Source organism: Planctomycetia bacterium (genome assembly GCA_015075745.1).
GTDB lineage: Bacteria > Planctomycetota > Phycisphaerae > UBA1845 > UTPLA1 > UTPLA1.
Map to the genome: position 1 here is coordinate 172,677 of JABTTW010000002.1, position 57,671 is coordinate 230,347.

Below are 57,671 nucleotides of genomic sequence, written 5' to 3' on the forward strand. Positions count from 1 at the left end.
CAGCCGCCAGTGGTTCGCGGCGGACTCGCACAGCTTGAACACCATTGCCAGACACGCGATCCGACTGCCGTTGCCTTTGGTCCGGCGGTGACGCAGCCGCACCGTGGCGAACGTACTTTCGATCGGATTCGTCGTCCGCAGGTGCCGCCAGTGCTCGGCCGGGAAGTCGTAGAACGTCAGCAGCACCTCGCGATCCTTCACCAGGCACTCGGCCGCGCCGGGGTATTTGGCCGCGTAGTGGGCCACGAAGTGATCGAACGCCTGGTTCGCATTCTCCCGCGTCGGCGCCATCCAGATCTCGTGCAGCTTGGCCTTCGCGCCGGTCTGCACCCGCTTGGGCATCTTGTCCAACACGTTGGCCGTCTTGTGCACCCAGCAGCGCTGCGCCCGGGTCGTCGAATAGACCTTCGGCAGCGCCGCCCAGAAGCCCAGCGCTCCGTCCGCCGTGGCCAGCTTCGGGTCGATCGTCATGCCCCGTTGTTGGCAGTCCAGCAGCAGCGAATACCACGACTGCTCGCTCTCGCGATGGCCGTCGACCACCGCGATCAGCTCCTTGCGGCCGTCCGCCCTCGCGCCCATCAGCACCAGAATGCACTGCCGGTCTTCCTCCAGGCGGATGTTGAAGTGAATCCCATCCGCCCAGAGGTACACGTAGTGCTTGCCTTCCAGGGAGCGGCGATTCCATGACTGGTACTCGTCCTGCCAACTCGTCATCAAACGCGTGATCGTCGTGGCGCTGAGCCCCGCCGCCTGGGGACCGACCAGCGCCTGCAGGGCCTCGCTGAAGTCTCCGGTGCTGATGCCCTTGAGGTACAGCCAGGGGATCAACTCCTCGATGGCCTTCGTCTTCCGCAGGTACGGCGGCAAAATCGACGAACAGAACCGCTCCACGGCCTGGCCATTTGCATCCAACGCTTCGCCGGCCTCGCCGCGGCCGACGATCCGACGGTCCCACACCCGCGGCTGCGTCACCTCCACCGGCCCGACGCCGGTGACGAGGGTCCGGGTGGGATGATGGCCGTTCTTGACCACCTGCCGGCGGCCTTGCGGATCGCGCAGATCGGCGTGCCCTTCGATCCAGCCATCGACCTCCGCCTCGATCGCCTGGCCCAGGAGCCGTTGGGCCCCGTCCCGCAGAATCTCCGTCAAAACGTCTCGGCTGGGGACTGGAATCGTCTCGATCGACTCGTTACTCTCCTGCATCGGCGTACTCCTCTGCCCATCGTGGGCGGCTCGGAACCTCGAACAAGTCCCGAGAGTACGCCGCCTTTTTTTATCCCGCCACCATCAACGAAATTCGGTTATAGCTCCAGGAATCGCGAACTGGGTCTATTTGAATACCAAGCACAAGCCCGATCAAATTTTGACGAGGGAGGAGACTTCTCCAATAGCTCTGGGCGCTCGCGTTCAAGTGATCGGTGATTTACGGGAACTATCGCATTTCGCTGATATTGAGGACGCACCATTCGAGCCGATCATCGTCGAGCGCTTTTGTGCTACGTCCTCGATGGCATTCGTGGTCATCGTCGGGATATTCATTGGGGTGTAATCCAGTATGTTATTCAGCATTATCTAAAGTCAACGCTTGGCCTTGCCAATGCCGGCCAAATGCTGGGATTCGTCCTCGCGTGGGTACCTGCCCGACTGTTCCCGGTCTATTAACGATTTGTGCCCGGCCGGTTGGATGTACTTCGCTTTTCGATGTTTACGGGAAAAGCCATTCTGCTGAGCCGTATCGATTTGCGAAGTGGCGTGGTCAGAGTCTCCTTTGCCAGGCAAAAAGCCGAAATGAGACCTCGGACGGTCAATTCTTGGAAATCCGTTTGTGGACTCGTGCAGAACCATTCAGATTCGTAAAGGGCCTCGTTCAAGCAGCAATCAATACTCACCCCGCCCCTGCCTGACGATCAACTGCTTGGGTGAATCAGCCCCTCTGAAGTCACGATGTCCGCCCCCTACTCCCCTGGCCCCTCCGCCTCATCCTGCATATACGTCGCCTTAATCGCATCCCAGGCATCCCGCGGGTAATACTTCTTCACCGCCATCCACACGCCCGCTCCGATGGCCAGGATGATCAGGTAATACCAAAACCTGAAATTGAAGTGGAAGTTCCCATGCCGGTGTTTGAACCGAAGGCGACGCATCGCCGAATCTTAACTCGCCGGATGACAGGTGCGAGAACTAATGCCGCCTTCGCCCGCAGCGCATCCGCCCCTACAATGGGGTTGGCTCCCGCGAGAACCCATGAGGGTATCATGATCACGAACAAACGCCCCTTCGATCCCCAGCCCACCGTCCTCACCGGCCGCCAAACGCGCCTCGAACCGCTCACTCACACACACGCCGACGATCTCCTCGCCATCGGCCGCGATCCCTCCATCTGGCAATACATGCCCAGCTCGCCCTTTGCCGATGTCGAAGCCGTCAAGACGTGGATCGACGCCGCCCTCGCCGAGCACCGCGCCGGCAGTCAGGTTCCCTTCGCCATCATTCGCCTCTCCGACGACCGCGCCGTCGGCTCGACGCGATTCCTGAGCATCCGCCGAGAGCATCGCGGCCTCGAGATCGGCTGGACCTGGTTGGCTACCGACGCCCAGCGCACCCCCATTAACACCGAGTCCAAGCTCCTGCTTCTTACCCACGCCTTCGAAAAGCTCGGCGCGATGCGCGTCGAGTTCAAGACCGACCTCCGCAATGAAAAATCCCAACGGGCCCTGGAGCGAATCGGCGCAGCCCGCGAAGGCGTCTTTCGACGACACATGATTCTCTGGGACGGCCACATCCGCGACTCCGTCTATTACAGCATCACCGACACCGACTGGCCCGAAATCAAAGCCCAGCTCACGCGCAAAATCCCGCATTGAAAGCGGCCATCCTTGCCACGACAGAGCCCACACGGGAAAATGGATGCCGAAACGGTGCCACAAGGAAAATAACGGTGCCACAAGGAAAATCATGATCGGATACTTCGATTGCTTCAGCGGCGCAGCGGGTGACATGATCCTCAGCGCCATGCTCTCCGCCGGCCTGCCCGAGGCCCATCTGCGCTCGCAGTTGGAAAAGTTGAACGTCACCGGCTACGAGCTTGAGATTAATCACATCAAAAAGCAGGGCTTCGCCGCCGTCAAAGTCGACGTGCATATCAACGACAAGCCCGCCCACCGCCACCTGCATCACATCACCAGGATCATCGACGATTCGTCGCTCGCCGACTCGATCAAAACGCGCAGCAAGCAGATTTTCACGCGTCTCGCCGAGGCCGAGGCCAAGGTCCACGGCACAACCATCGAAAAGGTGCACTTCCACGAAGTCGGCGCCATCGATGCCATCGTCGACGTCGTCGGCGCATGCATCGGCGTCGAGGCCCTGGGGCTCACCCGGATCGTCTGCTCCCCCATCCCCACCGGCAGCGGCACCGTCAAGTGCGATCACGGCCTCATGCCCGTCCCCGCCCCCGCCACCGCCGAACTCCTCCGCGGCATCCCCATCGCCGAATGCGCCGAGCAGGGTGAACTCCTCACGCCGACCGGCGCGGCCATCCTCGGTACGCTGGCGGAGAGCTTCGGCCCCCTGCCGCCCATGAAGATCGACCGCATCGGCTACGGCGCCGGCACCCGCGACGGAAAGACGCGCCCCAACATCCTCCGCTTGATCATCGGAACCCCGACAACTCCCACTCCGTTGCAGGAGGATGTGGTCGTGGTTCTGGAGACCAACATCGACGACGCAACCGGCCAGCAGATCGGCCGCGCCGTCGACGCCCTCTTCTCCGCCGGAGCGCTCGACGTTTTCACCATGCCCATTCAGATGAAGAAGAATCGCCCTGGCGTTTTGCTCAGCGTCATCGCCGAGCCGGCCACGGCCGACGCCTGCGAGGCCGCGATGTTTGCCCAAACACCGACATTCGGCGTCCGCCGTCAGACCTGGTCCCGTCGAAAACTCGACCGCCGCATCGATAAGGTCACGACGCCCTTCGGCGAGATCCGCGTCAAGCTGGGCCTTCGAGGCGCCGTCGTATGCATCATCGCCCCCGAGTATGACGACTGCGCAGCCGCCGCCGAAAAGCACGGTGCGTCACTCCATGACGTGTCATATGCCGCTGAATCTGCTTGGCGCGCCGCCAATCAGACTTAAGATGCTCGCAATGGCCCTACCCGACGCATTGTTCGCCGAAGGATACCCTGCGAGTACCCCGCAACTGCTCCTGCTGGCAGCCGTCGTTCTGGCGGGTTTCCTCTTCATGCGCATGCTTCGCCGGTCCACCCCGTCAGAAGGATCGCCCCGCCAGTATCGTCGTGAAATCGACACCGCGACTTCTCACGGCGCGAATATCAAGGGAGACATGGAACATCTCCTCATCGAGCTGGACAAGCTCTCCCGCGAAATCAGCTCCCAGGTGGATACCAAGTTCGCCCGACTCGAAGGCGTCATCGGCGAAGCCGACCGTCGAATTGCCGCACTGCGCATCCTCCTCGACGCCGCGAAGGCGGCCGGCGCCTCCCTCGGTCTTGAAGAAACAGCCGGACAAGAAACGCCGCCCGCAAACGCCGCCTCTGCGTCCACAGGCTCGCCGCCAGATTCCTCACCGGCAAGCATTGATGCCACGACGGCGCAACATGAAGAAATCTTCGCCCTCGCCGATCAGGGCATGCTGCCGCTGGAAATCGCCCGCAAGCTCGATCGCCGAGTCGGCGAAATCGAACTGATCCTGAATCTCCGACAGGCGACCGGTGGCCAGGGCTGGCCCCGTGGAATTGACGTGCCGGGCCACATCAGGACCGGTTAGACATCGACGGTTCGCACGCACGCGAACCACTCCACCTTTTCGCACGACATACTACTGATAGAGCATCGAGGCGGCGCTCTCTGCGGGAACAGATTTCTGATACTTCGCGTACGCCCTCGCCGCTGAATCGAGAAATCCCTCGTCCAACTCGCCCTCCAAAAGCGCCTGCATCATCCCGTCAAACAGATACGCCTCTGGCACGATCGGCAGCCGGGCAAAGAGCACGGGATAAAACCCATGCCGCACCGCAGAACCGTAAAGATAGACCGCACTCATCGACGAAAGGTAAAACAAGCCGATCCGCGGATGCCCGCCCGACTTGCATGCCTCGAAGGGGTCCCAATACGCGTCCGCCATCGCGTTCGGGCCGAGGTATCCGACCATGCAGCTCGCCGAACCGAACGCCAGGCTCATCCCGTCGTGCGTAACCACCACCGGCCCGTCCGCGCAGGCATCGCGGATCGGTTGGCTCATCGCATCCCGAAGCCTCGATGCCGGCCATGCATTCGCCAATACATAAACGTCGAATGGCTGATCCACGCCCGCGGCAACCCATTCCGCCGAAGGCGTCACTCGGCGGGAGAAAATCGACCGTCGGATGATGCGCTTCCCATCCCCCTTGTCGCCGTAGAAACGCCGCCAACCCGCGGCATTCGCCATGTGCGTATCAACACCGTAAAGCGCCCCCCAGCACAGGTTCGTGCGCGGATCGTTCCCGTTGGTGAACTTCGACGGCGAGGCCTCTCCGTCGGTGAGTCCCACATGGAGCGTAACCGTCAGATGTCCCTGCTCCTGGATAGTACGAACGAGATGCGATTGAAAAGTGGCGGAGCTGACCCTTGTCGCCGCGATCAACTCGGCCGACGGCGCCGCCCGGAGACTGCTATGGCTTCGCGGCGTAGTTGCCTTGCGAGGCCACAACGCAATGGCGACAATAAACCCGCTGGCACAGAGCACTGAGACCAGAATGTAAATCCGACGGGCAGGCCATCCGCGCCGCCGCCCCCGCCCTGACCATCCCGATCGATCGAGTCTCATGACTGCGCTGCATCCTTGCTCCGACGGGTAACTGCGACAAGCGAGCCGTTAATTCGCCGACTCTGCATCGCTGACGGCGACCTTGCCCCCACGAGACAACACGACATCAAAATATGTCGCGCGGGCAAGCTCGTCCTCAAGGAAATAGACCTGCAACTTGTGCGGCCCCGGACTCACCTTGCGAACTTGAAGGGCCAGCGGCAGATCGAGCGTCTTGCCCGGCTCCAGCGTAATCGGAAGCCGCGGGCACGCCTTGGCGTCAGGGTGAATGTGCTGACCGTTGACGCGAATCACCGGCCACAGCGTCAGCTTGATGTCGGAGCGATTCGTCAGCTTCAGCACCGGGCTCGCTGATGACTTGAAGTATGCGAGGCCGAAGTCGGTCGATACCAATTCAAACGGCCAATCGCTCGGGCCCTCCAGCGCCACATCCACGGGCAGCGCCGGCGGGAGTTGGAGGTCATCGCTCGCCGCCGCCACGCGAACCGCGCCCTTGTCAGGTAGATCCACCGCCACTTCACAAGACCAATACGATCCCACATCAAGCGCGCGAATAAGCCGGCCCCCTGCCACGCTCGGCTCCGCCTTGCCGCGCTTCGCCACGCGCAGCCATACGCGCGCATCGGCAAACGATTGATTAAGCGCATTCTGTATCGTCACGACCGACTCTTCCGTGGACCCGTCGTTCTTTCCCTTGTAGAACGCCCGCAATCGCCCCGCCGCGATGGAATGCTGAAGCTTCTCAACCGCCCCGTCATCCGGATAGGTATAAGCGAGCCGATCGCCGTCCACTTCGATCACCCGATAGTGACTGATCCCTGTCGCCCGATCCCGCAGGCATGTGCTGGCCTCATGCGTGCGGACGTAATCCAGTCCCTCGACCCCGGCGAGCTTCGAGGCGAACTCCTTGAAGTCCCAGTCCGTCGCCCCGCCGGCGACAATCAGCCTCACCTTGTAGTCTTTGACGAACTTGGCGAGGTCCCCGGTCTCGCGCCACACATCCAGAAGCCCCAGTTCATCGCTGTTGGTGCAGATGAAATTGAAAGTCTTGGTGCGGTTCCGCCTCAAATCCGTCTCGACCCATTGAATCTGGTTGTAGTCCTGCTCGATCGGGTTGCCGGGATGATCCAGCAGCAAGAGACCATGGTAACTTCCATAATCGATCACCCCGATCGGCTTGTTCGCCACCATGCGCGGAAAGCTGGCCTCGTGGTCGTGCGCGCCGCAAAGCATATAAACCGGCGCGTCAAACTTCTCCAGGTAGCTCAGCACCCGATTCCAGCTCGAGGCATCGTCCTTGACCCGGGCCCATTCCGTGTAGTCGCCGGTCGCGACAATGAACTCCGGAGCAAGCAGGTTAACTTCCGGAGGCAGCGTGTCGTCGAATTCTGGAGCCGTAAGATCGCCGATATTCATGCTCGACAAGTGAACGAAGCGGAATTTCTTCTTGAAGCTGTCTACGACCCGAACGCTGTGACGCGAATAGAACGTTCCGCCCTTCGCCCGAACTTCGATGTTGTACAGACCCGGCTCGGTGCTCTGCGGCACCAGGAGCACCAGCGTGCAATAGTCGTCGGAATACGAAGGCGGCGTCGTTGGCTTCAGCGGTGCCCGGACTTCCGGCTCCTTGGCGTGGCTCAGAAAAAACGTCACGTCCCCGGTCACGCTGGCGTTAAGGCGCATCACGAAAATAAACGTTTCGCCCGGAGTGATGAAGATGGGTCGGCCCTGGGATGGCTCACATACAATTGACTCGTTCGCATCGTCCGACGCAGGCGCCGCCGACCGCCGTGCGTCACCGCTGCTGGCGAGCGCCGCATCAACGGCCGCATCCTCGCGCGACTGCGCAGCCGGCTCAGCAGCTTCCTGTTGTGCAATCACAGGCGAAATCGCCAGCGACAATAGCAAGCAGCCAATCAAACCCAACGCAGATCGAAACAGCCTCGCCTCCATGAGCGCAATCCTTTCAAACCTCGGTTTTTCTCGTCGAATCTCAGAATTCCTTTGCCTTCACAAGGTGCTCCGATATCATAACGTTGCGGCTGATGATGTACCACATCTGAGCATACCCCGCGGGCACGCCGCTTGTCCGCATGTCGATTAGGAGGAATGACATGAGGGGAAGAGCGCCGTTTCGTATCGTTATTGCGGAGCCCTACGCGCCGCAGGCCGTCGATCGTCTTCGACAAATCGGTGAGGTCGTCGTTCTTGAGGACTCTTCGCCGCAAAGTCTGCTTTCCGTCATTCAGGACGCCGACGCCCTGCTCGTTCGGTCAAAGGCCCACGTTACCGCGCGCATCATCGAGGCCGCTTCCAAACTAAAGGTCATCGCCCGCGCCAGCACAAATACCGACCACATCGACCTCCGCGCCGCCCGTCGAAAGAGTATCGCCGTCGTTTACGCCCCGCACATCGCCGTGACCTCCACGGCCCAATTCGCCCTGGCGATGATCTTGTCGCTGCGCCGCCGACTGCCGCAACTTGATCGATTCATCCGCGAAGGCAGCTTCGAGTCCCTTCGCGCCCCCGCCGGCCGGGAAATGGGCCATGAAGTGCTCGGACTCCTCGGCATGGACCCGGTCGCCGAACATCTCGCCCGAATGTGTCAGGCAGCCTTTGGTACGCGCGCCATTTATTTCGATCCTCAGGGACGCACTCCCACGCTGCCATCGGTCGACGCGGTCAGCCTCGACGAGCTACTCACCACCTCGGACATCCTGTCGGTCCACCTTGCCCCCCACGCGGAGACGAGGCACTTTCTCGACGCCGGTAGGATGGCCCGGCTTAAGTCCTCAGCCATTCTCATTAACACGACTCGCGGCAATGCCATCGACACAATTGAGCTGGCAAGGGCATTAAAACGCGGCCTCCTGGCCGGTGCCGGCCTTGACGTCTTCGAGATCGAACCGCTCGCCGCAAACCACCCCTTGCGCCGTGCGCCAAACTGCCTGCTTACGCCGCACGTGGCCGGTGCTACGCTGGACGCGGCCGATGATCGCTACAGCGTGACCGATGACGTGGCCAGGATTCTCCTGGGAGAAACGCCGCACCACGCCGTCAGCGTCGCGGACCCTGACGTCGTCCCTTCTTGACGACTATCATCCACCAGTCTAACTTGAATCGCGTGTTTCACCACGCTTCCTTCACCGTGGAATGAGGAGTCTCTGAACAATGGCGGCAGTAAAAATCGGCATCAACGGGTTCGGGCGAATTGGGCGAATGGTCGCACGGGCAATGTCCATGCGAAAAGGCGAATTTGACATCGTCGGAATCAATGATGTCGGTTCAACGCCGCGCACTCACGCCCACCTATTCAAGTACGACACTGTCCACGGAAAGTGGAAGGGAGAAGTCGGCCACGACGAAACCGGAATCATCGTCGACGGCCATCGCATCCGCTTCACCACCGAAAAAGATCCGTCCAAGCTCCCGTGGCGGGAACTCGGTGCCGTGGTCGTTATTGAGTCCACCGGCGTTTTCACGAGCCGTCGGGACGCCGCCAAGGGCAAAGCCGGCTACGACGACCACATCACCGCCGGCGCCAGGAAAGTCATTCTTTCAGCGCCCGCGAAGGACACCATTGATGCAACCGTCGTGCTCGGCGTCAACGATGAGCGCCTCAAGCCGGAGCACACCTTTGTCAGCAACGGAAGTTGCACGACCAACTGCCTGGCGCCGCTGGTCAAAGTGCTCGCCGACAATCCGCAGATGTTCGGCGATAACATCACCGGAATGATGACCACCGTCCATGCCTACACCAACGACCAGCGCATTCTCGATCAGGTTCACGGCGACGACCTCCTTCGCGCCCGGGCCGCTGCGATGAACATCATTCCCAGCACGACCGGCGCCGCCAAGGCCATCGGCCTCGTCGTCCCGAAGAAGTCCATTCAGCTCGACGGGTTCGCCTTTCGCGTGCCGGTCATGAACGGTAGTTGCGTTGATCTCACCGTCGCCCTCGAGAAGGAAGTCGAAGTCGACGCGGTCAACAGCCTCTTCAAGAAGGCGGCGGCCGAACCCAAATACAAAGGAATCCTGCAATATTCCGATGAGCCCCTGGTCAGCAGCGATATCATCGGCAATCCGTACAGTTCGATTTTCGACAGCACCCGCACCATGACAACCCCAAAGGGCAAGGGAAAGCTGCTCAAGCTGATGAGTTGGTACGACAACGAGTGGGGCTTTTCCAACCGGGTCTGTGACTTGGCGATCCGGCTGGCATCGATGTAACGGGAATTGGACCGGCTCAGGCCACCCAATAGAGTACCAGCACAAGTAGGCCGGTATTGGCTGCCAGGAGCATAGGTACCGCGGCCGCGGCAAGTGCCTTGGCGCTCGTCGTTGCATGCAGGTGTTCAAGCCCGCTGCGAACCACCAGCAGGTACCAGATCAACCCCACCGGCGGAAACAGCAGCACCGCCGGCAGCACCGCGCTACCCAGCGCTACCGCGCGCAATGACGCGTCGAACTCGCACTTGGGCAGGCCCAGTCCCCACAGCACCGTCTGAATCAGCAGCCCGTAAAGATAGGTCCACGCCAGATGCAGAAACGGCACGGCGCAGATGAAATAAATGATCCCCGGAAACGTAACCAGCCTCGTCGGATTCGGCAGCCATGCCGCGAGCCCCGAATTCCGAAACAGATAAAGCGCCGCGACGAAAAGCGCCGCCGAAACATAGGCGCTCATGACGCTGAATATCATCGCCCCGTCCTCTCGCGCACCCGAGGCCAGTCGAAAATACTCATCCGGCGAAAGCGCCAGTCGCGCAATCCCATCGACATAGCCCCTGAAGAAACCCTGACGATGTCGAAACTGCCACGGCGTTCCCGCATGTCGCGGCTCACCGATGGCGTCGTCCGCAATGGGCCGAACGATCATGTGCGCCGCGTCCAAGGGCTGATGACAGCAAACACACTCAAACTTCCTCGGCTGAGGAAGCCCCTGCTTGTCCGTCCCCAGGTAGGATTGCCCGCAATAATTACAGACAAAATGCACCGCGCTGTGCGAGAAGGAATAGTCCGTCACCTCGTAGCCGAGCCCGCACTCCGGACATCGGGATTGCGGCAGGTCCCACAGAAGATAGTCGCATTGGACGCAGTTCATTGTTCTGGCATTCGCTTGATGTTGGCGCCGACATCATTGAGCCGTTGTTCGATGCGCTCGTAGCCTCGGTCTATGTGATAAACACGCGAAACGCGCGTCTTACCCTTCGCCACCAGCCCCGCCAGCACCAGCGCCGCCGATGCCCGCAGGTCGCTGGCCATGACCGGCGCACCGACCAGGCTCTTAACGCCCTCGATGATCACCGTCGGACCTTCCTTGCGCAGCCTCGCCCCCATGCGGCCCAGTTCCGCCACGTGGACAAATCGATCGGGAAAAATCTTCTCCGTAATGATGCTGTTTCCATCTGCGAGACACAGCAGCGTCATGATCTGGGCCTGTAAGTCGGTGGGAAAGCCCGGATAGGGCTGCGTCGTGACGCTCACCGGTTCCAATCGCCGCGCGGAAGATACCTGAACCGTGTCCCCGCTGCGCTCGACGATGACGCCGATCGCCTTGAGCCGATCCACCAGCGCCAGCAAATGATCGAGCCGGCAATTCGTCAGCTTGAGATCGCCGTTGGTGATGGCCGCCGCCATCATGAACGTTCCCGCCTCGATCCGATCCGGTATCACCGTATGCGTACATCCCCGAAGCTCCTTCACCCCTTCAATCGTAATGCGCGGCGTCCCGTGCCCGCTGATGTGAGCCCCACAGGCGTTCAGATAGTTCGCCAGATCGACGACCTCCGGCTCGCAGGCGGCGCACTCAATGACCGTCGTTCCCTCCGCAAGCGCCGCGGCCATCAATACATTGGCCGTCCCCAGCACCGTGGACCCGAAGGGGCCGCCCAGAAACACAACGCCCCCCTTAAGTCGCTTCGCACGAAGATGGATGTCGCCGCTGATCAACTCGCTCTCAGCCCCCAATTGCTCCAATCCCTGGATGTGCATGTCGATCGGCCGATCGCCGATGTTGCACCCTCCCGGCAGGCTCACTTGGCAATGCCGTCGCTTGGCCAGCAGTGGGCCCATCACGCAAACGCTCGCCCGCATCTTCCGGACGAACTCGTATTCGGCGTGGCAGTTCATCTCGTCTTCGACGGTTAGATGGATATCGCCGTTCTCATCCCGGGAAACATTCACCCCGAGTTTTTCGAGGATGACCGACAGATGCTTCACGTCCTCCAATCGGGGTACGCCCTTGAGGATCGTCTCCCCCTCGGTCAGGATCGAAGCAGCCATGATCGGCAATGCGGCATTCTTCGAGCCATTGATCTGCACGGTCCCTCGAAGCCGACTGCCGCCCGTTATCTCAAAGTAGTCCACAGATTCTCCCCAAGCGGGTAAGCTGGCGAACGGTCGCATGCGCACCATTCTCTTCGCACCGGCGAAGCCATTATAATATCGGACCGCCGCCTGCCAACGCTCGATTCTCAATCCGGCGGCGGTGTCGGTCTGGTGAATTGCGGAGCAAGATTCATTCGCTAGGCTACCATACCTGCGCGGAGCTCAAGGATCGTCCCCGCGGCCGATGAGGTCAGCCTGATTTTGGAATACGACGGAGGGAATCGCAATGGCATTCAGGGATTTCGCACACGCAAAAGCCATCAGTCTGGCAAGGGAAATCGTCAAGATGACGACCCACGCAGGCTCCGGACATCCCTCCAGTGCGATGTCTTTGCTCCATCTCGTCGTCACGCTCATGTACGACGTCATGCGCTGGGACCCTGCAGACCCCTGGAACCTGGCGGCCGATCGACTGGTGCTCTCTGAAGGCCACGCCGTACCGGTCATTTACGCCGCTTACGCCGATCTCGGCGGAGCGGTCGGCAAAGACAAGGCCTCAGCCCGGCCGCTGACCATGGCCGATCTGGCTGGCCTTCGCGAGGCCGGCAGCCTTCTCGATGGCCACCCCAATCCTGCGGAAGGGTTCCCATTCTTCGATGCCGCCACCGGCTCCCTTGGCCAGGGCCTCAGCGTCGCCGCCGGTCTCGTGGCCGCATCCCGGCTGCGAAAGTACGACCGGCGAGTCTACGTGCTCGTCGGCGACGGCGAATCGCGCGAGGGACAGATTTGGGAGGCCATGGACCTCATCGCCGATCGTGATCAGCGCGAGGTCACGGTCATATTCAACTGCAACGGCCATGGTCAGGCCGACTATGTCTCCAAACGGCAGTCCCCCGAAGCGCTCGCCGCAAAGTCCGCCGCCTTCGGGTGGCAGACCATCACCATTGACGGACACGACCCCGACGCGGTCCGAAGCGCACTCACCCTCAAACGCGAAAAACCCCTCGCCATCATCGCCAAAACACAAAAGGGCTGGGGATGCGAGTCCCTCAAGGACATATCCAACCACGGCAAGCCCGTCCCCGCGAAGGAACTGGACGCCGCCTTGGCCCTGATCGACGCCATGACCGGCAAACTGGAGATCACGGTCGCCGACGCTCAGCCGCCGAAAATCAGCAAGCCCGATGCCGGCAAACCGCTTCCCGAAATCGCCCTGAAGCCGACCGATTTCCACGCCGCCATGAAAGCCGCAGGCATGGATGGCGCTGTCGCCAAGAACAGCATCGCCACGCGCCGTGCCTATGGCGCGGCACTGCTTGCCGTGGCCGAGGCGGAACCCAGAATCGTCGCCCTGGACGGAGACGTCCGTAATTCCACTTTCTCCGAGGTTTTCTTCGACAAGCATCCCGAACGCTTCGTCGAGTGCAAAATCGCCGAGCAGAACATGATCTCCACGGCCGTCGGCATGGCCGCCGGGGGTTTCATCCCATTCGTAAGCACCTTCGCCAAGTTCGTCTCAAGAGCCTACGACCAGATAGAGCTCGCCCAGATCACGCGTGCCAACATCAAGATCACCGGCTCGCACGCTGGCATCTCACTCGGCGCTGACGGCCCCAGTCAGATGAGCCTGCACGACGTCGCTTATTTCAGATCTGCAAGCCAGACCGACGACGGCCGAGGCAATCCCGTTTGCATATCATTGCACCCTTCCGACGCCGTCTCGGCCTACCACTGCGTCTGGCTGATGGCGGCCCAGCCCGGCATGTGCTACATGCGAACGCACCGGCCCGACGTCCCGCTGCTCTACGCCCCGGATACGCAGTTCAAGATCGGCGGCTCTCACCAGCTCGCCGCCGGTGACGCCATCACCATCGTTTCCGCCGGCTACATGGTTCACGAATGCAAAAAGGCCGTCGAACTCCTCGCATCCGCCGGCATTAAGTGTTCCCTCATCGACGCCTACTGTCTGCCGCTCAACATCGAGCCGATCTTCGCCGCCGCAGCCCAGACGAACTCTCGCATCCTGTGCGTCGAAGACAACTACATCGGCGGCCTCGCCGGCGCAGTGGCCGAAGCAGCCGCCCGTCGGGGTGACATCCGCGTCGAGGCGATGACCTGCCGCCGCCTCCCCAAGAGCACCAGGACAACCGACGCCATCATGGCCTATGCCGGCCTCTCCGCGAAGGACATCGCCGACACCGCGCGCAAACTGATCGCCTAACCATCGCCCGTCAGATGAGACCGCGCGAGCTCCGCATTGCGCTTCCACATCTTCAGCGAAACGCGGGAAACCGCCCGGCCCGCCGTCGCTTCTTGATGTCGCTCCTTGTCCCATGCCGCGATATCGTCCAGCGCTGGAAGCGCCGCGTCGACCGACTTCGCCAAAAGCCGCTCTTCCCGTGATGGCGCAACATCTCGATTGAACGGGCAAACCTCCTGACAAACATCACAACCAAACACCCAGTCGCCCATCTTGGCGGCTAGTTCCGGATCAATCTCGACACGATGCTCGATCGTCAGATAAGAAATGCACCGCCGCGCATCCATCTCATACGCACGCGGAAACGCCTCCGTCGGGCAGGCGTCGAGACAGCGCGTGCACGACCCGCAGTGATCCGCGACCGGCGCATCCGCCGCCAGCGGAAGGCTCGTGATCACGACACCCAGCACAAACCACGACCCGAGCCGCTGATTCAAGACCAGCGTGTTCTTTCCGATCCAGCCGATCCCCGCCATTGCCGCAAGCTCGCGCTCGGTGATCGCCGACGTATCGACGCAGATCTTCGATTCAAACGGCGTCGGAATCTCGTCGTGCAATTGATCGACGAGATGCGACAGCTTCTCCTTCAGTATCGCGTGATAATCCTCCCCCCACGCATACATCGCCACCCGGCCCCGCGCGGCGTCATCCGCCACAGCCGGCGGAGCCTGGCGATAGCTCTGTGCAACAACAATGACACTCCGGGCCCAGGGCAGCCACGTCGTCAGGTCCACCCGCGAATTGAGGTGACGGTGCAGATACCCCATTCGACCGGCGCGACCCTCCGCCAGCCACCGGGTCAGGTACTTGCCGCGAGGAATGGCGCCGGCGGGGGCGATGCCGCATTGCTCGAAGCCCAACCCGCCGGCGAGCCGCTTCACCGCCTCCGTCATTTTCCCTGCTTCCATGTCATAACCGCCCATCACAAAGATGAAGTCTACCAAACTCCGGGCGTTAAGGGACATACCGCCTTTTTCCCGGCGCACTTTGACAGCTCGCCCCGATTTGCTCTACATTGCCCCGTTTGACCGATTGCTACCCAAACACGGACCGGCGAGATGATCTTCAACTTCGAGTGGTGGTTTGACGCCTCCTATCGTGACCGCGTGGACGAAGCCAAGAGGCGCTGCGCCCTTCTTAACAATCCCACTGTGGACCCCGAGAAGGCCGAGGAAAACAAGACCTACCGCAAGTTCTACGAAGAGCTTGAATCCCGCACGATTATCTACCTCCGAGACGGTTTCTCGTACGAATTGAAGGAACTGATCCCCTCGCGCAGCACCGCCGCCCTGACATTCGAGTGTGCGCCGGTGGACGACCTTTATCGTGTCGGCGCCTTCGTCGTGACGATCCCCTTCGAGGAGATTGTCCGCGTTGAGGTCTTCGCATGCCACCCGAAAGAGAAACCGGAAGATATGCCCTCTATCAAGGGCTTCGGCGGAGCGCAGGGCCCGCCCGGTCCGCCCGGCCCCCCCGGTCCCCCGAGTCCGCCTAAACGCGCGGACGATCGACCACCCCGGCGCGAAGGGTTGGATTAGGCCTCCCTTTTTCCGCCCCTTCCAGTGCCATGCCAACTGATTATGGCACAGGCGCTTGGCCTGACGCTCTCGATATCAAGTTTTTTTCCAATTCCCGATTCCTCGGGCGATCTCGTGGGGAATTCGCCGCCAGCCCTGATTCCTGATTCAGAATGCGGCTCAGCGGGAGTGAGGACCTCAAGCGGATTGCGTTAACCCTTCCCGGGCCTGCGGAGAATGAGTGGTTCACCGCAAGGCCGGTGGGAAATAATTTGTGACTTGCCCGGAATCCCCTACCGGGCAGACAGGTGGAAAAGTCGAATGTTAAATCGCTCAAGACCAATTCTGACACCAAGCTTGTTGATCTGCACCGTCCTCGCGCTCCCAAGCGCCGCCCTGGCGGAGAACACCGTCGCCGTCTTCAAGATCAAGGGTCCCCTGACTGAGGCCCCGGCCCAGATGAATCTCGGCGAGATCTTCGGCGAGGCCGCGCCCATGAACATGTTCGACCTCCTCGAGCGCCTCCGCGAGGCCCGCACCGACAAAAACGTCCAGGCGGTCATCTTCGACGTGGAAGAGGCCGTGCTCGGCATGGCTCAGATTCAGGAGCTCCGCGCCCAATTCGAAGCTCTCAAGGCCACCGAAAAGGACGTCCTCATCTATTGCGAGACCCTCACGCCCGGCAAGCTCGTCCTCGGATCGGCGGCGAGTGAACTGTGGCTCCTTCCAAGCGGCGACGTGGACGTCCGCGGCATTTACGGCGAATCCTCCTACTACAAGAACCTGCTCGACAATATCAAGGTCGAGGCCGACATCCTCCATTGCGGCGATTACAAGTCCGCCGGCGAGCCCTTCTATCGCACAGGCCCCAGCAAGCCCGCCGAGGAGCAGCTCAATCGCCTGCTCGACGGCATCTTCGAGCAGTTGGTGGACAACATCGCCAAGAGCCGAAAGCTCTCCCCCGAAAGAGTAATTGCCCTGATGGACAAGGGCGCCATGTCTCCCAAGGAGGCCCTCGAGGCCAAGTTGGTCGACAAGCTCGCCTATCGCGAGGACTTCATCGCCTCAGTCAAGAAACGCTATGGTCCCGAACTGAAGATCGCCCGCAATTACGGCAAGGAGAAGGGCCCCAAGCTCGACTTTTCAAACCCCTTCGCATTCTTCTCCGTCTTCTCCGACATGATGAAAGGCAAAAAGCACTCCGAAAAGCCCGCCGTGGCGATCGTTCATGTTGAGAGCATGATCACACAGGGCGAGACCGAGTCCGGCCTCTTCGGCGGCACCTCCAACGCCGGATCGTCCACCGTTCGCCGCGCCATTGCCAAGGCCGCCGCCGATGACAGCGTGAAGGCACTCGTCCTCCGCGTGGATTCCCCTGGTGGTTCCGCCATCGCCAGTGACATCATCTGTGAAGCGACCAAGCGCTTTAAGGATTCCGACCGCCCGTTCATCGTATCCATGGGTAATGTGGCCGGCAGCGGCGGCTATTACGTCTCTGCCCTCGCCGATGTCATCTTTGCCGAGCCCTCAACCATCACCGGCTCGATCGGCGTCGTCGGCGGCAAGATCGTCACCAAGGGCCTCTGGGACTGGGTCGGCATCACCAGTCACGAATTCAAGCGCGGCGAGCACGCCGACATCATGAACACCAATCGGCGGTTCACCGATGAAGAGCGCGACATGGTTCAGGGCTGGATGAATCGCATCTATGAAGATTTCAAGGGTCGCGTCATCGAAGGCCGTGGCAAAAAGATCAAGGGCGATCTGGAACCCCTCGCCGGCGGTCGCGTATACACCGGTAAGCAGGCCCTCGAGATAGGCCTCGTCGATCGACTCGGCGGCATGGCCGACGCCATCAAGTTCGCGGCGAGCAAGGCTGAGTTGGGCACCAACTATGAAGTTCGGGTTTACCCCGAGCCAAAGACCATTTTCGACAAGATCATGGAAGGCATGTCGGAGGACGACGACGCGGACAAGTTTGTGTCAATCCAGACCGCGCTGAGCTCCCGCTTCGCCGGCTTGCCGCAAGTCGCCTCGGCACTGGAGGCCTTAAAGACCCTCGATCCCGCCAAGGCGGTGGCCCTGCAAAAATTCTTGATTCAGATGGAACTGTTTTCCAACGAATGCGTTCTTCTAATAGGACCGGCGTCCACCTGCACCGGAGTGCCCGGCCTGAACTGAACAGACTAACCAACCTCGCGGCCGCTTGGTAATGGAGACCATCCGCCGCGAGCAACCGACTCCCACTCCACCCTCTGGCCCGGCTGCTGAGGCCCAAAACCTTGGCTGCCGGGCCAACCTTTTTTCCCAAGGCCCGCCTGCATCCTTCATTTCCCGCCCCCTCTTTCGGTATAATAAAGACATACACGCGGCGGACGGCCATCCTTCCGTCCACAGGGGGATCACACTTCAGTTCGCCGCTATTGGCCGCGCCCCGCATGCGGCCTGAAACTGGGAGGGAAATGTCATGTTGAGCATTCGCCGCTCGATTGTCGTCATCGCTGTGCTTGCCGTCGCGAGCATTCCTGCCGCCGCATCCGACAAGATCCCCGTCTCCTGGCAGGAAGACGCCGCGTCAGCCGCCGCAAGGGCCTCGCTTTCCCATACCATCGACCCCGTCGAGTTCAACAAGATGCCGCTGGGCCGGCTCCTCGACCATCTCGCCGGCCTCGCTGATCTCAGCCTCTCCGTCCGCTGGCCCGCGCTCAATCGCATCGGCGTGTTCAGCGACAGCCTCATCACCATGAAGCTCGGCGACACGACCATCTCCGCGGCGCTGACGCAGGCCCTCGCCCAGGCCGATCGTGACGGCCACGAAACCGACTTCGCCATCCGCGACGGCATCGTCGTGATCTCGTCAAAGGCAGACCTCGCGCGCGACGTGGACGTGCGCGTTTACGACATCTCATCCCTGCTCGATCGAAAGCTGTCCGACCGCGAGCAGCGCGAACTCCAGGAGTCCGTCGCCGCACTTTGGAAGCAGCACTACCACGTCTTCGCCCCGCCATGGCACCGGCAACCGCGCCGGTGGGCCCACGAGTCTCGCCGCCCCGCCCTGAAGGATCGCACCAAAAGCCCGCGCGAGCGCGAGACGACCGACATCATTCTGGAAATAGAGGAAACGCTCACATCGCGAAGAGTCGCCCAGCTTGTGCACGCGATTCGCACGACCATCGAACCAAAGACATGGGACACCGCAGGCGGCGATGCCTCCATCAAAGCCGTCGGCCCCAAGCTCGTCGTGCGCCAATCCATCGAAGGCCACCGCGCCGTCCACGAACTTCTAAACGGCCTCGTCACAGATCCGCGTCATTGACGCGCCGTCAGAGCTGATACGCTATCCGCCCGCGCTTGGTCGAACGCGAGATCTTTTGATGCGCGTACAGTCCCGCAAGGACAAACTCCACGCAGCTCGCCCGCATCTCCGGGTCCGCAGATGGGTTCATCTCAAAGGCCTTCTCCCACGCCGGCGGCACGCGCTTCAATCGCTCGGCATAGTCCGATGACGGCAGCATGTCGCCCACCTCGATGCTGACCCCCTTGCCGAAGATGCCAGCGATCTCTTCGAATCCGTGCTCGTCGCAATACTCGTCGAAGACCGTCTTGATCGCCTCGACCATCACCGCCTCGATGACCTGCTGCTCGCTCATCTGATGACTGCTCATCATGTCGAGTTCCAGCTTGCCCATCGAGCTGCTGGCCAGGTGGCTCAGGTCGCTGATGCGCGGCACCGCGTGCGCCTCGCCGAGAACCGCCGCCCGGCGGCGGGCGCTGGCGATCAGCGTGCGATAGTTGGCGATCGAAAACCGCGCGCTGACGCCGGACTGCGCATCGATGAAGTCGCTCTTCCTCGCCGCAATGCTGATCTGCTCGACGACTTCCTTCATGAACAGCGGCACACGAACCGGGAATGGCCCCTCAAGCTCAACGCCCGCCTCCTGCTCCATGATCGCGATGCCGGTTTCCCGCTCGTGCGGATAGTGCGTGCGAATCAGCGAACCGATGCGGTCCTTAAGCTGGGGGATCACCTTCCCGCTGCGGTTGTACGTCGCCGGGTTGGCGGAAAAGAGAATCACGATGTCCAGATCAAATCGAATCGGGAATCCCCGGATCTGCACGTCGCGCTCTTCGAGAATGTTGAACAGCCCCACCTGCACCAGTTCGTCCAGCTCCGGGACCTCGTTCATCGCGAAGATGCCGCGGTTCATCCGGGGAATCAGCCCGAAGTGCAGCGCATCCTCCGCCGACATGCTCGTCCCCATCGCCAGTTTCGCCGGGTCGATCTCGCCGATGACATCCGCGAACTTCGTCCCGGGCGCCAGCCGCTCGGCGTAGCGATGCTCGCGCGGCCACCACTCGATCGGCGTCGCGTCGCCCTCGGCGGCGATCAATCGCTTTCCATACTGGCTGATCGGGTGGAGCGGGTCGTCGTGAAGCTCGCTTCCGGCGATGAATGGAATCTCCGGATCGAGCAGCCGAACCAGCCCGCGCATCATGCGGCTCTTCGCCTGCCCCTTCTCGCCGAGAAAGAGCATGTCATGGCGCGCCAGGATGGCGAGACACACTTCGGGGATGACCGTGTCCTCGTACCCGATGATGCCCGGGAAGATATCCTCGTGAGCGCTGAGGAGTTTGAGCAGATTGTCGTGGAGTTCCTGCTTGACCGAGCGGGACTTCCAACCGGAGGCCTTGAGTTCAGCGACGGTGCGGGGCTTGGTGGTAGAATTCGTATGCATAGTGCGTCATTGTAGCGGTCGGGCGAAAAGCGTTCAGGATTGCAATTGCCGGGCGTCAATCGACGATTCGGCGGTCTCATGAGCGAATTAGGCAGGAAGCGTCGATGAGCGAGGCCGTCATGGAAGCGCCGGAGTCCACCGATCCCAACCCCGCGCCGCCGAATTGGGACGCGATCCAGGAGGAGATTCACTGCCCGCTCTGTGAATACAACCTGCGCGGCCTCTCCGCGCCGCGCTGCCCGGAGTGCGGGTACACCTTCATCTGGGCCGAGCTTCTGGAGATCGATCGGCGACTTCACCCTTACCTGTTTGAACACCACGCCGAGCGGCCCTACTGGTCGTTCGTCAAGACGATCATCGGCGGACTGCGACCGTGGAAGTTCTGGAAGTCGCTGCACCCGGCGCAGCCCTGTCGCCCCCGGCGTCTGATGCGTTTTGCGGCGTGGATGCTCGTGCCCGCGATCCTCATCTGGGTCGCTCTTTTGGGCGGCGTGATCACCGAGCGAATGAGTCAACATATGAGGGCACGCCAGTGGGAGCGGGCCTACCTGACCAACCCTCAGACTGCGTCCGAATACAAGGACTTCCTTGATTTATACGGCGGCCTCGAAGCATACCTCGACAGGCTCTACCCGATCACGATCGTCAGCATCATCAAAGGCGAGGGAGACCCTGCCCGCGTGATGCTCGATTATGCCGCTCCCTCCATCATGATCATCGCCTGGCCGATCGCCACTCTCCTGGCGCTCTGCGTCTTCGAGATCTCGCGCCGTCGCGTGAAGATCGCCCGCATCCACTTCGTCCGGGCCGTCGTCTACAGCGCCGACCTCATCTGGTGGATCGGCCTGATCATGTTCTTCATCGCCCTGCTGTCGAGCGCGGCCGGCTTTGGGCTGAATGTCGTCATTTCCACGATCATCCATCCAGTGACCTTTCTCGTCCTCGCAGGCGCGGCAGCGGTCATTGCCTTCGGCATCCGGCTGACATTCGCCTATCGCCGCTATCTCCGATTTCCGCACGCCGTCTGGGTCGTCCTCTCGTCGCAAATCATCGCCGGGCTGATCATTTTCAAGCTGGCTCTCGACCTTCGGCTGATACGCTGACAAGTCATAACGCTGAAAATGACTGAGATTTTTTTTCCGACGCCCTGCCGAATCGAAGCCCGAGGCAACCTGACCGGAGTCCGCCGCGAGGCCAATACGGCGACCCGCCGGCGCCTGCGCGCGGGCCGATTCTGGGCTTTCTTGATGCAGAATTCGAAGGTGACATAAGGTGACACAAGCCTCGCGAGAATTGTGCCAACTCTTGTGGCGGGCACGTGTTGGGGCAGCGCGAAAATCCGGCGGTTTTTTGGTGAAAATCAGGCCGCGCAACCGGTATGTCACTCGGCCGGCCGCCATCGGGCCGAACCCAGCAGAACATGAGCGTAGAATGGATTTTTGAGCAGGCATCTCAAAGGATGATCCTTGCTCCCTGTCCGCGCCTGAGGAATTGATGTTACCTACAATCGCTCAACGTATGATATGAATCACGCGACGACCTTGGATTCCCGATCACAGGTTTTATCCAAATTTGCGGAGTGACTCTGCAGAGCAGACTGTCAGCGAAGAGGTTCCGAAAGAATAGAACCATATTCGTCACTTGTTCCAAGGCCAAGTCTTGTTATCCGCATAGTACCAGTATCGGCGATTGCCTCGGAACGACGCTTCAATGGTTTCTCCAGGAATTCCACACTCAGCTAGCAGCCAAGAGTCAATGATCACTCTGAGTTTAGCGGTTAGTTTCTCAATCGCCGGCCCGCTTGTAGAAGACTTTTTTCGATCGAATTTGTGCGCCTCGATATTTCGGAGACTTGTAACTCGATCGCAAAATTCTTCCTGCAAGTCTGAATCGCCGATGACTTCTGCGTGAAGAGTTGGAAATCGAGAGATGAGCTCCTTGAGCCTGTCTCTGTAGTTCAGGTCTTTTTCAAAGTTCAATCGCGAACAGACATATTCTCGGCGATGACTCTCAACAGACGCCAAAACTGCTTCGCGAATTCTGTTCCATTCGGCACGTGGAATCGGTGGCCTACGTGGTCTTAAGGATCGGTGTAGCGACTCGGCTGAGCTCGCGAGCGCGAAGAACCGGTCGTTTACAAATGGCCCTGGCGTACGCAGACTCGCGAAGTAAGGATTGATCGCTGCCCAACAGCGTTTGTGCAGTTCAAACCATTTTGAAAACACCTGATCCAAAGCGGAACGGAGTTGGGGAAGTGGAAGCAATACGTCATCGGGCATCCAGTCTGCTAGCTTGTCTTTCAGTTGAAACCTTGCGCCGATTGGTCGCAGTCGCGCGGGGTACCTCCTCTTTCCGATGGCTCTTATTGCTTGTGAGCTGAAGAACTCAGAATCGTACCCGACAGTTGGAGCACCGAGCAGTAGAGTCAGCAAATCTCCGCAAATGCCTAAATCGTCGATTGCGTTATCAAGACTTCTGGGTGATGAGTATTCAATCCCAATTGCGGGTGTCGAGTGAACGTTTACCTCGGTCTGGATTATCGACTTTGTTGGTCCTTGGCGATCCCAACTCAGAGTAAGTAGTCGGTCTGGATCAATCTGTACTCTAATCGCCTTTGGTAGTTTATGTGTAATGAATGTATCTCGCAGTCGGCTGCGGTATTCAATCTTAAATGGATTGTGATCCATCCACGCCACAAGGCCGTGAAATCGAGAATGAATCTTTGCGACGTTCACGGAAGTAGGATCTTCGAATGCCCAACCTTCAATACCACGATTGAAGTAGATCAATGCGTTTGAGAGCCCTGATGAGCGATCTCCAGCATGTCGTACAAAACCATTGTAGAGCGTAAATGCTACGCCCTCTTGAGATCTGCCATGGACGATTAGATTCGGCTTTACATCGGTACTGTGCCTCATGGATACGACATCAGTAAGTGATTCCGCCTTTTCGGATGAGGTGATGCAGTCGAGATCGAGCGTTATGCCTTCGACTTGGTCAACTATTAGCGATCCAGCGATGGGCTGATCGGGTACGTTTGGCGTCCACCATAAGCCTCTGTGTATTTTCATCCGTCCAATTCCTGTTGACGCGATGCCCAACCGTTGCGTCCATTGGAGCCACTCCGCAAATTCGCCAAAAAGCTGCAATCGGCGTTCGGAGTGGGCTTATGGAAAATGCAGCTCCACCACATTCCGATCCGTCAGCACATGCGTCGCGTGCACCTGCTGCCCGTCGTGTACCGTGCCGCCCCAGATTCGGGCACTCTTCAGCTTCTCCGCGAGGTCGCGGTGGATCAGGTGGGCCATGTCGTGAACCGTCGCACCGATCGGCAGGATGAACGGCGCTTCCTTGTCCACCGGCTTGCCCGGCTTCTTCGCATAGACGCGCACCACGTTGAGCAACCCGAAGATCGAACCGAGCATCTCGCCCAGGCCGTCGCCCGACTTACCCGACACGGGAACGATCGTCAGATCGGTGCCGACCAGTTCCTTCAGCCCCTCCAGATTGTCAGCCGCGCCGGGCGTGTCCGACTTGTTCGCCGCGACGATGAGCCGCTTGGGCAGCGCCGCCTCTTCGTCTTCTTCAAAGACGAGGTCCGCCGTCGATTGCGGCTTTATGCGGTGCTCGGCCAGCCACGCCAGCGGCCGCTGGAATTGATCGATCAGGTCGATCGCCGAAAGATCGATCACCAGCAGAATGCAGTCGGCCGACCGATACGCGCCGATCATCCCCGGCTGGGCGTGGCCGTCCATCAGCGGCGGCATGTCGATGAGCTGGATCGGCACGTCCTCGTGATGGGCCATGCCCGGCGTGGCCGCGTGGGTGCTGAACGGGAAATCGGCGATCTCCACCTTCGCCGAGGTGAGCGCCCCGACGATGCTGCTCTTGCCCGTATTCGCCTCGCCGAGAAGCGCAACCTGCCCCGCCCCCTGCTTGGGAACCTGGAACAAGTCGTGATGCCCGCCGCCGTGCTTGGCCGCGGAGCTTTTCTGCGACTCTTCCCGGGCATTCTTGAGCTTCTGCTTGAGCGCGGCCTGGAGCTTCTCGCTGGCCTTGTGCTTGGGGACGAGGCGGAGCATCTCCTCCAGCGCCGCCACCTTCTCCGCGGGCGAGGACGCCGAGCGATACCGCTCCTCGGCCTTCTGATACATGGGGGATTGATTGACAGCCATCCGCGCTCCAGTGGTTAAGTTCGATGAACTGCCATGATAACGGGAGTCTCATCGCGTGCGAGGACGACGGCCGCTAAGATGCCGTCCGTGGCGCGAAAGCATACTCAATTCATCTGCGAATCCTGCGGACGTATCCATGCCCAATGGATGGGCAAGTGCCCCGACTGCGGCGAGTGGAACAGCCTCGTCGAGCAGGTGGTGCGGGATGTCGCGGCCGACAAGCATCGTCCCCCGGTCGCGGCGGCGCAGACGTCCGACGGCCCCGACGACATCCTCCTGCCGCTCTCCAAAGTTCAGCCCGACGCGACGCGCCGAATCGTCACCGGCATCAGCGAGTTCGATCGCGTGCTCGGCGGCGGCATTGTCCCCGGCTCGGCGATCCTCATCGGCGGCGACCCCGGCATCGGCAAATCGACCCTGCTCCTACAGGTGGGTCACCTTCTCGCCACCGCCGGTCGCAAGACGGTCTATGTCAGCAGCGAGGAGTCGCTCGGCCAGCTTCGCCTGCGTGCTGCCCGGCTCGGCGGCGACAATTCGCCCATGCTGGCGGCCGCCCAGTCGAATCTGGACATCATTTCCAATCTTCTCCACAACCAGCGGCCCGAGGTCGTCGTAGTAGACTCCATCCAGATGGTCTATCGCCCCGACATGACCGCCCCGCCCGGTTCTGTGACCCAGCTACGCGACGCCGCCGCGCGACTCGTCTGGCTGGCCAAGCAGATGAACTTCGCCCTGATCCTCGTCGGCCACGTCACCAAGGAAGGCAGCATCGCCGGGCCCATGCTCTTGGAGCACCTGGTCGACTGCGTCGCCTACTTCGAGGGCGATCGCTTCCATTCGCACCGCCTCATCCGAACGGTGAAGAATCGCTTCGGTTCCACCGATGAACTGGGCATCTTCGAAATGACCGACGCCGGCCTCGTGCCTGTTGAGGACCCGTCCAAGCTGTTCCTTCGCGACAAGCAGGAGTCCCGTCCCGGCAGTGTCATCCTCGCGGCATGTGAGGGCAGCCGCACCCTGCTCGTCGAAGTCCAGGCCCTCTGCGCCCAATCCGTCTTCGGCGCGGCCAAGCGTAAGGCCACCGGCGTCGATTCGGGCCGCGTCTCGATGATCCTCGCGGTGCTGGAGAAGCACGCCGAGTGCGTCCTCGGTGATCAGGACGTCTTCGTCAACGTCGTCGGAGGCGTTCGCGTGCATGAGCCCGCGGCAGATCTCGCCATCGCCCTCGCCGCTCACGGCGCGATGACCGGCCGCGCCCTGCCCGCCGGAACCGTCGTCTGCGGCGAACTGGGCCTCGGCGCGGAGCTTCGCCCCGTCCACCATCAGCGCCAGCGTATCACCGAGGCCGCGCGCGTCGGTTTCAGCCGCTTCATTCAACCCACCGGCTCAAAGGACGTCGCCGCCAGGGCCCCGCGCGGCATCGAAATCCTCACCTGCGAAAGTCTCTCACATGCACTCCGACACCTCGCCTGATTTCGACGGCAGTGCATCCGACGCGGCACGCCGATCCGGCATGGCCATCGTCGTCACCGCGGCCATCGTCCTTGCCGGCGCCTGCCTCCTGAATTGTCCGGGCAGATTTTCGGAGCTTCATGAGAAAGACACGTCCCTCCTGCGGCCGATCGTCTCCGCCCTCGGCCTCTTTGGCGAATACGGCACGCAGCGCGGCGTCGAAGTGCGCAACCTCGTCTTCTACGCCGGCGCGGCGGGGCTCTCCATCATCGCCGGACTGAGCCTTGCCCTCGGCTCGGTTCGCTCGCGCTATTCCATCGACGATCTGCTCGATGGACGCAGCCGCGCCGCCAGCCCCGTCTTTTGGTGGCTCATCCTGCTCGTCGTCAGCGCGCTCAGTTCCATCTTCTCGCATGCCCCCGCGTTTTGTCAGGGACAGATGATCGTCCGCCTGCTCCTCTTCTCATGGTGGTGGCCGATCGCGACCATCCTCTCGCCACGGCAAACCCGCGCTCTCGCCGTCGCCTTCGTCACGGCCCTCACCGCAACCGCCGCGCTGGGACTCGCCTACCACTTCTTGCGCGTCTGGCCGCATCAGCCCGGCGCGCGCCTGCAATATCCCCTCGGCAATGAGCTCTGGATGGCGGCGTGTCTCCTGCCCGGCGTATTCGTCACCGGCGGCCTGGCGCTAAGCCGCATTCGCAATCATTCAAGCCCGGACACGAACAGACCCGCCAAGCCCGCGAAGAAGGCGCTCGGCACAATCGCTCTTGTCGCGTGTTTGATCCTTCTCGTCATCGTGCTCGCATTAACGCGCTCCCGCTCCGCCGCCGTCGGCCTCGCTACGGGCATCGGCGCCTGCATCATCATCGCCCTGCCCGCAAAGCGCCGCATTCCCGCGTTCCTCGTCATGTGCGTCGTCGCCATCGCCGCCACGCTCTACGTACAGCAGCTTCGCGTCGACGGCTCAACCGCCGGTCGCGCCCATTCGATCCGCGCCCGGCTCGACTACGAATGGCCCTATGCCCTTCGCCTCTTCATGAGTAAGCCGATCGCCGGCAATGGCGACGGCGCTTATGCGCTGCTGGCCGGTCAATTGGGGCGTGATGACCAGCTCGACGACCCCGGGGTCATGCGCTTCGACGAATCGAGCTGGCCCGCCCACGCCCACAATGAGTTTCTCGAATTGCTCGCCGACCTCGGCATCGTCGGCACGCTGGCCTTTCTCATTGCCCTCGGCATCCCGCTCTATCGCGCCGCGCGATACTTCGACAATCGGCGCGATCAGACCGGCAACAGCGCTCAACGCTGGTTCGTCGTCGGGCTCGCCGGCGCCCTCGTCGCCATGATCGCCGAGGCCTGCGGCACACCTGCCATCCGCGAGCCCGGCGCCAATGTGATCTTCATCACCGTCTGGGCCTGCCTCTGGGCCGCCGTTCGCCGGCAGGATCGCGTCAACAATTCTCCCGATAAAGATGACAAGCCCGTCGCACTCGGCACGGTTCGGCTCTTCGGTATAGCCGTGTGCATCTCCGCGATCGTCCTCGGCCATCGCGGCGCCGAAGACTGGTGGGCGGCCCGTGCCCGGTTCGACGCCCAGCAAAGCCTCGAAGCCGACGATCCCGAATCCGCCGTCATTGCCGCCGACTTCGCCGCGACCCACGCCCTCGATCCGTTTCAGCGCGCCCAGGCGATGACGCTTTCCGTCTGGGCACGATCCCTCCTCTTCGACCGCATCATCGCCTCCCAGGATCAACCCCCGACCAACGCCGACATGGACATCAGCCATGCCGCCGTCAGCATTCTCAATTCGCTCGATCGCATTGCTCCCCGGTTTCTCAAGTCGTCTCGCCTCAGGGCGGACCTGGCCCTCAACCGGGCCCGAGCATACGCGCGCCGCGGCGACCTGCGAAGCGAGGCCGAGTGCAAGCAGAACTTTATCGCCGCACTGGAGCAGAGCCGCGCCGACGAACCGTTCTCCATCGACCGGGTCGAGGCCCTGTGGATCATCCGGTCCGCCACTACCGAGGACCGCCTCCACTGGCTGCGTTCGCTGCTGCGCGGCGGCGAGGTCGAGCCCGCTTTTCATCGCATGCTCCGCGAGGCGATGGCCGCGCCCGATTTTGAAGCGCGCCTCGCCGGTCTGCTCGCCATCGCGCAAGAGGATGCCGAAGCGCCCCCGTCAAAATGGAAAGACAAGCTCTCTCCCGAGTCCTTCCGAATCGCCGCCATGGTCGCCGCCGTGAATGACGACTTTCCTCGCGCGATGGAACTAAACGCCCTCGCGACCGAGCTCTACAAGGCCGGCCTGCCTCGGCTCTTCGCCGGTCTCGGCGCTTCCATTCACGACGCCGTTCGATTTCGACTCATCCGCGACCCGCTCGCCGACGTTGATAAGAATCTCGCCGACCTCTACAGCGCCTTCGAGGCCGCCTACGGGCCGATCGAGCTCGGCGCGCTGATTCCCGACCCCGTTCTCGCCCAGACGCGCGCCGTCATCCTCCTCGCGGCAAACAAAGAATCCGATGCGAGGAGTCAGCTCGAATACGTCCGGCAACCCAACAGCCCGCCGATCGACCTGCAACTCAGCGACTACTACCTGCAACTCGCCGCCATGACCGCGAGTTCCGATTCTCCCAATCCCGACCGCCAGGCACAGTTCGCTTCTCGCGCGGAAGAGCTCGACCCGGCCTCGCCCAGGCCACAAGCCCTTATGGCTGAACAAGCCTTCTCGCGAAACGACGAAGCAGCCGCAGTATCCGCGATTCGTCGACTCGTCGAACTCCAATCGGGCCGCCCCGAGCTTGGTCGATTCTTCCAATCCCTGCGCGAGCGCTATCCCGACAGCGCCATCTGGCAGCGGATCGCCGCCGAGTTTCCGCAGATCGTCCCGGCTGCGCCCAGTTCCCAGCCCGCCGAATGACCCCAATCAGGCACGCCCGCTGCCCTTCGCTTGCGAGCGGCCCATCCTGCGGATAAACTCCCCCCGACCAGGGACGTGGTCATGCATCAAAAAATCATCGGGGACGCAATCACCTTCGACGACGTTCTCCTCCTGCCCGCGCGCAGCACCGTCGTGCCAAAAGACGCCGACGTCCGGACCCGTCTGACCCGCAACATCGCCCTGAACATCCCGCTCGTCTCCGCCCCGATGGACACCGTCACCGAGGCCGGCCTCGCCATCGCCCTGGCACAAGAAGGCGGCATCGGCATCATTCATAAGAATCTCTCGATCGAGGCCCAGTGCCGCGAGGTCGACAAGGTCAAGCGCAGCGCCCACGGCGTCATCATGGACCCGGTCACGCTTCGACCCTCTGATACCGTTGAGCGTGCCGCCGAGTTGATGCGCCTGCACAATGTTTCCGGCGTTCCGATCACGCTGGAAGACGGCAAGCTCGTCGGCATCCTGACGCGTCGCGACATGAAGTTCATGGATCACCATACGTCGGCGACCGGCGTTTCGAACCGTTCCGGAAATCGCTCCGCCCAGGCCGCGCAGCGGGTTGAGCAGGTGATGACTCGAGAAAACCTCGTCACCGCCCCGCCCGGCACCTCGCTCGACGACGCCGACCGCATCCTACAGAAACACAAGGTCGAGAAGCTGCTGCTCGTCGACCAGTCCTACAAGCTCGTCGGCCTCATCACCATCAAGGACATCGATAAGAACCGCGAGTTCCCCAATAGCTGCCGCGACCTGCATGGCCGGCTTCGCGTCGGCGCCGCCGTCGGCGTCAACGACCTCGATCGCGTCGAGGCCCTGATTCAAAACGACGTCGACGTCATCAGCGTCGACAGCGCTCACGGCCACAGCCAGAACGTCATCGACACGATCCGCGCGATTCGCAAGCGGCACGATATCGACCTGATCGCCGGAAACATCGCCACCGCCGAGGCGGCGCGCGAGTTGATCGACGCAGGCGTCGACGCCGTCAAGGTCGGCATCGGACCCGGCTCGATCTGCACCACGCGCATCGTCTCCGGCGTCGGCGTCCCCCAGATCACCGCCATCTTCAACGTCGTCTCCGTCGCCGAGGATGCGGGCATTCCCGTCATCGCCGACGGCGGCGTGCGCTTCTCCGGCGACATCGCCAAGGCCATCGCCGCCGGGGCCGCCAGCGTCATGATGGGCTCCCTTTTTGCCGGGCTGGAAGAAAGCCCCGGCACCGTGATCTACTGGAAAGGACGCCGTTTCAAGGAATATCGCGGCATGGGCTCGCTGGGGGCGATGGTTTCCGGCAGCGCTGACCGATACAGTCAGAAGGCGGGCGATACCCGGGACAAGCTGGTCCCCGAGGGCGTCGAGGGTCGTGTACCCTATCGCGGACGGCTGGCCGAGATGACCTACCAGCTCGTCGGTGGTCTCCGAGCCGGAATGGGTTATTGTGGTGCGGCGACGATTGATGACCTTCGCCGCGATGCGAAGTTCGTCAGGGTGAGCGGAGCCGGGATGACTGAATCCCACCCGCACAACTTGTACATTACCGAGGAAGCTCCCAATTATGCGGTCGATCACATTGTCGAAGTTTAGTTTCGTCGCGGCCTGCGTCCTTGCGATCAGCATCTCCGCGGGCTGTGCCCAGTTGAACAATCCCTGGTCGGACTCCAGCGCCCTGATCGATGGCGACATGACCACGCCGACGACCGAAGGCTACAAGGGCTCGCCTGAGTTCGGCGGTCCGACCCGGCGCAATTGGGAAGGCTCCGACGTCCGCTATGCCAATGGCTCGGTCACCCATTGGCCGCTCTGGTGGGAGGATCCCTTCGAGGACAAGGGCAATCGCGAACACCCGCCGGCCAGCGGCAATGAGAGTGAGCCCGACAATCAGTTCGTCGTCACCTGGGTCGATTACCTCGGCCTCGGCTACAGCCCGGCTCGTATGTTCCTCAACACCATCGGCTGGCCGATCAGTGCCGTCGTCACCCCGCCCGGCACTCTCATGGAGAGCGACGGCCGCATCAGCAAGGGCCTCGTCTGGTACGATCACGACGCCAAGCGTTCCGACTCGGCCACGCGCGAGCCTCCGGACATCAGCGCCATAGATAGAGCGCCCTTCGTCGATCAGCCCGATGTAGAGGACGACACCGACCTGGCCGTTCGGATCGAACCGCCGGCCGAGGCGCGATCTGAATCGCCGCCTTCGTCCCGTTAAGGACGCGATCCCATTTAGTCCGGCGGGCTTTTCCGCCGCCCAATCGCGGCATGAATCGATCTCATCCGTCGGGGCCTCGGAGAAACCGTAATGACGGAAGCAAAGCACGGCACGAAGCCGATCATTGTGGAGGAAGTGCCCGGCAAGAAGGCCTACTGCCAGTGCGGCCACAGCGACAAGCTTCCCTACTGCGACGGGTCCCACGCGCGACTCCATACCGGCATCACACCCATCGTTGTGGAAATCACTGAAGCGGGAACCAAGGCCGTCTGCCAGTGCCATCGCAGCGGCAACAAACCCTGGTGCGACGGGACGCATAACCGCCCGGCCTGAGAGCCGTCGACCCTTTCCATTCTTCCGAAGAGCCCCGGACTTCGAAGAGCCCCGGACTTCAGCCCGGGCGGTTCCGCGCACGCCGGTTGCTCCCAATTGCAAACAAAACTCCGCAGAACCCAAGGTGACAATAGGCGAAAAAAATGGGGCCAAGGGATCGAGGGGCCAAGGCGTCGAGGGTGAAAACAAGCGCGCCGATCGCGCGCAAGTCGTGCAAAATCGAAGGTGACATATAGTGACACACGCGATTTTTTTCGTTTGCAACTCTTGTGGCGGGCATGTGTTGGGGCGGTTCGGGTTTTGGGTGGTTTTTGGCGGAAACGTCGAAAAATCGAAAAGTCGAAACGTCGAAATTGTGCGCGGCGGCAGGGTCGCGCGGGGGCAATCGATACGTGACCCCTCCCTGACAGTCGGGGCTCTGAATGGGGCGCGGCAATTCGATGTTTTGCAAGGTGACAATAGGCGAAAAAAGTTTGGGCGGACGCTTGTAAGTCGCGCGGCGGGCATGTGTTGGGGCGGTTCGGATTTTGGGTGGTTTTTGGTGAAAACGCGCATGGTGAAACACAACCGGTGTATGCCCGAAGGGGCGCGGAAAGTTTCGGGAAAGTTCGTTTGTAAGTCTTTGAAAAACGGTTCGGGAAGGTGACACAGCGGGGCCGGGGGCTGAGGGTTTTGGTTGTACACAATGCGCGTCCTCGCGGGGCATGGACATTGATCTCCATGAATGAATCTTGCTCCACGTGCGCGCCATATTGCGGAGATTATTCGCAATTCACAGCGAACACGGGTCAGGCCGAGAGGATTATTCGTCGGGATGGGCGGTGCGATATGCGGCTAGCGCAGGCGGCGGGAGCGCTTGGTGAGGAGCGGCAGCGCGAGCAGCAACGCGGCGGCGGGCTCGGGGATGGGCTTGATGGTGAAGTGGAATTCGCCGGACGCCTCGCCGAAAGTCCCGGGCGGCGTGGGGTCGAAGTTGCGTGTCGTGGCCGAGTAAAAGAGGAAATACTGCTGGTTGGCCATCAGCAGGCCTGTTCCGTTGGACGTCCATGAGCCAAACGGCGAGCCGACGCCGACATTCCCGCCAGTGCGCGAGTCTCCGATGATGCCGATGTCGTGGTCGAGGTCGGATATCCCCCAGAAAAAGTGTGTGTTTCCAAGAACGGTGCTGGGCCACGCGTACTGCCAACTGCCCGTGAAGGTAACGATCGAGTCGACGGAAGGAGTGAAATACATGCGGCCGGAGGTGATCGTCTCGCCATCAAGCTGCGCCAAGTGATGAGCCGTCGTGATGTCGAAATGAGCCTCGTCGAGAAGCCAGCCAATGTCGTAGGAGGCAGAAATATTGGAGTTTCGATAGCTCACCGAATGAGAATTCTGGAAGGGATTAACGACGGTAGAAAAATGGACTCCTTCCTGTCCAGCCAAATCGGAAATCCCGGCACCGATGGACCATGAGTCAACGATCAAATCGGCTTGCGCGGAAACGGAAAAGGGACTTAATGTAATTAAGACGAGCAGTGCCGGTTGAAGAATTTTTCGCATGGTTGTTCCGTGCTGAGGGCTCATCACTCGGTAGCAATTCTATTGCATAAGGCTGCGGGAGTTCAAGAAAGTGCGAAATAGTCCCTCAAACTTTTGCTTTATTCGGTCTCTCGGTGCATAGTTCTGTCACCGGAGAGATGGGCTACCTACCTTTGAAAGGAGTAATTTCATGTCGAATCGAATCAATGGTTATTTACCTGTCGTCTGCATCTTGTTTCTGATTGTCGGGCAGATTGCCGAGGCAACAGTTCGCCGAGTCAAGACGGATGCAACCGGCACTCCGCATGATGGGTCCAGTTGGGATCAAGCGTATACCGATCTTCAGACCGCAATCGACGACTCGACGGATGACGATGAGGTTTGGGTCGCATCAATGTCTGGTACGCCGTACAAGCCCGGCATGGCGCGAACAAGCACGTTTACATTGAATAGCAATGTAGCTATTTACGGTGGATTCGTCGGCAATGAATCGACGCGGGACGCCAGAGATTTTGTGAACAACGAAACCATTCTCAGCGGCGACATAGGTACGCCTAGTTTGGCGACTGACAACTGTTATCACGTTGTCACCGCCAGCGGAGTTGGCGACAGAACCCGCCTCGACGGCTTCACGATCCGCGACGGTTTTTCGGCGGGTTTCGGAGGCGGAACGGCTGGCGTCGATCGCAGTGGTGCGGGTATTTATATCTCGGGCGCGAATTCAAGTCCGCGCATTTTCAACTGCATTATTCGCGACAATGAATGCACCGCCGGAAACGGCCGAGGTGCAGGACTCTGGGCTCCGCTTTCGTCCTCTGCTCAGGGGACGCTTGTCCTGAACAATTGCCAGTTCATCAATAATAAAGCCGGCACGCCGGGCGGCGGCGCGTTTATCAGCAACATGGCTGAAACGACCGTGACCGGGTGTCGCTTTGAAGATAATCAGTCGACGCTTGAAACTGGCGGCGACAATCACGGCGGAGGCATGTACATCAGCGGAAGCGTGACGATGCTGGTTCCCACGCCTGCCGTGACGCTGATCGACTGCGTATTCGAGGGTAACAAGACGGCTCGCGGCTCAGGCGGTAGGCTTTAGGCTGTAGGTTTGGGGACTGAGCCTTGCGGTTGGGATTGTCGGTACCGGTGACATCGGGCGCTACCTCACGGGGCGTGGGTGGATTGATCCCCATCAGCGAATCCTTGCTCCCCGTGCGCGCCTTATTGCGGAGATTATTCGCAATTCACGGCGAACACGGATCGGGCCGAGAGGTTTTTTTCGTCGGGATGGGCGCACTCTATCTGGGCATTCGCCCTGTAGTGGATCGAAATGATGGCGCTTGTATTCGCCCGGCAGGGCGCACGATGGTTGCCAGTGATTTCAATCACTGGACCCTGGCGCCCCAAGTCTTTCCCGTCCGGAGGACGGACGAACCTGGATGACCAGCCCTCGTCCACCCTGCCGGGCGGTAGGAAAAAAAGAAGGGTGTGGTTGGGCTCGCTAACCAGTGGCTCGAAGCCCACTGGCAACCATCGTTGGCCCTCCGGGCCGGGGTTGTGCCCGGCGCCGGCGCAGTTGGAAAACACGCTCGGTTCGGGCGCTTCTGATCAATGCACTTGGTGCGGACTCTTGTGAACATCGCGCTCGGCGCGGATGACCTCAGGGACATTCTACTTTTATTGACTCTCATGCCGTTCCTCGAAACCCGTCCTTATCAGGCCGTTTCAACGGCCTTTCCCGAAGGGCCATTAGGCCGGGGCTTGAGCCCCGGTCGACCGAGCCCGACGCCATTGGTCTGCCCCCGCTCTCCCACCCCCCGCCGATGCCGCGCTCATGATGTTTCGAGGATTAACGAAGTGCGGCACCGGCGGGGGGTGGGAGAGTGTTTCCCTCGCAATCGAGCCCGGCCCTAAAGGACCGGTCTAAGAGCCCTTCGGGAAAGCCCCGTGAACGGGGCTCAATACGCACCCGCAGGACCGATCCGAACTTCTCCCAGATCGCTGCAAACCAACTCAAAAGGCGCGAACGACGAGCAAGTGTAGACATGCGGGAGGCGATACCGTCATGGTTGGCACGCAGACAACAAATCCACGAAATTCAGATTCCGGTTTTCACGCGCACTTTCAAAAAAACCACCTAAAAGTCGTACCGCCCCAACTCGCGACCGCCACATGCGTTGGCACAATTTCCGCGAGGCTTGTGTCACCTTATGTCACCTTGAGTTTGGAGGCGTTTTGTACGCGAATGGGAGCCGCTGGTGGATGTGGAGCCGCCCGGACTGAAGTCCGGGGCTCTTCGTTAAGGACTCTTCGAAAAACGAGGCGAGTTCATCGCGAAATGCACCGCGGGCGCGCGGAGGTTCCCGTCGCAAACGTCGGATGCTCAACTGAAAAAATGGCGAATTGTGAAAAAACCGCGCCGCTACCAGCCGACCATGTTGTAGCCGGCGTCCACGTAGTGGATCTCGCCGGTCACGCCGCTGGACAGGTCGCTGACCAGATAGAGGCCGGACTTGCCGACTTCCTCCGACTCGATATTCCGCCGCAACGGGCTCTTGGTCGGGTAGTGGTCGAGGATCTTGTCGAAGCCGCCGATGCCGGCCGAGCTGAGCGTCCGGCAGGGGCCGGCGCTGATCGCGTTGACGCGCACGCGGCGAAGGTCGCCGAGGTCGGCCGAGAGATAGCGAACCGTGCTCTCCAGCGCGGCCTTGCAGACGCCCATGACATTGTAACCGGGGATAAACTTGACCGAGCCGAGGTAGCTGAGCGTGAGGACCGATGCGCCCTCGCGGAACATGTGGAACGCCTTCTGACAGGCGGAGATCAGCGAGTAGCAACTGATGTCCATGGCCTGCTTGAAATCCTCCCGGCGGGTTTCCCAGAACCGGTTGGTGAGGCAGTCGCGATTGGCGAAGGCGACGGCGTGGACCAGGAAGTCGATCTGGTCGTAGCTGTCGCGGACCTTGTTGAAGAAAGTCTCGACGTCCTCATCGGAGCTGACGTCACAGGGAAGGACGAGCTTGGCCCCGATGGGGTCGGTCAGCTTCTTGACCCGCCGCTCCATCTTCTCGCCCGGCAGATGGTTGAACGCGATCTCCGCGCCTTCCTTGTGGAGGTATGATGCGATGTACCAGGCCAGGCTGTGATCATTGGCCACGCCCAGCACGACGCCCCGCTTGCCCGACATCAATCCCATTTCAAGCCATCTCCTGGAGCCCGACCAACCGTTCTTCAACCGTCCAGCCCGGCGTGGATACCGAAGCGTAAGTTGAATTACTGTAAGGAGATTCCTGGGGGTTGTCCAGTAAAGCGGGTGGGCGGCCAGTTGGAGCGGAGGCCCGGCCGGTTAGCGCAAGGTGAAGCTAACGCTATACTTGTGCCGCCAACAGACGGAAGGCCCCTGCTTGATGACGCCCCGCTCGATACTCATCTCGGTACCCAACTGGGTCGGTGACGTGGTGATGGCCACGGCGGCGATGAATGCCATACGGCGGGCATTTCCCCAGGCCCGAATCGTGCACCTGATGCGGCGCTACGTCGTGGACGTGCTGGCCCACAGCGGTCTGGCCGACGAGAACGTGTACTGGCCGGACACGCAGTCGGAGGGCGGCTATCTGGCGCTGCTGCGGCGGCTGCGGGCTGACCGCTTCGACCTGGCAGCTCTGTTCACCAATTCGTTTCGATCGGCGGCGCTGGCGTGGATGACCGGGGCGCGGCGGCGCGTCGGATATGCCCGCGATGGCCGGGGCTCGCTGCTCACAGATGGCTTGAAGCCGGTCAAGCAGAATGGGGCTTACACGCCGGTGCCGGCGCTCGACTACTACAACGAGATCGCGCGGCACCTGGGCTGCGGGGAGCCCGGCGATCGGCTGGTGCTGGCGACGGGGTCGGAGGATGAGGCGGCGGTGGATCGGCGCATCGGTCCGGCGAATGCTGAGACGCCACTGGTGGTGCTGAATCCCGGGGCGAATTATGGTTCGGCAAAGTGCTGGCCCGCGGAGAAGTATGCGGCGCTGGCCGCGATGATGACGCAGCGATATGGGGCGCGAGTGGTGGCATCGCTGGCGCCGAAGGAGAAGGAGATCGCCGATCGGCTGGCGGCGGCGGCGACGAGCCCTATTGATATTTTCGTGGAGCCGCCCTTGGGACTCGGGCCGCTTAAGGCGCTGGTGAAGCGGGCGAGCCTTCTGGTGACGAACGATACGGGTCCGCGACACTTCGCGGCGGCGTTTGACGTGCCGGTGGTGACGGTGTTTGGCTCGAGCGATCCGGCGTGGACGGAGACGCGTCACGCCGGGGAGCGGATCGCGAAGCTGAGTCTCGAGTGTCAGCCGTGCATGGAGCGCGTCTGCCCGCTGAAGCATCACAAGTGCATGGTGGACCTGTCGGCCGATCAGGTTTTCGCGGAGGTGGAGCGGCTTTGGGCGGCGCGCATCGGGCCGGCGCGAGACAAGGCGAGTAGTGCCCGCGAGTCGGTCACGAGGGCGCAGCGATGATGACGGGCGACTTCATGTTTGCAGACCCGCCCTTTCGGGGGCTGCTTCGGGACGTGAAGCTCGACAGCGTTGAGGCGGTGCTGCGCTGCCGGGGCGATCACCTTGCGGCGTGGAGCCGTACGAGCGACACCATTCGTTTTGCGATCAAGGAGGCTGACACGACGGTCTTCGTCAAGCGCTATCACTATCCGCGCTGGCGGCAGCGCATTCGCGGCATGTTGAGAGGGACATTCTTCAAGCAGTCGCGGGCGCGCAGCGAGTTCAAGGCGCTGGCCGCGATGCGCCGGCTGGGGATCAACGCCGTACGGCCGATTGCCTTTGGGGAGCGCCGGATTCTGCATTTTGTGCGGAGCTGCTTTCTCATTACGGAGAGCGTGCCGGACGCGATGTCACTGGTGGCGTTCATTCAGGCGTTCGGCGAGCGGTCGGCGTCGCCACATGCCCGGCGGGCGCGGATTGAGATTCTGACATCGCTGGCCCGGCAGGTGCGGCACATGCACGAGATGGGCTTCGTTCATCGCGATCTGTTCTGGCGGAATGTGCTGATTCGCCCGATCCCCAGCGATCGGTTTGAGTTTTATTTTCTGGACGCGTCGGTCGGTAAGCGGATTCGCATCGCTCATCGGCGGCAGGAGAGCATCGTTCACGACATCGCCGCGCTGGGTGTGTTGGCGCCGGACTTTTGCAGCAAGTCGGACCAGTTGCGGTTTTTACTTGAGTATCTGGACACCAAGTCGCTGCGGCCGCAGGACCGAAACTGGCTTCGCCGGGTGCAGACGCGATCCAGTACATTTCGCGATTCAGAGCTCTTGCGGCTGGAGCGAGGTTCGGTTTTCGATCCGCCGATCCGTTCGGTCGCACGGACGACGTAGCCCGGACTCGCGTGGATGGCCGAATCGCAGGAGCCGCGACAAACTCATCGAGAGAAACGCTCCCGTTAGCCTATGGAATCAAGTGTCACCTCAGCCAACTTCATGCCACGTCGGTACATCCAGCGGGAAGGGCGCGGCGCGCGGGTCGAATTTTCGAGTGCCGGTGCGGCGGCGGATCTGAAGGCCTGCGGGTTTGTCACGTATGACGACTTCGTGAATTGTCGGCTGGGGGAGCAGGTCCATTCGTCTTCACTGACGACGACGCGAAGGCTGAGTCTCGGCGGCCCGCTCAAGGGGACGGTTCATTACCTGAAATGCTATCGATTTGAGTCACGGCCGTGGCGGGTGCGACTGGGACGGGCCAAGCCGGCGATTGAGGCGGCGAATGATGCGATCCTGCGACGCATCGGAGTGGCGGTTCCCGAGGTGACGGTTTTTGGTTCGCGGCGACGGTTTGGCGTGCTTGTGGACGGATTTATTCTGACTGTGTCGGTGCCGAAGGTCGTGCACCTCGAAGATTATGTTCGCAGCCATCGACCGAAGGGCCGCGGCGCGCGATTTGATTCGCGCTGCCGAAGGGTGATGCTCGATCTGGCGGCGACTGTTGCCCGGATGCACGCGGCGGGTTTTTATCATATAGACCTTCAATGGCGCAATATCGTGCTGAGCGAGGTGAATCCGGAGCGGCCTGAGGTGTATCTGATGGACTCGGTTCGCGGAGGCATTCGACGGTGGTCGCTGATGCGGCGGCACGGGATGATCCGCGACCTTGCGGGGCTGCATAAGGACGCGCGGCAATTTTTGAGCGCGACGGATCAATTGTTCTGGCTTCGCTCGTACTTCGGCGTCGATCGGTTGACGGAATCCCACCACGCCCTGATCCGCACGATTCTGCGCGACCGCGAGATCAAGAGCCCGAGGAATGACGGATGAGTTCTATTCTCCGGATCGAACCGGAATTTGCGGAGCTGCTTGCGGCGGCCGGGCTGCGGAAGTTCGAAGACTTCATGCGCATGAAGTCGATCGCCCCGGCCACGAGCAAACATGCCGCTCGGGAGACGGTTCCCGTGGAGATTGGGCAGAACGGCACTACGCGGCGATTTTACTTGAAGCGCGTGTTTCGCGTGCCGGCGAGCCACGCGTATGGGCCGCTGCTTAGGTTTCAACGGGCCGAATCGCAGCCGTCGCGGGAATGGACGATGCTGGGTGAACTGACGGCGTCCGGCATTCCGGCCATGCGGCGCGTGGCCTTCGGCGAAAAGCGCGTGCTCGGTGTACCGAAGAAGGCCTTTCTGCTCGTCGAAGAGGTGCCGATTGCGCACAACCTCGAGGACTGGTTTATTCAGGGTTTCAATCGGCCCGGCGAATTGGGTTGCGCGGCGAGGAGGCGCTTGGTCTTCGCCCTCGGCTCGCTGGTCGGCAGGCTGCAGCGCGAGCGATTTGCGTGGCCGGACATGCATGCGAAGCACATTTACGCGGCCGACGAAGTCGACGGCGGTCGACGGTGGCAATTCGCCCTTATCGACGTTGAGCGAATGCAGCGGCTGAGCCGCCCTGCGATCGAGTACTCCGCCGACGGAATTCCGGAAATAACCAAGCCGTTCCGTTCCGACCTCCGGCGATTTGAAAAGAGCTTTCTGGCGTCGCGTCTCAACTACTCTGATTACCTCTGCTTTGTGGCGGGCTACTGGCGTGTCGCGCTTGATGCGCCGACTCAAAAGCCTGTCGATCGTTCATCGCGACGGGCCGGCATCAGCGCCTGGGAGCTGCGGCCGCGCCTTCCGGATGACTTTGTGCATCCCCGTTCGCTGAGCACGACTCGCCATGGGCGCATCTGGGCCACGCGCGAGGGACGGGAACTGCTGGAGGCGAATCAGCTCGGGACCATCGACGACGTCTTCGCCATGTCGAACGGCGCGTCGCTGACCAAGCCCGGGCTCGACGCCCATCGGGATCGAATCCGTCTGGAATTGAAGCGGCCCGAGGGCGGTCAATGCGTTTGCTATCTCAAGCGATATCGTCGCCCTCCCATCGGTCTTCAGCTCAGCCAGTTAATCGCGCACCGGCGGCTGGGCGGACCTGCCCGCGCGGAGTCGGACTTCATTCGGCGGCTCGGTCATATCGGCATCGCGACTATGCGGGGCATCGCGATGGGGTTGCAGATGCGGGGCGCGCTTCAGGAGCAGAGCTTTTTTCTGACGGAAGAGGTTCCAGGCGAGTCGCTGGAGAAGCTGGCACAGCGATGCATGACCGACCCCTCCGCGATTCCGCCTGCGCGAGACCGGCACGAGATCATTCGCCAGTTGGCGCTGGTTGCGCGCCGGCTGCACGAGCACGATTACTTTCATCGAGATTTGTACCTGTGTCACGTCTTCATGCGCCGCGGCGATGACGGCCGCATTGCGCTACGGCTCATCGACCTGGCACGGATGATCGAGCGTCCGCTGATGCGGGAGCGCTGGGTCACCAAGGATCTGGCGGCACTGGACTACAGCAGCCCCCATCCGCTGGTCACGCGGGCGGACCGGCTTCGGTTCCTGTACTATTACTGCCGCGAGGATGACGGCCGGCTGTCGGAGTTTCGGCTGCGTCAGACGATGGGGCGGGTGCGGCGTCGGGTGTTGAAGATGGCGCGGCACGATCGGCATCGCGCATGATTTGATGGAGTGAGTTGACGGTCGCGTGAAGATAGCACTGGTTATAGAACGATTCGAGCCGTGGCGAGGCGGGGCGGAAACTTCCACGCAGGAAATCGCCCGATTGCTGGCGGCGATGGGCCACGACGTCCACGTGGTCACCGCGACGAACGCGGTGGGCCCACCGGACATCACCATTCGGCGGGTTCCCGCGACGACGCTGCTTCGCCCGCTGCGGATGGCTGCGTTCGTGCGCCGCACGACCGAGTTGCTGCGCCGGGAGCGTTTCGACATCATCCATGCCATTTCGCCGCTGGCGATGGCGGATTTCTACCAGCCTCGCGGCGGACTGATCGGCGAGACGCTGGAGCGTAACGTCGCCACGCGGTCGTCGCGACCGCGGCAACTCCTGAAGCAGGCGCTGCTGGCGATGAACATAAAGCAGCGCAGCCTGCTCGATCTTGAGCGTGCAGTGTTTCAGAATCCCGAAGTGAAAATCCTGGCGGTGTCGAAGTACGTCGCAAGCCAATGTGAACGGATCTACGGCGCATTGCCGCCCCGCGTGAAGGTGGTGTTCAACGGCGTGCGAATCCCACTGCCCACGCCTGCGGAAAAGGCGGCCCATCGGAGCGAAATCCACAGACAGCATCAGATTCCCGATTCATCGCTCGTTCTGCTCTTTGTCGCGCACAACTTTCGCCTCAAGGGGCTGGGACCGTTGATCGAGACGGCCTCGCGCCTGGTCACCTCGGGGTACCGGGACTTTCGTATTCTCGTCGTCGGACGCGACAACCCGGTCGGATATCAGCGTCGCATCGAAAGCCTGGGGCTGTCCGGGCACATCACGTTTACCGGCCCCAGCAGACGATCGCAGGTATACATGGATGGCGCCGACGCCCTGGTTCATCCGACCTATTACGATCCGTGCAGCCGGGTGGTGCTCGAGGCGCTGTCCTGCGGTCTGCCGTGCCTGACGACGAAATTCAACGGAGCGGCGGAAGTGATGAGCGACGGGCGCGAGGGCTTCGTGATTGATTCACCCGACGACATCGGGCTCTGGGCGCGGCGCATTCGGGAGCTGGCCGATGAGGACCTCCGCCGAAAGATGTCCGCCCGGGCACTGGAGCTGCGCGAGCAGTTGAGCATGGAGCGGCATGTTAAAGAGCTGGACGCGATTTTCCGGGAATCGGTGGAAACAAGGGCCCCTTCGCGCAGCGCGTAATGAGTCGCGGAACTTTTTCTAGCGGAACCTCGGCGATGCCTCAATCAGAACTGGTGACCCTCCTTGTTGCAGCCTACCTGGTCGGTGGGATTCCCTTCGGGTTTATTATTGCCCGGCATCGCGGCGTGGACCTTCGCAAGGCAGGCAGCGGAAACGTCGGCGCGACGAACGTCGGTCGCGTGCTGGGCAAGAAATGGGGGGTACTTGTATTCATCCTCGATCTGGGCAAAGGCGCTTTGGTGTCCATCGTCGCGGCGAAATTGGCGTCTTCGCATTCCGAGTCCGAGACGATGAGGGATTGGGTCTGGCTCGCCTGCGGTGCGTCCTGCATCGTTGGTAGTATTTTTCCGATCTATCTGCGATTTCAAGGCGGCAAGGGCGTGGCCGCTTCCCTGGGAGTCATCCTGGGCATTTATCCATATCTGACTTTGCCCGGCCTGCTGGCTTTTGCCTTATGGGTCATCGTCGTGAAGGCCAGCGGATACGTGTCGCTTGCGTCCCTATCCGCCGCCGTATTCCTGCCACTGGGGTACACGGTCATGGCGTGGTTCGCTCCGTGGCCGCTATCGGTCCATTACCCCCTTTTGGCCCTTCAGGCCACCCTGAGCGTGCTGGTGTTTATTCGCCACCGGGAAAACATCCGCCGATTGCTCGCCGGGACCGAGAATCGAATCGGTCGAACAGGTGATGGCCAAACAAAACCGGCATCCTGACATTTTTGGACCACCCCGTTTGTTCAGACTTGCCACCAAAGAACCTTGATTGCTCCAAACTGGAGACGTAGACTCTGTCGAAGCTGCCGCCTCGGCGTGGGCAGACAGGCCGCATTCCGTGCCTGCATGGGTTGTCTCGCCGAGGGTTGTTGCAATGAGGGCAACCGGCATTGGGGGGGAAATGGATTCTCGCAATCCATTGTTACGCGATTCAAAGCGTCGTACGCCGCGTTCGTCGAAATCGGTGAGCTGTTGCTTGCACGATTGCTTTTGAATGCCGGGTCCGCCGGATGAATTGCGTAGAGCGGGATCGAGCCTTCGCGGCTCATGCCCGTAGGAGGGTGTCTCGATGTTTCGTTCCAGGTTGTTAAAGACATGCGCGATCGTGCTATGCATTGCCTGGGGATCGGCTCTTTCCGGAGCTGCCTGCGGGACGGGCGTTACGCTCAATCCGTTCGGCACGATCACCTCGCTTCAGTTGTTTGATCAGCCCGATCACACTGTCGCATTCAGCATCGAGTCGGCGGTGACCGATCCGTCCGCCGTCGCCAAGGTGAACTGGGTGTTCGGTGACGGCGGAGGCTTTGTCGCCGGGGCAGCGAATCGAACGACCATTACGCATCTGTACGTCGGCACCGGAGACTTTCAGGTGACGGCGTTCGTCTTTGATGCGCAGGGCAACGTCGAACAGATCAACGGCCTTGCCAAGGTGGTGCCATCGGGCAACAATCCGGGCGGACCGCTTCCCACCGATCTTCCCGGTCAGATTCTCGGCCCGAACCCAGTCGATAATGCCACCAACGTGGCGGTCAATACCAAGCTGACCTGGACCGCGGGCTCCAACGCGACCAGTCACGATGTGTATCTCGGCACGAGTGAGACGGCGGTGACTAACGCGACCGATTCGGACGCGGCGAACTTCAAGGGCAATCAGACCACGACCAGTTTCGATCCCGGCGGACTTGCCGCGAACACGACTTTCTTCTGGCGCATCGACGAGGTCAATTCGGTCGGCATCACCAAGGGAACCGTGAGAAAGTTCACCACCGTTGCGGCGCCGACCAAGGCCAAGACGCCTGTTCCGCAGAACGGCTCGATGAATGCCCGAGTGGACCAGGTCCTGCAGTGGGTCGCCGGCACGGGTGCGACGAGCCACGACGTGTATTTCGGCACGAACATGGGCGACGTGGCGGCGGCGACCGTCGATACGCCCGACATCTTCAAGGGTAATCAGACCGGCGTGATGTTTGATCCGGAGGATATGGCTGCGCTGATCGACGGGGAGTTGATCGGCAGCACGCAGTACTTCTGGCGCGTCGATGAGAAGGGTCCGGGCGGCACGACGGCCGGCGATGTCTGGGCCTTCACCACGCGCGCGCCGCCTCCGATGATCACCAACCCGAATCCGGCGGATACGTCGGTGGATATCAATATCAGCACGGTCCTGACGTGGAACGGGGCCGCGAGCATCGAGAGCTACGACGTGTATCTCGGCGTCGATCCGATCGACGTCGCACTGGCCGATCGAAACAGCCCCGAGTTCCTGGGCAATCGAACCAGCAAGAACTTCACGCCGTCAACGCTGTTCACGAATACGGACTACTTCTGGCGCATCGACACGCTCGGGCCCGGCGGCACGACAATGGGCATGGTCTTCACGTTCAAAACGGCGGACTTCCCGGCGGCGGTGACGCTGACGGCTCCGGCGAATCTGTCGCTGGATCAGGACGTTGAATCGACATTGATGTGGATGGCCGGCGTCGGCGGCGGACCGCTGACGAGCTTTGAGGTCTTCCTCAGCACCAATCAGAGTCAGGTGGTCACGCGAAACGCATCGGCCCGAGTGGCGACACTTGGACCGGCGGCGACGATGCACGACATCATGCCGGCGATCGCGGCCAATACCAACTTCTTCTGGACGGTCGATGCCATGGGGCCCGGCGGCCGGCAGGAAGGCCCGATCTTCACGTTCCGAACCGGCTTGATGCCCAACCTGGCCACCATGCCGATGCCCGCCAACAACGCGAACTCCGTTGCGGCCGACGTTGTCCTCAACTGGACCGCGGGCGCGAATACGCTCTCACACAATGTCTACTTCGGTACATCTTCAACCGCCGTCGCCAATGCCAACGAGGACTCTGTTGAGTTCAAGGGCAATCTGCCGGTTGGAACGACGTTCTTCAACCCGCCCGATGGCGTGGTGTCAGCTCTTGCCTCCAATACGCCGTTCTTCTGGCGCATCGATGAAGTCGGCACGGGTGGTGTTCGTACCGGGACGGTATGGACGTTTACCACGGGCCCCGGCAAGGCAATTAATCCTACTCCTGCCAATGGTGGCAGTGGTTCGGCCCTCACGGCGGCCGTGAGCTGGACCGCAGGGGCCGGCGCGACCAGCCACGACGTGTACTTCGGCACCAGCCTTGGTGATGTCACCACCGCCACGCCGCTGACGCCCAGCATCTACCGCGGCAGCCAGGCAGGCACAACGTTCGACCCACCGGGTGATCTGGTTGCGAACACTGCCTACTTCTGGCGTATTGACGAAAAGGTCGGCACGAACATCACGCACGGTGACGTCTGGATGTTCACCACCATCCTGGGGAAGGCGACCAATCCCGCTCCGGCCAACATGGCCACGGGGGTGGAAGTCGATGAGATTCTCGAGTGGACGGCCGGCATCGGCGCCGACATGCACGATGTATATTTCGGAACGAGTCTCTCGGCCGTGACAAACGCTACGACCGCGAGCGCGGAGTACCGAGGCCAGCAGTCGGGCACCTTGTTTGATCCTGCCTCGGTGATGGCGATCACGGCGAATACGCTGTACTACTGGCGGATCGACACGGTCGCATCCGGCGGAGCGCCCGTCACCAAGGGCGACACATGGCGGTACACGACCCTGGCGCCGCCCGGCCTCATCAGCGGTCCGAGTCCGCTGAACGGCGCCACGATGGTGAGCACGAGCACGTCGCTGACGTGGGCGAGCGCTGACCGCGCCGAAGAGTATGACGTCTATTTCGTATCGCAGGCAGCCAACGGGGCCTTGCCGCCCGGCGACCAGATCGCCGTCGCAACGACGACAAGCCTGACGTACCAGGGCAGGCAGACCAATCGGGTATTCAACCCTGGTATGTTGACACCGAACACGACGTATCTCTGGAGAGTCGATGCCGTGAATGGATCCGGCACGACGGCGGGCGGTGTGTTCACGTTTACCACGGCGCCGTAACTCGCCGAAGATCGAATTGTGCACTTTCAGGGGAGGCCTCCGCTAACGACGGGGGCCTTTCCTTTTTTTATGCGCGCATCTGGATTACACGGGTGGAGACTGATCGGCGGGAATCAGGACTCGTCGGCATCCGATTCGGCGGAGTCGTCGTCGCCTTCGACGATCGACAATCGCGGCGCGGCATCGGCTGGTTCAATGTCCGCTGAAGCCTCATCATGGACCGGTCGCGGCTTGAGCGTGGTCGCCGATGCGCCGCCGGAAAGCGCCTCAACCTGCGGCAGGTCCTCCAGCGACGCGAGTCCGAACACCTCAAGAAATCGCTTGGTCGTTCCGTAGAGCATCGGTCGGCCCAGGTCTTCCGCCCTGCCGACGATCTTGACGAGATTCATCTCGCGCAGGCGATTGAGCATCTCCCCAGCCGCCACGCCGCGAACCGCCTCGACGTCCGCCCGGGTGCAGGGCTGCTTGTAGGCCACGACGGCCAGCGACTCCAAGGCCGCACCGGAGAGCTTGGTCTCCTGCCGGGCGCGCAGCAGCTTGGTCAGCCAAGTGTTGTAGGCGGGCAGGGTGAGCATCTGAAACCCACCGGCGATCTCGGAAATGCGGAACGACATCCCGCGATCGGCGTATTCATCGTTGAGCGAGACGACGTGGTCGCGGACGTCCCGGGCGTTGCCCACACCCAGAATCGAGGTCACCTTTGTCGCGGGGATGGGAGAATCAGAGGCAAAGAGAATCGCCTCGACGACGCGGCGCGGCTCGATCTGCACCGCCTCGTCCGACTGCGACTCCATCGAGTCCGTGCCGTCCGCCATTGCCGGATCGCCCGGTTCGTCAGGATTGCGGGTTTGCTCGTCCATATCGGTAATCGTCGTGGAACCACCATCCATGGCTCGGTGCTCCTGTGGTGTAAGTGCCGGGTACAGATTCTAGCGGATTTTCCCGCTGCGCCGCAATCGGACCCCATCATCAGTTTTGAGAATCCTTCACACGGACGATACTATACAGGCCTCGTGCTTTCTGGGCATGGGCAGTCAATCATTCCGGCGTCGGTGCGACAAACCGCCCGAGTGCCGGTTGGATGTTCTCCTCACAGGGAAGTGACGAACATGAGTGGTGACGCGCGATGCATCGGTGTGTTCGATTCGGGAATCGGCGGGCTTACAGTCGTCCGGGAGCTGCGACGCCGGCTCCCCAATGAGCGGATCGTCTATTTCGGCGATACGGCGCGGGTGCCCTACGGCATCAAGAGCAATCAGACGATTACCCGATTCTCGCACGAAATCTGCGATTTTCTTCGCAGGTTCGACCCGAAGATGATCGTCGTCGCATGTAACACCGCCAGTGCCGTGGCCCTGAAGGACTTGGAAGCCGCGCTGCCCATTCCGGTCATCGGCGTAGTTGAGCCCGGCGCGAAGCAGGCGGTCTTTCTCGCGCGGGGGCACTCGATCGCCGTGATCGCCACGGAGGCGACCATCGCGTCAGACGCCTATCGCAAGGCCATGGAAAAGTACAATTCCGGGTCGCTCGTCCTGCAGAGGGCCTGCCCGCTTTTCGTCCCGATTGTCGAGGAAGGCCGGCGTCCGGAGGATCCCATTACTCGGTCAGTCATTGCCGACTATCTGACTCCGCTCATGCATCTCGATCCTGGGGTGATTGTTCTCGGCTGCACGCATTATCCGCTGCTTAAGACCGCGATCGCGGAGTTTGTAGGCCCCAATATCCAGCTCGTCGACAGCGGCGAGCAGTGCGCCGCCGGGGTGGTCGAACGGCTTCGCGCCCGTGAGATGTTGAATGAGGAGCCGGGACCGGGGTCGCTGACTTGCTACGTGAGTGACAATCCGCAAAGATTCAAGGAACTGGGGCAGCGTTTTCTCGACCATCCCGTAGTGGACGTAACCTGGATATCCAATGAGCAGTTTCTATCACATGCTTACGAGCCCGCACCGTCACATGCCTGAATCGGCGCGCTGGGGGCAACCGGACTCGCGCTCGCTTTGGAGCAGGGATCAACGAGTATCCTTGCGCGGCGGCGTGTCGAATGCCGTCCGGCCGTTCGGGTTGCTGTTGATCGTGGTCGCGGTGATGGCTCCATTAAGCACGACCGGTTGCTCGTCATCGCGCAGTGACGGTAAGTGGTTCAAGAAGCCGAAGACGAGCCAGGACTATCTGGATATGGCGCTGGAGGGACAGTCCGGGGATGAGCGGCGGCGGGGCGTCATCGGGCTGGCCAACAGCCGCGACGGCAAGACCGAATGGGCGATGAAGGTGTTCGATACGATTGCGCGAACGGATGTGAATGCCGCCGTTCGCTGTGCGGCGATCGCCGCGATGGTGCCCGCGTCGGGGGCGGAACAGGTTCCAACCGCGCTTAACATTCTCTCCAGTGAATCGGAGCGCATCGAAGGCACGCGGGCGGCTCCGGGGGCCGTTCGCTGGGAGGCCGCGAAGCTGGTGCTGTTCGTGATTGAACGGTATTCGTACGAAGAGTCGCAGCGAGGCAAAATCGTCCAGGTGCTCCTCGAAAGGATGGCAGTCGACAAGGATCGCAATGTTCGGCTGACGGCGATGGAAGCTCTGTCATATTTTCCCGAGCCGCCGATCCCCTCGGCGCTGGTGGACGTCATGGAGGAAGACGATTTCGCGCTCCAGCACGCCGCGGAGCGGGCCCTGATCGCTCTGACCGGCCAGACCCACCATCACGACCCGAAGGCCTGGCGCAAGTGGATCGCGGAAACGCCCGATCTGTTCAAAGACATGGGCCGCACGCCGCCCGAGATTCAATCCGCGAACACGAAGACGATTCGCTGGGAGTGGCCCTGGTGACGGGGCGGTAACCGGTCCCGCACGCTCAACCTTTTGGCGCGGCCGGTGGTACGGTCGAAGCAGGTGCGTTTGCTTTTTTCACGGCAGGCACGCCGGACCAGTATTCGCCCGGCCCGACCGTTGTAAACGGGGCCACCACGGAGCCGGCGGCAATGACCGCCCCGCGGTGAACGTGGACGCCGCCGAAGATCGTGGAGTTGGCCCCGATGACCACGTCGTCTTCGATCACCGTCTTGCGCACCACGACGATGCCCGGCATCTGGCAGTGACCGGCGATGTTGCAACCGGAGCCCAGGACCACGTTTCGACCGATTTCGACGAGGTGCGGATCCAGAATGATCGGGTCGGTCACATAACAGGACTTCGACTTCGGCCCGAATACTCGTCCCATGATCCATCGCATGGGCGGAATGTTCGCAATGTGAAAGACCAGAAAACCGGGAAACGGGGCCTCGTATCTGGCCTTGGTGAGTACGGCGATCATGCACGACCAGATGAGCTGACGCCCGCGGTGAGTGCGAATGTCGGGCGGACTGGTCGTCGAATAAATTCCCTGCTTGGGCTGTGGGATGGGCAAGCGAAGCAGCGCCAATTCAGCGACATAGATCATGTTGAAAATGAGCGTCCATCGGACGATCGCGCCGCCCCAGGCCCAGGCCTCGGCGGGACCTGCACCGACCAAACCCGTCGGCGGCCACCATTTCAAAGCGGTCATCAGCATCGTCGCAAAAGCGATCGAGCTCCCCCAGATGACGACGCGGGTCATCATGTCGAGAACCAGGAATGCCTGCAGCGATAAACACGGATCGGTGGGATTGACGGCTGATGGATTGCTTACGACAGCTTCGCGAGCACGGATTTGGGATGCATCGCGAGACGCAGGCTCTACAGGTGCTTCGGCTTTGATGGTGGAGCGATCTGTCACATGGGCCTGCGGACTCTGCTTTGTTTTGATCGGCGCGGACTGCAACTTGACGCTCCTCTTACCTACCGAGACTCTAAGGCCGATCGAACCAGACTCGCAAGCCTGCATCCACCTGAATCCGCGAAGCTTGAGAATAACGGAAACCGGCGGAGAATCGAACCCGGGCAATCCAACGAAAAAGGTCAGTCCGAATCCTCTCTTGATCGCTTAACTTCTGCCCAAGTCAAAGTTTATCGGTTGAAGCAAAGGACCACAACCAGGGGGTTCATTTGTGCGGCCCATCATCGGTCGGTCGTCAAGGATGCTACCGGTCTGATCAACCGTCCAATCGTCTGCCGATTTTGCGAGCGAACTGCTGACCGGGCTGCCGTGAGCCATCTCTACACCCATTACCTGGAGGCAAAAAAAGGCCCCGACGAAATCTCTTCGCCGGGGCCTCGTGCTTACGCACCCCCACGGGGACTCGAACCCCGGTCTCCAGGATGAGAACCTGATATCCTAGGCCACTAGACGATGGGGGCCGGATAAGCCCGGGAACCGATTGCTCGATTGGCCGGGCAGACTTAAGGAGGACAGGGGTATTAAAACGCTCTGAAGGCCCTTTGGCAAGCCTTCACCAGCCCCTTCGCCCCCCCACTTTCCACCTACTTTTCTCCTATCCGGACCTCGGTGGACTCTTGGCCACCGCGTACCATTCGTGGGGCCCGGATAGGCCCGGAGGACACGATGAGACGGACCGCAATGACCCCCCCCCGCACAAGAACCCGGTGGCGTCGCCCCGGCACGGCCATGGTCTTCGTCCTGGGGATGCTGACGCTTCTGGCTCTTGTCGGCCTGGTGATGATTACCCGGACACACGGCGAGGCGCGCCGAGTGAGCCTGGACGTATCATCGCAGACGGCGCGATCCGCCATGTCGAGCGTGGTTCGCTCGGTGCAGGATCGCCTGTGGCGAGACATCTGGGGCCCGTCGCCGGACACGATCAACCCACCGCGACCGCTCGACTCGAATCGACCTTCCGGCGCTCCGACGATCCTGGAGAACAACGAGGCCTTCGACGCTCCCGGTGAGAATGATCGCTGGCTCTCTTCGACAATTCCCTACCTGCTTTACGAAACTGATCCCGCCGCGGTTCTGCCGCCGGTCTATGGTGAGCCGAAGGCGCTGCCTACCTACATCGGCGTCACGCCGCCCCCCGGTTATCCGCTCACCGAAGATCACATTCTTTCGTGGCGCTACGTCTCCTACATCGGGTCGGACCTGCTGACGAACGACTTCCTCCAGGGCGGTTTGCAGCCGTTCGCCTGGGCGCAGAATTCCCGAATCGAGGCGCCGATCCCTGTTCAGTATTCGACGACGAATCTTGAGAACGTCAATGTCATGCAGACGCCGCCGCCATCGCCGTTGATCTTCCCGTTGCCAATGATTCCGGGCTCAACGACAAACGTCACGATTGCCGAGGCTCGGGAAAGCTGGCTTGCCCCCGCTCATCAAGCCGCACTCGCTGCCTCCCCACTCTTCATAAACAAATTGCCTCAATTCCCCTACTTCGACACCAATGCCGACGGCGCGGTCGATCTCTACGACGCCGACGGCGACGGCGTGCCGGATTCGCCGTTGAGCATGGTCATTCCGTTCGACACCGATGGGGCCAACAATCCGCGCCAGCTTTACGCGGCGGTGCGGGTGGTCGATCACGGCGGCATGCTGAACGTCAACACGGCATCGAGCCTTGCGGCGCCAAGCGGCGGGGACACGTTCGACGAGGGACTCGCCGACCTCCAGCGACGCGGCCGACGGGCGACCGAGATTCTCCTTGACGACGTCGTCCATCCCGACGACGCGCTGGGACGCACTACCGAGATGATGCGCTACCGCTCCGACGGCGCGCTGAATCCCGATCCCATCGAATATGACAGGAACGTGGTTCGCCGCGAGTTGATCGGCGGCACGCCGTCCACTTCGGTTGCGTACCGACCCTACGGCATCTCCGAGGAGGCATCCCTTCGCCATCGCAACATGCTCGTCCCTTACGGCCGCAAGTCCGAATGGGAGGAAGTCGTCAACGGCGGCGGGGATGAATACGTGAACATCGACCGGGCCCTGATGGGATCGATGCAGTGGACGCCGATGATGAACGGGCTGAACGGCACGAGCTACATGCGTAACGCGTTGTCGAACGTGCCACGATGGAACCGATTCAACGCCAACTGGAAAGATCCCTTTGGCTACGAAGGTTACCAACAAGATCAATGGGTGGGTGGCGGCAATCCCAACATAAAGGGCTGGCGGACGATGATCGACGAGCATCATCGCTACTTTGTGCGCCGCCCGCTGCTGACGACGGTGAGTCACTTTGTCGAGCCGCCGCCTGTCCTGACGGCGCCGGGCATTGCCTCAATTGATGCGCGGATCGTGCAGCTTCGGGCGCTGGGCATGGATTGGCCGGTTCTCGACATGGTGCGATTCGCGAACAGTCCTGCGGTTTCGACCCTCTCCGCGGCATATGAGAATCTTCCCGATGTCCCCGAGTGGGCCCGGCCGCAGCACATCGACTTGAACATGGGCAGCGTCGGCAACGGCGGCGCGGCGAAGGAAGACTTCATTCGCTACAGCGCTGCGGCCATGTATCTCGCACTGGAGGGCGTCAGCGAGTATCAGGGCCAGAGCCTGGCGGACGATCGCAATCGACAATGGCTGGCCTGGCAATTCGCGGTGAACCTTGCCGACTACCGCGATCAGGACAACGAGCCGACGATCGTGACCATCACGCCCTCCATCGGCCCGCCCTTCCGCGTGTTCGGCATCGAGAAGCAGCCCTTCCTGACCGAGGCCTATGCGTTCGTCACCGCCGGCAACCCATCGTCCGGACCGGTGCCGGTCAGCGGGCCGGGCGACAAGTGGTTTTTCGCGTTTGAGTTATTCGTGCCGCCGCTTTGGAACATTCCGCTGAATTCGCCGGATAATCTTTATATCCGCGTGCTGCCGTCGATTCCCGGCCTGGGCTTGCTGCCGCTATCGAGTTTCCGCAATGCCGGGAACTTCGCACCTGTCCTGTCAGCCGACGGCGACGGAGACTTCTTCGTCCTGTGTGGGTCGAAGGCCGATGCCCCTTCCTCGCTGACTCCGCTCGTTCTGGCCACGTTCTTCAGCAATCCTCAGTTTAAGATTCCGGTCAACGGTCAGGGCACGATTCAACTCGTCTATTCAGGAACCGGTATCGACAACGATCCGTCCGACACCGCGTTTCACGTCCTCGATACCATCGACCCCGAAAATTCAGGCGACATCTCCGCAAACACGCTGTCAGACTTCGTCAATTTCAGCAACGACATCACCACTGTCTGGGCCAAGCGCGATCCGGGCTGGGCGGTCGGCACGAAGCGTGAGTTTTCGCTCCTGCGAAGCACGAAGGGCTGGCGCTTTACGACGGCGTTTCAGCGTTATTCCGAGGGCCAGCCTCCCCCGCTGCCGCAGAGCCGCCCGCTGTGGCTTCGGCCGTCGCTGGGCAAGCAAAACACCATTCAGGACAGCCTCGACAAGATCATTCCGCAGAACATCTGGCCTGCGCGGACTCGGATGACCGACATGGGTCTGGCCGGGATTGATCCGAGGGACAGCTTTAATGATCCGCAGCCCTATCACGATTTCGATTCCGTCGGCGACCTGAGCCGCATGTTGATGATCGGGGCCTTCAATCGCACCTTGAACACGGACCCGCCGCTGCTCAGCGACAGGAATGGGGCAGCGATGCTCGGCAAGCGCAGCGTCACCGAGCTGCTCGCGGATACCCTCGCCAGGGCACCGACGACCGACCTGATCGGCGACGGGCTAATCCGCATCGCCGCCGGTCACGTCGATTTCAAGGATGCCATCAAGGTCGGCGGCCTGCCGTGGACGGCGAAGCTCGCAGACTACTTCACGACAACGAGCCCGCTCTTTGACGGAATCGACAACGACGGCGACGGCGACATCCTGAAGGATCTGACCGATCCGACGGAGGGGTCCAGCCTGCTCTATCGAACAGCGGGCAAGATCAACATCAACACCGCCCCGGTCTCCGTCCTGCGGAGCGTGCCGTTCATGTCGCTGATGCCGGGCTCGGTCGAATACATCCGCGCCGGGTTCTCATCCGGCAGCCCGGTCAACGACTTTGCCGCCCTGGCCCCCAACGGCGCTTTCTGGGATCTGGCTTCGGCCATCGTCTCACGGCGGGAAGTTCGTCGGGTGCCGGTGTTTGAGTGGGACCCGGTTTCCCTTCAGATGCGGATCGTCGCCGTCGCGGGCAGACCGGCCGCCGCCGCGCGACCGACGCCTGCTGACTCGGGGCCGTTCCGCCACCTGTTTGAGTTGCCGAACATGCTGCTGGTCACCGATCGGGGCGGGACCGCGGGCGATGCGCTGTTCCACATTGACCGATATGCTCTTACGCCTGCGCCGATTCTCGACAGTCATAAGGTCCGGGTCAGCGATCCGAGCGCTGGTCCGTCGGACATCTTTTCGCCGGACTTCCGGTTCAGGCGCGCCGACGACGACAACGATGGCCAATTCGATTCGCCACCGGAGGGCTACTATCTGGATTACATCCCCGTTGTGCCGACCGGATTCCCCGCGCCGGCCCCCGAAAACCCCGGCCTGCGGGCGCGCGACATCTTCCTTTCCCGTTTGGCAAACATGCTGACCGTGCGGTCGGACGTGTTTACGGTCTATATCGCGCTGATCGACGAGAACGGCCACTACGTTCGGCGCAGCCAGTTGACGCTCGATCGCAGCGAGTGCTTCCGCCGGCCGCCGGTCGCGGGCACCTCGCAGCCGCCGACGCTGCCGAACATCCTTACGCGATCAGACGGCTCTTACGCCGAAGATGTTCGCTAGTAGATTCCGTCGCGGCTCCGCCAATAAGCCAGCCTCACCGTGTCAGAATCCGCTCTCCGCATCAACGAAGGTCGATGAGACCTTGGTCCCCAGTACGGCCACGGCGCCGATGACGACGAGGAAAATGAGCGCCAGCATGACGGCGTACTCCGTCGCTGTCGCTCCCGAGTCTTCCGTGACGAATTGTCTGAACTTATCGCGAAGCCCGTTCATACGTTTCCCCCGTCGCTGCTGCGATTGATGCGACACCCGACGCCTTCGTTCGCCACGCTCGATCCCACTGCTCGACCGTGCTTGCGAATTCACCCGGCCGGCTGGAGAAACCTTACAAATCAACGCCGCTAAATCCAAACCGGCCCACCCAGATTTACGCGAATATCGTTGCGACCGCGTTTGGGGCCGATGCGCTGGATGATTAACAGACGACGATTGCGTGGTTATCGGCGACGACACCGGTTCCCAATGCGAGCTGTCACGACTGAGAAAGGCTGCGTCACAGCGGCAGGCGGTCGAGAAAGCGGCTCAGCTTCCTCATGTTGGACAGCGGCGGGCCGTGGCCGAAGAGGATCGTGCGCGGCTCAAGCTCGCCGATCCTGCGAATCGAGCGGCGGTTCTCGGCAGGGTCCACGCAGAAGAAGTTCGGCGGCGTATGAAGGCCCGGCCAGAGCGTCAGCAGGTTCATGTTGATCGCCGCGTCTCCAGCGATCAGGAGCCGATCCTCCTCGCGGAAAAACATGCAATGCCCCGGCGTGTGGCCCGGCGCGTGAATGACGCGAAGCGGGCCGACCATCCCGCCGTCGTGAAGAACGCGATCGACCTTGTGCGGCGGGCCGGAGAACATTCTGCTCGAAACGCGGATCATCGCTCCGTCGGGGACCATCCGTGTGCGGCCCTCCATGGCGTCTTTGTCAAGCTCGTGACAGGCCAGCGGCACGCCGAATTTCTCGCAGATCGCCTTTGCCGCGCCCTGATGGTCCGGGTGGCAGTGGGTCAGCGCGACCAGCTTCAGGTCGATGCCGGCCAGGGCCTTCAAGAATCGCCGGACGTCCCAACGCGTGCCGCAGTCGATCAGGATATCGCCAACGAGATAGGCGTTGATCGCGTTGGAGGGAAAGCCGTCGATCTGCCAGACGTCTTTTGCGACGTTTCTCATGCTGCCGGTTGCTCCGTAAGCGAGGCGATGGCCCAGTGGTTAGTCCGAGGTGAGCGCGAAGGCGAGCAACTTTTTCTTTGTCACCGGCAAGACCGCCGTCTTCGCGAGGATGACGAATCGCTCGGGCTGGCACCAGCCCTCGGCAGCCTTGTCGAGTTCGGCCGCGTTGCGAAGCCGTTTGAGCGCCTTGCCGTTCAGGGTGACGCCGGCGCACTGCGGCCGACCATCGGTCGTGATACGTACGACGTTGGCCCGCTTCTCGATTGCCCCTTTGTAGGTGCCCTTGGAGGCCGCGATGGTCACCGTCACGCCGTCGGCGGTCGACGCCTGCTTTATGATCGTGCTGCGGACCTCGCCCTGCTGATACGCGACGGTCTCACCGTCGTCTTCATAGAGCGTAAAGCTCGATGATCCTCCTGCAAAAACACGAACGATGAGTTCGTCCCGCCGCGAACCGTCCTTGCGCATCCCGAGGGCGTTCATCGTCTGATCGTCGACGTACATCATGGGAATGATCGCGCCTGCCCGGGCAAACAGCGGCAACCTCAGACGACCGTCGAAGTATGGCCGATGGCTGCCTGACAGGCCGTCGGTCGAGAGAATTCGCGTATCGTGATGCCAATCAAACCAGGTGCCCACGGGAAGCTCGAAATGCTGCTTGTTCTCGCCGTATTCATGATTAAGCACAACCATCAGACCGTCGCCGATCATTTTCTGAACGCAGTTGTCGCGGGCCCTTTGATTGTCGGCGTAGAAATAAAACAGCGGAGGGAAGACCGGCTCGCCGAAGCGATAGGCGCGGTGAGCGAGACTGTAAAGATAGGGAATCAGTTCGTATCGCAGTCGGATATTGGCCAGGTTACTCGCCATGTCGCCGATGCGGTCCGGCGCTGTCTCGTGTTGGTTTTTCCTGTTCGACGTGTGCGGGCGGACCGGGACATCAGTGAGCGATGAATCGGCGAACCACTTTGTGTAGAGATCGTCGACGTCACCGTCGATCGCGCTGCGGTGGAAGCCGCCGATGTCGGAGCCGAAGTAATCGATCCCCGAGAGCGACATGTTCGTCTGCACGTTGGCCTGCTCGGTGAGACTGGCCATGTTCGAGCCGGTATCGCCGGACCACATGGCCGCGCCGTGGCGCTGAATGCCAGACGTGCCCGATCGCGAGAGAATCCACGGCCGCCGCTTCGACTTATTCCGCTGGTATCCGCGGGCGATGCTCTCCGCCCAGGAGAGGTTGTAGAGGTTGTGCGCGTCCGCGTGGCGCATTTCGCCGTTGTAGATGCCGTCGGCTGAGTAGTCCTCCGGCTCGCCGAGGTCCGTCCAGTGACCGAGCACGCCGTCAACGACGAGCGCCTGACGCTTCGTGTCGTGCCAATAGTCGGCGGCCGCAGGGTTCAGCCAGTCCAGCATCCCGCCGTGCCCCCAC

43 protein-coding genes and 1 tRNA gene (2 of these 44 cut by a window edge) are annotated in these 57,671 nt (G+C 61.5%); 26 read left to right on the forward strand and 18 right to left on the reverse strand.

From position 1 onward, the window contains the following. Together HS101_14275 and HS101_14280 are read right to left on the reverse strand one after the other, a co-directional pair. A protein-coding gene (locus HS101_14275) for an IS256 family transposase (protein MBE7507433.1) crosses the window boundary here: on the reverse strand, positions 1 to 1,203 show its 5' portion. Its footprint begins 84 nt before the window's first position; 1,203 of the gene's 1,287 nt are visible here — the first part of the coding sequence; the start codon lies at positions 1,201 to 1,203; its stop codon lies beyond the left edge, outside the window. 752 nt (positions 1,204 to 1,955) lie between these two features. Continuing rightward, positions 1,956 to 2,144: a hypothetical protein gene (locus HS101_14280; protein MBE7507434.1), complete on the reverse strand. Its 189-nt coding sequence runs from the start codon at positions 2,142 to 2,144 to the stop codon at positions 1,956 to 1,958. Between the two features lie 111 nt (positions 2,145 to 2,255). On the opposite strand from HS101_14280, the gene HS101_14285 reads away from it, so the two are divergent. From HS101_14285 to HS101_14295, 3 genes are all read left to right on the forward strand, one after another. Beyond that, positions 2,256 to 2,864 carry a GNAT family N-acetyltransferase gene (locus tag HS101_14285; protein MBE7507435.1) on the forward strand — a complete coding sequence of 203 codons (609 nt, stop codon included), beginning with the start codon at positions 2,256 to 2,258 and terminating at the stop codon, positions 2,862 to 2,864. A 91-nt stretch (positions 2,865 to 2,955) separates the two neighbouring features. After that, positions 2,956 to 4,134 (forward strand): nickel pincer cofactor biosynthesis protein LarC, encoded by a 1,179-nt coding sequence (larC, locus tag HS101_14290; protein MBE7507436.1) that lies wholly within the window; start codon positions 2,956 to 2,958, stop codon positions 4,132 to 4,134. Positions 4,135 to 4,144: 10 nt separating this feature from the next. Beyond that, entirely contained in the window at positions 4,145 to 4,786 is a 642-nt protein-coding gene (locus HS101_14295; GenBank protein MBE7507437.1) for a hypothetical protein, read from the forward strand. Between the two features lie 51 nt (positions 4,787 to 4,837). Here the strand turns inward: HS101_14295 and HS101_14300 are convergent, their stop codons facing one another. Both HS101_14300 and HS101_14305 read right to left on the reverse strand, forming a co-directional pair. Beyond that, positions 4,838 to 5,824 (reverse strand): hypothetical protein, encoded by a 987-nt coding sequence (locus tag HS101_14300; protein MBE7507438.1) that lies wholly within the window; start codon positions 5,822 to 5,824, stop codon positions 4,838 to 4,840. Positions 5,825 to 5,872: 48 nt separating this feature from the next. Then, entirely contained in the window at positions 5,873 to 7,777 is a 1,905-nt protein-coding gene (locus HS101_14305) for a hypothetical protein (GenBank protein ID MBE7507439.1), read from the reverse strand. 161 nt (positions 7,778 to 7,938) lie between these two features. On the opposite strand from HS101_14305, the gene HS101_14310 reads away from it, so the two are divergent. Together HS101_14310 and gap are read left to right on the forward strand one after the other, a co-directional pair. Continuing rightward, positions 7,939 to 8,916 carry a 3-phosphoglycerate dehydrogenase gene (locus HS101_14310; GenBank protein MBE7507440.1) on the forward strand — a complete coding sequence of 326 codons (978 nt, stop codon included), beginning with the start codon at positions 7,939 to 7,941 and terminating at the stop codon, positions 8,914 to 8,916. 79 nt (positions 8,917 to 8,995) lie between these two features. Beyond that, positions 8,996 to 10,054 (forward strand): type I glyceraldehyde-3-phosphate dehydrogenase, encoded by a 1,059-nt coding sequence (gene gap / locus HS101_14315; protein ID MBE7507441.1) that lies wholly within the window; start codon positions 8,996 to 8,998, stop codon positions 10,052 to 10,054. A 16-nt stretch (positions 10,055 to 10,070) separates the two neighbouring features. Here the strand turns inward: gap and HS101_14320 are convergent, their stop codons facing one another. Then, positions 10,071 to 10,928 (reverse strand): hypothetical protein, encoded by an 858-nt coding sequence (locus tag HS101_14320; GenBank protein ID MBE7507442.1) that lies wholly within the window; start codon positions 10,926 to 10,928, stop codon positions 10,071 to 10,073. Beyond that, on the reverse strand, positions 10,925 to 12,193 hold the full coding sequence (gene murA / locus HS101_14325; GenBank protein MBE7507443.1) for a UDP-N-acetylglucosamine 1-carboxyvinyltransferase: 1,269 nt from the start codon (positions 12,191 to 12,193) through the stop codon (positions 10,925 to 10,927). Before murA ends, HS101_14320 begins: the two co-directional genes overlap by 4 nt. Positions 12,194 to 12,500: 307 nt before the next feature. Between murA and HS101_14330 the strand changes: the two genes are divergently transcribed. After that, positions 12,501 to 14,375: a transketolase gene (locus HS101_14330; protein MBE7507444.1), complete on the forward strand. Its 1,875-nt coding sequence runs from the start codon at positions 12,501 to 12,503 to the stop codon at positions 14,373 to 14,375. Here the strand turns inward: HS101_14330 and queG are convergent. After that, a complete protein-coding gene (queG, locus tag HS101_14335) occupies positions 14,372 to 15,379 on the reverse strand; it encodes a tRNA epoxyqueuosine(34) reductase QueG (protein ID MBE7507445.1) in 1,008 nt (335 codons plus the stop codon). The genes HS101_14330 and queG overlap by 4 nt on opposite strands. A 93-nt stretch (positions 15,380 to 15,472) precedes the next feature. On the opposite strand from queG, the gene HS101_14340 reads away from it, so the two are divergent. From HS101_14340 to HS101_14350, 3 genes are all read left to right on the forward strand, one after another. After that, on the forward strand, positions 15,473 to 15,952 hold the full coding sequence (locus HS101_14340) for a hypothetical protein (protein ID MBE7507446.1): 480 nt from the start codon (positions 15,473 to 15,475) through the stop codon (positions 15,950 to 15,952). A 336-nt stretch (positions 15,953 to 16,288) separates the two neighbouring features. Continuing rightward, complete coding sequence (gene sppA / locus HS101_14345) at positions 16,289 to 18,112, forward strand: signal peptide peptidase SppA (GenBank protein MBE7507447.1); 1,824 nt, start codon at positions 16,289 to 16,291, stop codon at positions 18,110 to 18,112. A 286-nt stretch (positions 18,113 to 18,398) separates the two neighbouring features. After that, positions 18,399 to 19,247: a hypothetical protein gene (locus tag HS101_14350; GenBank protein MBE7507448.1), complete on the forward strand. Its 849-nt coding sequence runs from the start codon at positions 18,399 to 18,401 to the stop codon at positions 19,245 to 19,247. Between the two features lie 7 nt (positions 19,248 to 19,254). On the opposite strand, the gene HS101_14355 is transcribed toward HS101_14350, so the two are convergent. Continuing rightward, positions 19,255 to 20,667, reverse strand: a complete 1,413-nt coding sequence (locus tag HS101_14355; protein MBE7507449.1) for a magnesium chelatase — start codon at positions 20,665 to 20,667, stop codon at positions 19,255 to 19,257. Positions 20,668 to 20,771: 104 nt separating this feature from the next. On the opposite strand from HS101_14355, the gene HS101_14360 reads away from it, so the two are divergent. Continuing rightward, positions 20,772 to 21,770, forward strand: a complete 999-nt coding sequence (locus tag HS101_14360; protein ID MBE7507450.1) for a hypothetical protein — start codon at positions 20,772 to 20,774, stop codon at positions 21,768 to 21,770. A 534-nt stretch (positions 21,771 to 22,304) separates the two neighbouring features. On the opposite strand, the gene HS101_14365 is transcribed toward HS101_14360, so the two are convergent. Next, entirely contained in the window at positions 22,305 to 23,738 is a 1,434-nt protein-coding gene (locus HS101_14365; GenBank protein MBE7507451.1) for a hypothetical protein, read from the reverse strand. 96 nt (positions 23,739 to 23,834) lie between these two features. Continuing rightward, positions 23,835 to 24,842 (reverse strand): 50S ribosome-binding GTPase, encoded by a 1,008-nt coding sequence (locus HS101_14370; GenBank protein MBE7507452.1) that lies wholly within the window; start codon positions 24,840 to 24,842, stop codon positions 23,835 to 23,837. Positions 24,843 to 24,929: 87 nt separating this feature from the next. On the opposite strand from HS101_14370, the gene radA reads away from it, so the two are divergent. The 5 genes from radA to HS101_14395 all read left to right on the forward strand — a co-directional run bounded on the left by radA (position 24,930) and on the right by HS101_14395 (position 31,777). Next, positions 24,930 to 26,315 (forward strand): DNA repair protein RadA, encoded by a 1,386-nt coding sequence (gene radA, locus HS101_14375; GenBank protein MBE7507453.1) that lies wholly within the window; start codon positions 24,930 to 24,932, stop codon positions 26,313 to 26,315. Then, entirely contained in the window at positions 26,293 to 29,217 is a 2,925-nt protein-coding gene (locus HS101_14380; protein ID MBE7507454.1) for an O-antigen ligase family protein, read from the forward strand. Before radA ends, HS101_14380 begins: the two co-directional genes overlap by 23 nt. A gap of 81 nt (positions 29,218 to 29,298) precedes the next feature. Further along, positions 29,299 to 30,822 carry an IMP dehydrogenase gene (guaB, locus tag HS101_14385; GenBank protein MBE7507455.1) on the forward strand — a complete coding sequence of 508 codons (1,524 nt, stop codon included), beginning with the start codon at positions 29,299 to 29,301 and terminating at the stop codon, positions 30,820 to 30,822. Beyond that, positions 30,794 to 31,444 carry a hypothetical protein gene (locus HS101_14390; GenBank protein MBE7507456.1) on the forward strand — a complete coding sequence of 217 codons (651 nt, stop codon included), beginning with the start codon at positions 30,794 to 30,796 and terminating at the stop codon, positions 31,442 to 31,444. Before guaB ends, HS101_14390 begins: the two co-directional genes overlap by 29 nt. A gap of 90 nt (positions 31,445 to 31,534) precedes the next feature. Then, positions 31,535 to 31,777, forward strand: coding sequence for a CDGSH iron-sulfur domain-containing protein (locus HS101_14395; GenBank protein MBE7507457.1), 243 nt, complete (start codon positions 31,535 to 31,537; stop codon positions 31,775 to 31,777). Positions 31,778 to 32,611: 834 nt separating this feature from the next. Here the strand turns inward: HS101_14395 and HS101_14400 are convergent. After that, the gene (locus HS101_14400) at positions 32,612 to 33,139 is read right to left on the reverse strand and encodes a hypothetical protein (protein MBE7507458.1); all 528 of its coding nucleotides are present in this window, start codon (positions 33,137 to 33,139) and stop codon (positions 32,612 to 32,614) included. A gap of 349 nt (positions 33,140 to 33,488) precedes the next feature. Here HS101_14400 and HS101_14405 point away from each other — a divergent pair, with 349 nt between their 5' ends. Beyond that, entirely contained in the window at positions 33,489 to 34,394 is a 906-nt protein-coding gene (locus HS101_14405) for a right-handed parallel beta-helix repeat-containing protein (GenBank protein ID MBE7507459.1), read from the forward strand. A gap of 1,323 nt (positions 34,395 to 35,717) precedes the next feature. On the opposite strand, the gene HS101_14410 is transcribed toward HS101_14405, so the two are convergent. Further along, entirely contained in the window at positions 35,718 to 36,491 is a 774-nt protein-coding gene (locus tag HS101_14410) for an enoyl-ACP reductase (GenBank protein MBE7507460.1), read from the reverse strand. A gap of 208 nt (positions 36,492 to 36,699) precedes the next feature. On the opposite strand from HS101_14410, the gene waaF reads away from it, so the two are divergent. The 7 genes from waaF (at position 36,700) to HS101_14445 (ending at position 46,463) form a co-directional block, all read left to right on the forward strand. Continuing rightward, entirely contained in the window at positions 36,700 to 37,791 is a 1,092-nt protein-coding gene (gene waaF / locus HS101_14415; GenBank protein ID MBE7507461.1) for a lipopolysaccharide heptosyltransferase II, read from the forward strand. After that, complete coding sequence (locus HS101_14420; GenBank protein MBE7507462.1) at positions 37,788 to 38,663, forward strand: hypothetical protein; 876 nt, start codon at positions 37,788 to 37,790, stop codon at positions 38,661 to 38,663. Before waaF ends, HS101_14420 begins: the two co-directional genes overlap by 4 nt. 102 nt (positions 38,664 to 38,765) lie before the next feature. Further along, positions 38,766 to 39,596: a hypothetical protein gene (locus HS101_14425; protein MBE7507463.1), complete on the forward strand. Its 831-nt coding sequence runs from the start codon at positions 38,766 to 38,768 to the stop codon at positions 39,594 to 39,596. Further along, positions 39,593 to 41,320 carry a hypothetical protein gene (locus HS101_14430; GenBank protein MBE7507464.1) on the forward strand — a complete coding sequence of 576 codons (1,728 nt, stop codon included), beginning with the start codon at positions 39,593 to 39,595 and terminating at the stop codon, positions 41,318 to 41,320. The genes HS101_14425 and HS101_14430 overlap by 4 nt, the downstream gene beginning before the upstream one ends. A 25-nt stretch (positions 41,321 to 41,345) precedes the next feature. Beyond that, positions 41,346 to 42,521 (forward strand): glycosyltransferase family 4 protein, encoded by a 1,176-nt coding sequence (locus tag HS101_14435; GenBank protein MBE7507465.1) that lies wholly within the window; start codon positions 41,346 to 41,348, stop codon positions 42,519 to 42,521. Between the two features lie 35 nt (positions 42,522 to 42,556). Beyond that, positions 42,557 to 43,234: a glycerol-3-phosphate 1-O-acyltransferase PlsY gene (gene plsY / locus HS101_14440; protein MBE7507466.1), complete on the forward strand. Its 678-nt coding sequence runs from the start codon at positions 42,557 to 42,559 to the stop codon at positions 43,232 to 43,234. Positions 43,235 to 43,583: 349 nt separating this feature from the next. Continuing rightward, the gene (locus HS101_14445) at positions 43,584 to 46,463 is read left to right on the forward strand and encodes a PKD domain-containing protein (GenBank protein MBE7507467.1); all 2,880 of its coding nucleotides are present in this window, start codon (positions 43,584 to 43,586) and stop codon (positions 46,461 to 46,463) included. Positions 46,464 to 46,576: 113 nt separating this feature from the next. Here HS101_14445 and scpB read toward each other — a convergent pair whose 3' ends face one another. Continuing rightward, positions 46,577 to 47,353 (reverse strand): SMC-Scp complex subunit ScpB, encoded by a 777-nt coding sequence (scpB, locus tag HS101_14450; GenBank protein MBE7507468.1) that lies wholly within the window; start codon positions 47,351 to 47,353, stop codon positions 46,577 to 46,579. A 219-nt stretch (positions 47,354 to 47,572) separates the two neighbouring features. On the opposite strand from scpB, the gene HS101_14455 reads away from it, so the two are divergent. Continuing rightward, positions 47,573 to 48,424: a glutamate racemase gene (locus HS101_14455; protein ID MBE7507469.1), complete on the forward strand. Its 852-nt coding sequence runs from the start codon at positions 47,573 to 47,575 to the stop codon at positions 48,422 to 48,424. Continuing rightward, a complete protein-coding gene (locus HS101_14460) occupies positions 48,417 to 49,289 on the forward strand; it encodes a HEAT repeat domain-containing protein (protein ID MBE7507470.1) in 873 nt (290 codons plus the stop codon). The genes HS101_14455 and HS101_14460 overlap by 8 nt, the downstream gene beginning before the upstream one ends. 25 nt (positions 49,290 to 49,314) lie before the next feature. Here HS101_14460 and HS101_14465 read toward each other — a convergent pair whose 3' ends face one another. Then, complete coding sequence (locus HS101_14465) at positions 49,315 to 50,010, reverse strand: hypothetical protein (protein ID MBE7507471.1); 696 nt, start codon at positions 50,008 to 50,010, stop codon at positions 49,315 to 49,317. Between the two features lie 652 nt (positions 50,011 to 50,662). Continuing rightward, positions 50,663 to 50,735 (reverse strand) — tRNA-Glu (locus HS101_14470). 205 nt (positions 50,736 to 50,940) lie between these two features. Between HS101_14470 and HS101_14475 the strand changes: the two genes are divergently transcribed. Further along, a complete protein-coding gene (locus HS101_14475) occupies positions 50,941 to 55,089 on the forward strand; it encodes a hypothetical protein (protein ID MBE7507472.1) in 4,149 nt (1,382 codons plus the stop codon). A 42-nt stretch (positions 55,090 to 55,131) separates the two neighbouring features. On the opposite strand, the gene HS101_14480 is transcribed toward HS101_14475, so the two are convergent. The 3 genes from HS101_14480 to HS101_14490 all read right to left on the reverse strand — a co-directional run. Continuing rightward, entirely contained in the window at positions 55,132 to 55,302 is a 171-nt protein-coding gene (locus HS101_14480; protein MBE7507473.1) for a Flp family type IVb pilin, read from the reverse strand. A 280-nt stretch (positions 55,303 to 55,582) separates the two neighbouring features. Beyond that, complete coding sequence (locus HS101_14485; GenBank protein ID MBE7507474.1) at positions 55,583 to 56,242, reverse strand: MBL fold metallo-hydrolase; 660 nt, start codon at positions 56,240 to 56,242, stop codon at positions 55,583 to 55,585. Positions 56,243 to 56,281: 39 nt separating this feature from the next. Further along, a protein-coding gene (locus tag HS101_14490; protein MBE7507475.1) for a DUF5110 domain-containing protein crosses the window boundary here: on the reverse strand, positions 56,282 to 57,671 show its 3' portion. It continues 1,157 nt past the right edge of the window; the window shows 1,390 of its 2,547 coding nt (coding positions 1,158–2,547); the start codon falls outside the window, past its right edge; its stop codon occupies positions 56,282 to 56,284.

Bases quoted from the DNA above. Each gene is read 5' to 3' on its own strand.
- HS101_14280 (MBE7507434.1), bottom strand. From the start codon at position 2,144: ATGCGTCGCCTTCGGTTCAAACACCGGCATGGGAACTTCCACTTCAAT.
- HS101_14285 (MBE7507435.1), top strand. From the start codon at position 2,256: ATGATCACGAACAAACGCCCCTTCGATCCCCAGCCCACCGTCCTCACC.
- larC (MBE7507436.1), top strand. From the start codon at position 2,956: ATGATCGGATACTTCGATTGCTTCAGCGGCGCAGCGGGTGACATGATC.
- HS101_14295 (MBE7507437.1), top strand. From the start codon at position 4,145: ATGGCCCTACCCGACGCATTGTTCGCCGAAGGATACCCTGCGAGTACC.
- HS101_14300 (MBE7507438.1), bottom strand. From the start codon at position 5,824: ATGAGACTCGATCGATCGGGATGGTCAGGGCGGGGGCGGCGGCGCGGA.
- HS101_14305 (MBE7507439.1), bottom strand. From the start codon at position 7,777: ATGGAGGCGAGGCTGTTTCGATCTGCGTTGGGTTTGATTGGCTGCTTG.
- HS101_14310 (MBE7507440.1), top strand. From the start codon at position 7,939: ATGAGGGGAAGAGCGCCGTTTCGTATCGTTATTGCGGAGCCCTACGCG.
- gap (MBE7507441.1), top strand. From the start codon at position 8,996: ATGGCGGCAGTAAAAATCGGCATCAACGGGTTCGGGCGAATTGGGCGA.
- HS101_14320 (MBE7507442.1), bottom strand. From the start codon at position 10,928: ATGAACTGCGTCCAATGCGACTATCTTCTGTGGGACCTGCCGCAATCC.
- HS101_14330 (MBE7507444.1), top strand. From the start codon at position 12,501: ATGACGACCCACGCAGGCTCCGGACATCCCTCCAGTGCGATGTCTTTG.
- queG (MBE7507445.1), bottom strand. From the start codon at position 15,379: ATGTCCCTTAACGCCCGGAGTTTGGTAGACTTCATCTTTGTGATGGGC.
- HS101_14340 (MBE7507446.1), top strand. From the start codon at position 15,473: ATGATCTTCAACTTCGAGTGGTGGTTTGACGCCTCCTATCGTGACCGC.
- HS101_14350 (MBE7507448.1), top strand. From the start codon at position 18,399: ATGTTGAGCATTCGCCGCTCGATTGTCGTCATCGCTGTGCTTGCCGTC.
- HS101_14355 (MBE7507449.1), bottom strand. From the start codon at position 20,667: ATGCATACGAATTCTACCACCAAGCCCCGCACCGTCGCTGAACTCAAG.
- HS101_14360 (MBE7507450.1), top strand. From the start codon at position 20,772: ATGAGCGAGGCCGTCATGGAAGCGCCGGAGTCCACCGATCCCAACCCC.
- HS101_14365 (MBE7507451.1), bottom strand. From the start codon at position 23,738: ATGAAAATACACAGAGGCTTATGGTGGACGCCAAACGTACCCGATCAG.
- HS101_14370 (MBE7507452.1), bottom strand. From the start codon at position 24,842: ATGGCTGTCAATCAATCCCCCATGTATCAGAAGGCCGAGGAGCGGTAT.
- HS101_14380 (MBE7507454.1), top strand. From the start codon at position 26,293: ATGCACTCCGACACCTCGCCTGATTTCGACGGCAGTGCATCCGACGCG.
- guaB (MBE7507455.1), top strand. From the start codon at position 29,299: ATGCATCAAAAAATCATCGGGGACGCAATCACCTTCGACGACGTTCTC.
- HS101_14390 (MBE7507456.1), top strand. From the start codon at position 30,794: ATGCGGTCGATCACATTGTCGAAGTTTAGTTTCGTCGCGGCCTGCGTC.
- HS101_14395 (MBE7507457.1), top strand. From the start codon at position 31,535: ATGACGGAAGCAAAGCACGGCACGAAGCCGATCATTGTGGAGGAAGTG.
- HS101_14405 (MBE7507459.1), top strand. From the start codon at position 33,489: ATGTCGAATCGAATCAATGGTTATTTACCTGTCGTCTGCATCTTGTTT.
- HS101_14410 (MBE7507460.1), bottom strand. From the start codon at position 36,491: ATGGGATTGATGTCGGGCAAGCGGGGCGTCGTGCTGGGCGTGGCCAAT.
- HS101_14420 (MBE7507462.1), top strand. From the start codon at position 37,788: ATGATGACGGGCGACTTCATGTTTGCAGACCCGCCCTTTCGGGGGCTG.
- HS101_14425 (MBE7507463.1), top strand. From the start codon at position 38,766: ATGCCACGTCGGTACATCCAGCGGGAAGGGCGCGGCGCGCGGGTCGAA.
- HS101_14430 (MBE7507464.1), top strand. From the start codon at position 39,593: ATGAGTTCTATTCTCCGGATCGAACCGGAATTTGCGGAGCTGCTTGCG.
- plsY (MBE7507466.1), top strand. From the start codon at position 42,557: ATGCCTCAATCAGAACTGGTGACCCTCCTTGTTGCAGCCTACCTGGTC.
- HS101_14445 (MBE7507467.1), top strand. From the start codon at position 43,584: ATGTTTCGTTCCAGGTTGTTAAAGACATGCGCGATCGTGCTATGCATT.
- scpB (MBE7507468.1), bottom strand. From the start codon at position 47,353: ATGGATGGTGGTTCCACGACGATTACCGATATGGACGAGCAAACCCGC.
- HS101_14455 (MBE7507469.1), top strand. From the start codon at position 47,573: ATGAGTGGTGACGCGCGATGCATCGGTGTGTTCGATTCGGGAATCGGC.
- HS101_14460 (MBE7507470.1), top strand. From the start codon at position 48,417: ATGCCTGAATCGGCGCGCTGGGGGCAACCGGACTCGCGCTCGCTTTGG.
- HS101_14465 (MBE7507471.1), bottom strand. From the start codon at position 50,010: ATGCTGATGACCGCTTTGAAATGGTGGCCGCCGACGGGTTTGGTCGGT.
- HS101_14475 (MBE7507472.1), top strand. From the start codon at position 50,941: ATGAGACGGACCGCAATGACCCCCCCCCGCACAAGAACCCGGTGGCGT.
- HS101_14480 (MBE7507473.1), bottom strand. From the start codon at position 55,302: ATGAACGGGCTTCGCGATAAGTTCAGACAATTCGTCACGGAAGACTCG.
- HS101_14485 (MBE7507474.1), bottom strand. From the start codon at position 56,242: ATGAGAAACGTCGCAAAAGACGTCTGGCAGATCGACGGCTTTCCCTCC.